Origin of the sequence: Shinella sp. NM-101 (assembly GCF_021401195.1) — a bacterium.
Classification (GTDB): domain Bacteria; phylum Pseudomonadota; class Alphaproteobacteria; order Rhizobiales; family Rhizobiaceae; genus Shinella.
The window spans coordinates 285,467-340,912 of sequence record NZ_JACBFT010000004.1 but is presented as its reverse complement, the minus strand read 5'-3'; the positions used below and the strand labels follow the sequence as shown (position 1 = coordinate 340,912).

The following is a 55,446-nucleotide window of genomic DNA, read 5'->3' as shown; positions in this document are numbered from 1 at the left end:
GTCGGCAGCCTGTCGCCCGGCTTCAGCCCCTCCTCGCGGATGAGATCGGCGATCCTGTCCCTGAGCTGAACGGCAAGGGTGCGCGAATCGCGAAGGGGTTCCTCCACAGGATTGCCTCGTCTGGTCATTGGTCCTGCCGCCCTTCCTGTCTGACAAATCCGGGTCGGTCAAGCACAACGCGGCCCGGCCGCAACCCTGCGCAATATGTTACTCTTCTGCCGGATGCCGGCCTCGCTCGACCGGCTTGACAGGGCATGACGTCAGATCAGTTGTCTTACAACATTGGTGCCGGCGTCCCGCAGGAGCCGACGCCGTTCCGACCGTCATTTCAGGACGAGCCAGCCCGACACGGCGATGATCGCCGCGCCGGCGAGCGTGTGCATCTCCACCGGGCTTGCGAAGAGGACGGCGCCGTAGAGGCAGCCCCAGATGATCTGGCTGTACTGGAACGGCGCGATCACCGAGGCCTCGCCGACGCGGAAGGCGCGCACCAGCAGCGCATGGCCGGCGAGCATCATCGCGCCGCCGGCGGCCGCATAGGCAAGGTTCGTCGTGCCGATCGTCGACAGCCCGCCGGAGGCGAGCGCCACGGCAAGCGCGACGGGCGACATCACCACGAGCAGGCTCGAAACGAGCGCTGCGTCCGTCTCGACCATCTTCGTGCGGCGCAGCAGGATCAGCGAGACGGCGAAGAGCACCGCCGAGCCGAAGGCCGCCGCATGGCCGAGATTGAGCGGCGCGACGCCCGGCTTCAGCGCCACGACGACGCCGACGAAGCCGACCAGCACACCGGCCCAGGCGACGGGTGAAAGCCGCTCCCGCAGCAGGAAGAAACCGAGCATCGCGACGAGGACCGGCGTCAGGAAGGCGATGAGATAGGCCTCGGCCAGCGGCAGCCGCGCGAAGGCGTAGTGGATCAGCAGCGTGTCGAGCGCCAGAAGGAGCGCCCTCCAGAAGGCGAGCGCCGGCTGGCGCGGCACCAGGCGGTGCATGCGGCCGGTGGCAAGCGCATGCAGCAGCAACAGGCCGAGCGCCGATGTCGTGAAGAGGAACGTCACCTGCGGCGGCGGCATCGTCGCGGCCATGATCTTCACGATGGCATCGGTCGCCGAGAAGACGGCGAAGGCCGCGAGCACGAGCATCGCGCCGCGGCCGTTGGAGGGCACGAACGGCGCGCCCTCGCCTCCTGTCGCGGGAGCCTCAGCGGACATTGAAGCGGCCGAAGCGTTCCTCGATGCGGGACTGGGCATATTCCAGGCAGATCGACAGGATCCAGTAGATCATCGAGGCGGTGATCAGCATCTCGATATGACGGAACTCGGTCTGGCCCTGGGTGCGGGCGAGATACATGATCTCCCAGACGCCGACGACGGAGACGAGCGAGGAATCCTTCAGCATGGCGATGAACTGGTTGCCGGTCGGCGGGATGATGACCCGCATCGCCTGCGGCAGGATGACGAGCGCCATCGTCTGGCTCGGGCTGAGGCCGAGCGCCGTCGCGCCCTCCGTCTGGCCGCGGTTGATGCTCTGGATGCCGGCGCGGAAGATCTCCGTCATGTAGGCGCCGTAGCACAGCGACAGCGCGAGGATGCCGGCCGGCACGGCGCTGATGACGTAGCCGACCTGCGGCAGGCCAAGATAGATGATGTAGATCTGCATCAACAGCGGCAGGCCGCGGAAGAGCGAGGTGTAGAAGGTCGCAAGGCCGTAGATCACGCCGTTGCTCGACAGCTTGGCGATGGCGCCCGCCAGCGCGATGACCGTGGCGATGACGATGGAGATGGCGGAGATGTAAAGCGTCGTCGTCACGCCCTGCGTGATGAGGAAGCCGATCTTCTTGGCGATGAAGGTGAAGGAGAGGTCGAAGGAATAGAAGAACATCATCAGGAGCACGAACAGCTCCAGCCAGACGGCGACGACCTGCTGGCGCCGCGAGAGCTGGCGCAGCGCCTTCCAGTTGGCCGCCAGGATCAGCGCGATGAGCAGCGCCGAGACCAGCCGGCCCGCGGTGGGGTTGGCCGCCAGCCAGTCCAGCGAGGACGGCAGGAGATGGCCGATCCAGGCCGAGCTGATGCCCATGGAATAGAGCGCCGCCACGACGACGGCGAGGACGAGCAGGCTCCCGACCCGGCGCGCCGCCTCGGGATAGGTGAGTATCAGCCGACCGATCATGTTCCACCCTTTTCCGTTTCGTTTGCCGGTTTGCGCATGCCGTTCAGGCGGCGCGCTCGCGCCACCAGTCCTGCGCCTGGAGCTTCCAGTAGGTGAGTTGCGCGACCGCAAGGCCGGCAAGCCCGCCGGCCCAGACGAGGCCGAAGGGCTCGTAGAGCCGGTAGCGATCGCTCTCGCCGAGAATGCCCTCGGCGATGACCTTGCCGCCGATCGCCGTCGTGTTGAGGCCATGCCCGCCGAAGGCGGTGCAGTACCAGACGCCGGGGCTCATGCGCCCGATCTGGGGCATGAGATGGCGGGCGTAGGACATCAGGCCCGACCAGGCGAGCTCCGTCTTCAGGCCGGCAAGCTGCGGGTAGGTGCCGACCATCTCGGCGCGCAGCTCGCGCACGAGGCCCGCCGTGGAGGCGGCGTGGGTGGTGATGCGCCCGCCCCACAGCAGGCGGCGGCCGCCGTCGACCACGCGGTAATAGTCGCCCGCGCGGCGGTTGTCGCCGATGGCGTCGGACGTGGCGATGGCCGAGGCGATCAGCTCCGGCGCCTCCTCGCTGACCATGACATAGGTGGCGATCGGCAGGAAGGAGCGCTTGAGCCTGCCGTTGAGCGCGCCCGTATAGCCGCCCGTGGTGAAGAGGACGTCGCGCGCCCTGACCTCGCCGCCCGCCGCCTTCAGCCGCTTTTCGGGGCCGTCGAGGTCGGATGCGGTCACCGGCGACTGCTCGCAGATGCGCCCGCCGAGCCGCTCGATCTCGCGGGCAAGGCCGCGCAGGTAGTTGAGCGGATGCATGTGGAAGGCACCTGGATTGCGCAGCGCCTGGAAATAGCGCTCCGACTTCAGCACCGCGCGCACCGCGTCGCGGTCCATGTATTCGAGCTCGTAGTCGTATTGCCGGCGCGATTCCTCGGCATAGGCCTTCAGGCTCGCGCCGTCGTCGTAGCGCAGCACGCTCATGATGCCCGGCACAGGCCTGGCATCGTCGATGCCGAGCGTGCGGATGTTGTCGCGGATGAACTCGACGCCCTCGATGGAAAGAAGGTGGAGCTGGCGGGCCTTTTCCTTACCGGCGACGCGGGCGATCTCCTCGCTGCCCGTCGCATAGCCCGGGCTGACGAAGCCGCCGTTGCGGCCGGAGGCGCCGAAGCCGACGCTCTCGGCCTCCAGCACCGTGACGCGCTTGCCGGCGCGGGCGAGCTGCAGGGCCGCCGAAAGGCCGGCAAGGCCGCCGCCGACGACCGCGACGTCGCATTCGACCGTGCCCGAAAGGGCCGGGCGCGCCGTCTGGTCCGCCATGGTTCTCTTATAATAGGTGTCCGGATAGGCCATGCTCACACTCCCCCCAAGGCATGGGGCGCGGGCGAAGGCCGCCCGCGCCGGTCGTTCGCGCGCGCTCAGTCGGCGCTGTAGTCCTTGCCGTACCACTTGGTGGTCAGCGTTGCGAGCGTGCCGTCCTTCTTCATCTCCTCGATGATGCCGCCGACCTTGGCGGTCCAGTCCGGATCGACCTTCTCGGCGATCACGACGAGCGGCTCGCGGAAGGCATATTCGCCCTCGATGACCTTGACCGGATAGCCGTTCTTGATGGCGTTCATCGCCGTCTGCTCGGGCGCGATCACCGCATCGAGGCGCACGCCGTTGCCGAGGCGCAGGTCGTCGAAGGGCAGCATGGAATCGGCGAAGGTGCGCACCTCGCCCGGCTCCAGCTTGTACTCGATCGGCGGCAGGCCCGGCGCGTCGATCTCCAGGCGGCGGTTGATGAAGTCCTCGGAGGTCGTCGCCGTCTCGACGCCGATCACCTTGCCGTTGAGGTCGGTGACGGTCTTGGCGTCGCTGTCCTTGTGGACCACGTAGACATAGGGGCTGTAATAGTAGATGCCGACGAAATCGATGACCTGGGCGCGCGCCTTGGTGGGCGTCACCGAGCCGACGCCGAGATCGTAGCGGCCCTGCCAGCGGCCGCCGGTCAGCGTCTGCCAGTCCGGCGTCTCGAAGCTCACCTCGACGCCGAGGCGCTTGGCGATCTCGCGGGACACGTCGATGTCGAAGCCAACCATCTCGTTGTTGTCGTCGAGGTAGCTCTGGGGCGGCCAGCCGCTGTTGGTGGCGACGACCATCGCCTTCTTTTCCATCACCCGGTCCAGCGTCTGACCGGCATGGGCCGAGACGGCGGCTGCGACGAAAGCGGCGCCTACGGCCAGTCGCATGAAGAGCTTTTTCATGTGGTCCTCCTTTTGATCCGTCAGCCGGGATCCCCATTTATGTAAGTTGTCTGACAACCGAGTGTGACAAGGCCGCCTTGCCGGAGTCAAGCACGCCGGATCGCCGCGCCATGAAATAAACGGATGAAGACATGCGGCCACATGATGAACGTCAAGAGCGGCCCGTAAGGTCAGCTCCGCTCGATGTCCCGCCGCAGCACGATGGAGGTGGTGAGGTCCTCGACATTGTCGATGACGGAGATTTCGTTGCGCAACTCGTTGAGCGCGTTGATCGAGCCGACCTCGACCTCCACGACGAGATCGAGCTGGCCGCTGACCGAGGAGACCTTGCGCACCGCCGCAAAGCCGGCAAGCCGGTCGAGCACGCCGATCGAGGGGGTCCGCGTGAGCGTGACGAGCAGGAAGGCCTCGATCTGCCCGTCGTCGAGCTGGCCGATATCGGCGCGGTAGCCGCGGATGATGCCGGCCTTTTCCAGCCGCGCCACCCGCTCCGTGGTGGCGCTGCGCGAAAGGCCGATCCGCCCGGCCAGCGCCTTCATGGGGATGCGCGCCTCGCGCGAGAGGATGGCGAGGATCGTCCGGTCGGTGGCGTCCGTATCCTGCATGATCCCCTCCCCTCAGGCGCCGGCAAGATGACGGTTAGTCCAAACAAAGTGCCGGCACAACCGGCATGTTGCCGGATGCGCCATGCACCCGTCCATGCCAGTCTCTCGCCGGAACGAGGATTGCCATGAACGACATGCTGAAGACGACCCCGGACTTTTCCACCGACGCCGCCGCCGCGCTGCTTGCCGAACACTACGGGCTGAAAGGCACGCTCTCGCCGCTTTCCAGCGAGCGCGACCAGAACTTCAAGGTGGAATCGCCGGAGGGCACCTTCATCCTGAAGATCGTCAATGCCGCCGAGCCGGAGGTGGAGAGCGACTTCCAGACGGCGCTTCTCGCCCATGTCGGGGCCCATGCCGGCGGCCTGCCGGTGCCGCACATCCGCCCGACGCTCGCCGGCGAAAGCCTTGCCCGCGCCACCAGCCCGGCCGGCGCCGGCCACTGCGTCCGCCTCGTCAGCTGGGTGCACGGGCAGCCCCTTGCCGAGACGCAGCGCAGCGATGCCGCGCTCGTCTCCCTCGGCCGGATGCTCGGCCGGTTCGATGCCGCCCTAAAGGGCTTCATGCATCCGGGCGCGCTGCGCGACCTCGACTGGGACATCCGCAAGGCCGGCCGCTCGGCCGACCGGCTGCACCATGTCACGGCTTCCGAGGACCGCGCGTTGCTCGAACGGTTCCTCGCCCGCTTCTGCGCGATTGAGCCGCGCCTTGCGACCCTGCGCGCCGCCGTCATCCACAACGACGCGAACGACTGGAACGTGCTGGTCGACAACGCATATCCCGACCGCATTTCCGGCCTCATCGATTTCGGCGACGCGCTCCATGCGCCTGTGGTGGCCGAGGTCGCCATCGCCGCCGCCTATGCCGGCCTCGACCATGCCGATCCGATCGGCGCGGCCGCCGCCATCGTGGCCGGCTATCATGCGGAATATCCGCTCATGGAGGAGGAGGTCGACCTTCTCTACGACCTCATCGCCATCCGCCTCGTCGCCTCGGTGACGATCTCCGCCTCGCGCCGTGCCCATACCGGCGACAATCCCTATCTGGCGATCAGCGAGCGCCCCGCCTGGACGCTGCTGCGCAAGCTCGACCGGATGAATCCGCGCTTCGCCGCCGCCATCCTGCGCAAGGCCTGCGGCTTCGAGGCCGCGCCCGGCGCACGCGCCGTCATGGACTGGATCGCCGCCAACCGCAAATCCCTGGCGCCCCTGCTCGAACGCCCCGCCGCGACCTATCCGGCCGCGCTCGTGCCCTATGGCGACCCGGCCCATCCGATGACGGTGATGTCCGCCGCCGGGCAGCCGGACGCGGCGCAGGCGGTCTGGGATGACCATTGCCGCGAAAACGGCGTCGAGCTCGGCATCGGCCCCTGGGGCGAGGAGCGCAGCGTCTATGCCGGGGAGATGTTCGTCTCGCGCTTCATCGAGAAGGCGCGCCGCACCCGCCACCTCGGCCTCGATCTCTTCATGGCCGCCGGCACGAAGGTCTTCACGCCGCTTGCCGCCACCGTCGCCAGCGTCGAGATCGAGAAGGACCCGCTCGGCTACGGCTGCCTGATCGCGCTGCGCCACGAGCCGGAGGGATGCCCGCCCTTCATGTCGCTCTGGGGCCATCTCGCCCACGAGGCGATGGGCCGCCTGAAAGCCGGCGACCGGCTGGAGGCCGGCGCGCTCGTCGGCGAGATGGGCGCGCCTTCGGAAAACGGCGGCTGGGCGCCGCACCTCCACCTCCAGCTTTCCACCGACACGGCCCTGTCGGCGACCGAAATCCTCGGCGTTGGCGAACCGCGCTATCTCGACGTCTGGGCCGAACTCTTCCCCGACGCGCGCGGCTTCGGCGGCATCGCGCAGGAATTCCAAGCGCGGGAAGGCCGCCCGCACGACGAGATCGTCCGGCTGCGGCGCGAATTGCTGCTGCCGAACCTTTCCATCTCCTACGACAGGTCGATCAAGTTCGTGCGCGGCGAAGGCGTCTGGCTGATCGACGACAGCGGCCGGGCCTATCTCGACTGCTTCAACAATGTCTGCCACATCGGCCATGCCCATCCCGCCGTGGTGGAGGCGATGGCGCGGCAGGCCGCGACGCTCAACACCAACACCCGCTACCTACATGACAACATCGTCGCCTATGCCGAGCGCCTGACGGGAACGCTGCCGAAGGCGCTGACGGTCGCCGGCTTCGTCAACAGCGGGTCGGAGGCCAACGGCCTCGCGCTGCGCCTGATGCGCGCCCATACCCGCCGCGAGAACGCCATCACGCTCGACTGGTCCTATCACGGCACGACGCAGGAGCTGATCGACATCAGCCCGTACAAGTTCCGCCGCAAGGGCGGCCAGGGGCAGAAGCCGCATGTCCATGTCGCCACTGTCCCGGACAGCTACCGTGCCCCGGCGGACTGGCCCGCCGGGGAACACGGCAGGCGCTTTGCCGAAAGCGTCGCCGAACTGATCGCCGCCATGCAGGCCAAGGGCGAGGCCCCCGGCTTCTTCATCGCCGAATCCATCCCAAGCGTCGCCGGCCAGGTCTTCCTGCCGGAGGGTTACCTGAAAGAGGTGTACCGGATGGTGCGCGCGGCGGGCGGAGTTTGCATCGCGGACGAGGTGCAGGTCGGCTTCGGCCGCGTCGGCAGCCATTGGTGGGCCTTCGAGACGCAGGGCGTCGTGCCCGACATCGTGACCATGGGCAAGCCGATCGGCGACGGCCATCCGCTCGCCGCCGTGGTGACGACCCGCGAGGTCACCGACAGCTTCGACAACGGCATGGAATATTTCAACACCTTCGGCGGCAACCCTGTGTCCTGCGCCGTCGGCCTTGCCGTGCTCGACGTCATCGAGGACGAGGACCTGCGCGGCAATGCACTGGCGATCGGCACCTATCTCATGGACGCCTTCCGCGACATGCAGGAGCGCCACGCGGTGATCGGCGACGTGCGGGGCCTTGGCCTCTTCCTCGGCATCGAACTGGTGAGGGACCGGGCCAGCAAGGCGCCCGCCACCGACTTCGCCCGCGCCGTCGCCAACGGCGCCCGCCGGTGCGGCGTGCTGATGGGCACGGAAGGCCCGCATGACAACGTGCTCAAGCTGCGCCCGCCGATGATCTTCTCCCGGCGCGACGCGGACCACCTGATCGCCGTCCTCCAGGAAACCTTCGCCGATGTGGAAAGGACGCTCGGCCAGGCGGCGGGCTGAGGGCGGCGCAACGGGTTTGCCGGGCCGGCGGGCCGCAAGTGGGTGGACTTGACCGCAGGGAACGTGTTCTACGGTGGTATCGCCAGCGCACGGCCCGCGTTCACTCGAACCGAAGCGGCCGTGCCTTCCGCATCTCGAAACGGAACGCACGCATGAACGACGCACGTCACCCGGACGGAACGGCAGCGACGGCCCCCGCCCTGTCGGAACAGGAAAAGAACGTCATCATCGCCGGCGTTCTTCTCTCCATGCTCCTCGCCGCGCTCGACCAGACGATCGTGGCGCCCGCCATGCCGACGATCGGCCATGCGCTCGGCCATGCCGACTACCTGCCCTGGATCGTGACGGGCTACCTGCTGACGGCGACCGCCATGGCGCCGCTCTACGGCAAGATCTCCGACGTCTACGGCCGCCGGCCGACCATCTTCGCCGCCATCGTCATCTTCCTTGCGGGATCGCTGATCAGCGCGCTCGCGCCCAGCATGCTGGTGCTGATCGTCGGCCGCGCGGTGCAGGGGCTCGGAGGCGGCGGCCTCTTCGCCCTTTCGCAGATCGTGATCGGCGACCTCGTGCCCCCGCGCGAACGTGCGCGCTATGCCGCCTGGATCTCCGGCACCTGGGCCGTCGCCAGCATCGCCGGCCCGCTGCTCGGCGGCGCCTTCGCCGAACACGCGCACTGGTCGCTGATCTTCTGGATCAACATCCCGCTCGGGCTGGCGGCGCTGGCGATCATCAACAATCCGCTGAAGAAGCTCCCCGTCGCCGCCCGCAAGCACCGCATCGACGCGGCGGGCGCCGGGCTGCTCGTCGCCGCCACCGCGCTGCTGCTGCTCGCGCTCAACTGGGGCGGCAGCCGCTATTCCTGGCTCTCGCCGATGATCACGGGGCTGCTCGCCGGCTCGCTCGTCCTGTGGGCCGCCTTTGCCCTGCGGCTCCGGCTCGCGGCCGAGCCGCTGATCTCACTGGAAGTCCTCGCCAATCCGATCGTGCGCTACGGGACGCTCGCCATGTTCCTCGTGCAGGGCGCCAATGTGGGCCTGTCGGTCTATATCCCCGTCTACCTGCAATCCTTCCACGGGCTTTCGGCCGGCGGCTCCGGCATCGCAATGCTCGGGCTGCTGCTCGGCACCGTGCTCGGCGCCACCACCAGCGGGCGCACGATCCCGCGCTTCGTCCATTACAGGCGGATCGCCATCGTCGGGGTGACGCTCAGCTTCGCCTGCCTTGCCGCGCTGGCCTTCCTTGCCGGGCGGACGTCGCTTGCCGTGCTGGAGCTCCTGACGATCGGCGTGGGCTTCGGCACCGGCATGACCTTCCCGGTCGCCACCGTCTCCGTCCAGAACGCGGTCGACCAGGCCCATCTCGGCGTGGCGACGGGGGTCCTCACCTTCCTGCGCTCGCTCGGCGGGGCGCTGGGCGTGGCGATGCTCGGCGCCATCGCGCTCGGCAACGGCCTGCCGCTCGGCGGCGAGGCGCTGCAGACGGCGAGCAGCATCCCCGCATCGGCGACGGCCTTCACCTATATCTTCGCCGCCTGCGCCGTCGCCACGGCGCTCTCGCTCCTCGTCTTCCGCCTCATGCCGGAAAAGCCGCTGCGCGGCCGCGCCGAGACGGAGGTGGCCCCGCTCGTCGAGTGAGGCGCAAAAGCATTTCCGAACGCAAAACCGCTGCGCGCCTTTGCTGGAAATGCTCCATATCCTTGTTTTTTACCGCATTATCCGACGCCGAAGCGAGATCGCTTCGGCTGGAAATGCTTTAGCGGATCTTCCGCGCGAGGTCCTGGAGCCGCTTGAAGGCGTCGTAGCGGGCGGCGTGGAGGTCGGCTGTCTCGCCGCCGGCCGGCAGGTAGGTGCGGTCGGTCGCCGAAAGCGCGGCCATGGCCGGGCGCACGTCGGCAAACGCCTTGCCGGCGACGCTGCCGAGAATGGCCGCGCCCAGCAGGACGGGTTCTTCCGAGCGGGTCGCCAGCAGGGGCTTTCCCGTCGCGTCGGCGAGGAGCTGGCGCACGAGGTCGAGCTGCCCGGCACCGCCGCTGATGACGATCTTTTCGACCGGCGCCCCGGCCGCGGCCTGCGCGTCGATGATCTGCTTCAGCCCGTAGCCGATGCCGCAGAGGCCGGCGACGTAGAGCGCGACGAGATTGTCGATGTCGCGCTCCATGCCGAGGCCGACGATGGCGGCGCGGGCATGGGGATCGGCGAAGGGCGCGCGGTTGCCGAGGAATTCCGGCACGACATGCAGGCCGTCCGCCAGCCCCGCGACGCCGGAAAGCGTTTCGGCCTTTTCGGCCGCAAGTTCCGCCAGCAGGACCGGCAGGGAGAGGCCGCGCGATCTGGCGCGCTCGGCCGCTTCGCCGGCCGCCGGGTGGAAGGAGAGAAGCTGCTCGATGGCCGCGCCCGCGGCCGACTGGCCGCCCTCGTTGAGCCACATGCCCGGCACCATGGCCGAGAAATACGGCCCCCAGACGCCCGGCACGAAGACCGGCTCGTGGGTCGAGGTCATGGTGCAGGAGGACGTGCCGAAGACATAGCCGAGGCTGTTTTCCGGCGGGCCGTCGACGCCCACCGTGCCGATGCCGCCCGCATGGGCGTCGATCATGCCCGCGCCGACCGGCGTGCCGGCGGCAAGGCCGAGGTCCGCCGCCGCGCGTGCGGTCAGCCCCGCGCCGACAGGCGTGCCGGGCTCGACGACGCTCTGGCCGATGCGGGCGAAACCTTCGTCGGCAAGCACGCCGAGGCCGATGGCGTGGAAATAGCCCGGATCCCAGCGCTTCTCATGCGCCAGATACGTCCACTTGCAGGTGACCGTGCAGGTGGAGCGGGCAAGATCGCCCGTCGCGCGCCAGGTGAGGAAATCCGCAAGGTCGAAGAACTGCCAGGCCGCGTCGAACACCTGCGGGCGGTTTTCCTTCAGCCACAGCAGCTTCGGGGTCTCCATCTCCGGCGAGATGCGCCCGCCGACATAGCGCAGCACCGGGTGCCCCGTCGCATTGATGCGCTCGACCTGGTCGACCGCGCGATGGTCCATCCAGACGATGATGTCGCGCTCGGGGTCTTCCGAGGGGCCGACGGGCAGCGGCGCGCCGTCCTTGCCGAGGACGACCAGCGAGCAGGTTGCGTCGAAGCCGATGCCGGCGACCTTCTCCGGTGCGACGCCCGCCTTCGCGACGGCCTCGCGGACCGAAGCGCAGACGGCGGCCCAGATCTCCGTGCTCGACTGCTCCACCATCGCGCCCGCCTCGCGGAAGAGCGAGATGTCGCGCTTGCCGGAGGCCAGCATGCGGCCGGAAAGGTCGAAGACGCCGGCCCTGGCGCTGCCCGTGCCGACATCGACGCCGACGAGGTAGCGTTCGCCGCCCGCGGGGCGTGCGGAGGATGAGGTGTTCATGGTTCTACCGCCTGCAATCGGGAATGGTCATGACGGGCGGCCTTGCGCCGCCCGCCGCTCTTGCCTCAGAGATCGACGCTGTTCGGCAGGATCACGAGGTCGCGGATCGTGACGTTGCGCGGGCGCGTCAGCATGAAGAGCACGGCGTCGGCCACTTCCTTCGGCTGCATCAGGCTGCCGTTGGCGAGCGCCTCATCCATCTTCTCCTTCGGCCAGTCGTCGAGGAGCGCCGTGACGACCGGGCCGGGCAGGACCGCGCCGACGCGCACGCCGTGCTGCGCCACCTGCCGGCGGGTCGAGTGCACGAAGGCCTGCACGGCGAATTTCGAGGCCGTGTAGATCGGCTCCCAGACGACCGGCACGACGCCGGCGATCGAGGAGGTGAAGAGAATGTCGCCCGTCTTCTTTTCGATCATGTAGGGCAGCACCGCATGGACCGAGCGGAAGGCCGCGTTGATGTTGAGGTTCAGCATGCGGTCCCAGGCATCCGGGTCGCCCTCCGCCACCGGCCCGCCGATATAGGCGCCGGCATTGGCGTGGAAGACGTCGAGCCCGCCGGCGATGTCGAGGATGCGCGGCAGCATGCCGGAGACCTCGGAGGGCTTCAGCAGGTCGACGACGAGCGGCAGGGCATTCGGGCCGAGCTCGCCGCAGAGCTGTTCCAGCCTTTCCTGCGCGCGGTCGACGAGCACCACCTTCGCGCCTTCGGCGATCAGGGTGCGGGCGCATTCGAGGCCGATGCCGGAGGCGGCGCCCGTGATGGCGGCGATCTTGCCCTTCATGAGGTCAGCCATTTCAAAAACTCCATTCCGAATATGTTACGCGCGGCCGTGGGTGACGCGGGAGCGACGGGCGAGCGAGTCGACGATGACGGCGATGGCAAGGACGCCGCCGGTAATCATGTAGCGCAGCGAGGACGAGAGGTTGAGCAGCGTCAGGCCGTTCGAGATCGCCTGGATGACGATGATGCCGAGCAGGGCCGAATAGGCGCTGCCGCGTCCGCCGAAGAGGCTTGTGCCGCCGATGACCGCCGCCGCGATCGCGTTGAGGTTGACGTCGCCGGTGCCCGCCTGCTGGCTGGAGGAGGCAAGGCGCGAGGCCGAGAGGATGCCGCCGAGCGCCGCCAGCGTCGAGCAGAGCATGAAGGCGCTCATGTAGATGCGGCGCACATTGATGCCCGAGCGGCGCGCGGCTTCCTTGTTGCCGCCGACGGCGAACATGGAGCGGCCCCACTTGGTGCGCGTCAGCGCATAGTTGAGGATGACGGCGAGCGCGACGAAGAGGGCGAACATCCACGGAATGCCGCGGCCGAGATTGAGGTAGAAGACGGCCGCTTCCAGCACGACCGTCAGCACGACGGCCTTGAGGATCAGGGCGCGCATCGGCTGGGCGGAGAGGTTCACCGCGAGCCGCTGGCTGCGGGTCCGCAGGCCCCGGCCGATCATGGCGAGGCCGGGCGCGAGCGCCAGCGTGTAGGACAGCCAGTCGGGCATGATGAGGATCTGGCCGAAGCGCACCAGCGAGGAGGCATAGGGCAGGTTGATCGAGCCGGTCGGGCCGAGGATGTAGAGCTGCATGCCGAGCAGCGCGAGCAGGCCGGCGAGCGTGGCGACGAAGCTCGGCATGCCCAGGCGATTGTAGAGCGTGGCATAGAGGAGGCCGACGCCCGCGCCGACGACGAGCGCGGCAAGGATGGCGCCGACGATGGGCCAGCCCTGGTTGACCCAGAGCACGCCGACCATGGCCGAGGCGAGGCCGCTCATCGAGCCGACCGAAAGGTCGATCTCGCCGAGCACCAGCACGCAGACGATGCCGAGCGAGATGACACCGACCGTGGCGCAGTCGAACAGCAGGTTCACCAGGTTGTTCGGCGCAAGGAAGATCGGGTTGAGCGCGGAGAACACCGCGGAAATGACGACGAGGCCGACGGCGACCGGCAGCATGCCAAGGTCGCCGGAGCGCACGCGGTCGATGAAGCCGCGCATCATGGCGGAAAAGCTGTCGTCGTGGCGCACCCGCTCGTCGCTGCGGTCGAGCGTCGGCTGGGCGGCGTTGGAAGGGTTCTGGCTCATGCGGCGCCCCCGTGGTTTTCCTGGACGTGACCGGACTTGCGGTCGGCACGGCGCGAGACGGAATTGTCCGTGGCGCCCGTGATGGCGGAGACGAGCTCCTGGCTGGACGAGTCGGGCGTGAAGATGCCGTTGTTGCGGCCGAGGCGCAGCACGACGATGCGGTCGGCGACGGCGCGCACGTCCTCCATGTTGTGGCTGATGATGATGACGCCGAGGCCGCGGTCGCGCACGCGCTCGATGAGGTTCAGCACCTCGGCCGTCTGCGCGACGCCGAGCGCGGCGGTCGGCTCGTCCAGCATGATGAGCTTGGGATTGAGCAGCAGCGAACGGGCGATGGCGACGGTCTGCCGCTGGCCGCCGGAAAGCGAGGCGATGGGCTCGCGGACGGACGGGATGCGCGCGGCAAGCTCGCGCAGCAGCGTCCAGGCGCGCACCTCCATCGCCACTTCGTCGAGCGCGAAGGGCGACATTTCGTGGCCGAGGAAGAGATTGGCGACGACATCGAGGTTCTCGCAGAGCGCGAGGTCCTGGAAGACGGTGGCGATGCCGAGGTCCAGCGCCTTGGCGGGACTGTCGAGCGTCACCTGGCGGCCGCAGAACTCGACCGTGCCCGACGAGGGCTGATGCACGCCGGCCAGCACCTTGACCAGCGTCGACTTGCCGGCGCCGTTGTCGCCGACGAGCGCGACGACTTCGCCGGCCTGCACGTCGAGCTCGATGTCGGTCAATGCGGATACGGCGCCGAAATTCTTGGATACGCCGCGAAGGCGCAGCACCGGCTCTCCCTTGGCGGGAGCACTTTCTTGCGTGGCTGTCATGGCCCCTGGACCTCCTGGCTGATCGGGATGCCCGGCCGCGCGGGGGCGCGGCCGGGCACGATGCGCGATCTTACTGCATGATGCCGAGTTTGCGGCAGCCCTCGGCATATTCGCCGGTGCAGACTTCCTCGTGCTTGTTGATGCCCTTGTCGAAGATCTCCGCCTTGATGTTCTCGGCCGTCACCACCGCCGGGACGAAAAGCTGCGAAGGCGTTTCGTAGAGCGTGTGGGTGGCTTCCGGCGTCTCGCCCTTGAGAAGCTTCACCGCGACGTTGGCGGCAGCGGCGGCGACGATCTCCGAAGGCTTGGAGATCGTGTTGTACTGGTCGCCCGAGATGATGAGCTGGAGCGCGGCGATGGTCGCGTCGTTGCCGGTGACCGGCGGCATTTCCTTGACGCCGGCCGCCTTCAGCGCGGCAATGGCGCCGCCGCCCGTGCCGTCGTTGGCCGCCACGATGCCCTTGATCTCGTCGCCGAAGCGGGTGATCTGGCCGGCCGCCCATTCCTGTGCCTTCGGCGGCGCCCAGTCCGGCGTGTCGAATTCGGCGAGCGTCTTGTACGGCGAGGCTTCGAGCGCCTCGTGGATGCCGTCGCGGATGAGGCCTGCGGCCGCGTCAGTCGGCGAGCCGTTGATCTCCAGCACGCCGGCGCCATCGGGAACGCCCTTGGCCTTCAGGTGGTCGACGAGCGACTGGGCGATGGCCTTGCCGATGCCCTGGTTGTCGAAGGAGACGTAGTAGTCGGCCGGCTTGTCCGGGATCGGGCGGTCATAGGCGATGACCTTGACGTCCTGCGACTGGGCGATCTCGACGAGGGCGGCGGCCGCGGCGGAATCGACCGGGTCGAGCACGATGACCTTGGCGCCCTGGGCGATGACCGAGTTGAACTGCTGCTGCTGGAGCGCGACGTCGGCATTGGCGTTCTGGTAGATCACCGTGCAGCTCGCGCAGAGCTTTTCCATCTCGGCCTTGAAGCCCGGATAGTCATGCTGCTCGTAGCGGGTCGAGGCCTGGTCGGGCATCAGGAAGGCGACGGTCGCGTTTTCCTGGGCAAGGGCGGCGGTGCCGAGCGACAGGACGAGGCCGGTCGATGCGAGCAGATGGGTGAGCGTCTTCATTGGGTTCCTCCACGGTTGATTTTCGCAAGTCATGTTCGCCGGCGACCTCAGGCGCCCAGGGCGATACGGGCCGACGCCTCCCGCGCGCAAAACGCACGGGTCATCGTGCGCGGCGGCGCCAGCCGCAGCGTACGGTTCGTCGGTTCTCCGTCTGACTCCTCCCTTGGGTCAGCCTTGCTGTTCAGGCAACTTCATCGATGGAGCAGCCTTGCTCAATCGATGAAGCAAGAATTGCCACCAAACCGCATTGGTGTCAAGGTGGCTTTCGAAACGGAGATGAAATGTGAACCGGACAAGCCCCACGAAAAGGACGACCATCTACGATCTGGCGGAGCTGGCGGGCACCTCGGCGAGCGCCGTCAGCGCCGTCCTCAACGGCAACTGGAAGAAGCGGCGCATCAGCGCGAAGCTCGCCGAGAAGATCACCAGGATCGCCGAGGAGCAGGGCTACGCGCTCAACATGCAGGCGAGCGTGCTGCGCCGCGAGCGCTCGAAGATCATCGGCATGATTGTGCCGAAATACGACAACCGCTATTTCGGCTCGATCGTCGAGCAGTTCGAGGCGCTGGCGCGCGAGCGCGGCCTCTTTCCCATCGTTACCTGCACGCGGCGCGACCCGGCGCTGGAGGTGGAGGCGGCGCGCGCCATGCTCTCCTACCAGGTCGACTGCCTGATCGCGACGGGCGCGACCGACCCGGACCGCATCGTCGACCTGTGCGCGGCATCCGGCGTGCGCACCGTCAATCTCGACCTTCCCGGCGCCCGCGCGCCCTCGGTCATTTCGGACAATTACGGCGGCGCGCTGGAACTGACGCGCCGCGTGCTCGCCAATTGCGAGCGGGAATACGGCGAGAAGGCTCCTCTCCTCTTCATCGGCGGGCGCGGCTCCGACCACAACACGATGGAACGCGTGCGCGGGTTCCGCGACGCCCATACGCAGGCGGGGGTCGCGGTCGACGAGGCGCTCGTCATGACCTGCGGCTACGCGCCCGAAAAGGCGGAAAGCGCCATGCGGCAACTGGCCGAGAGCCGCAGCACCCTGCCGCGCGGCATGTTCGTCAACTCGACGATCTCGCTGGAAGGCGTCATGCGCTGGATCCGCCATTCCGGCCGCTATGCCGACGGCGTGCCGCATCTCGGCTGCTTCGACTGGGACCCCTTCGTCGCCATGCTGGGTGACCATATCGAGATGGTGCGGCAGGACGTGCCGAAGATGCTGGAGGCGGTGTTCGCCATCATCGATTCCGGCTCCACCGAACTCACCGTCGTCAAGGTCCCGCCGATCGTCGAGAAGATCGGCTAGGCATTTCCAGCCGAAGCGGCATCGCTTCGGTGCCGGATAATGCGGTAAAAACAGGAAGATGGGCGCATTTCCGGTGAAGCGGGATCACCGGAAATGCTCTAGGGAAACGCGCGTGGCGGCTGGCCGCCTCCGGTCCGCGCGCCCTCGGCCGCCCCGACACCGGCAAAGCCCTTGCCGAAGCGCTCCCGCACCTTGCGGGAGAAGGCCGAGACGGTGGCATGGTCGGCCGAGCGCGACGTCACGAGCACGAATTCCACATCGTCGAGCGGCGGCAGCAGCGGCGGCGCGATCTCGCTGAGGCCGGCGGGCGCAAGGCTGCGCGGCTGAACGAGGACGCCCATGCCGGCGCGCGCGGCGGCCGTCAGCCCGCTGAGGCTCTGGCACGAGCAAACGATGCGCCACGCCGTTGCGCTGCGCTCCAGCGCCTCCATCAGCAGGACGCGCGTCAGGCTCGGCGGCGGGAAGACGATGAGCGGCAGCGCCGGCTTGGCCAGCATCGCCTCCGGATCGCTCGCCAGCCAGACGAGCGGCTCGCGCAGGATCGCATCGCCGTGCCGCTCGCCGATCCGGCGCTTGGCCATGACGAGGTCGAGCTCGCCGCGGTCCTGCATCTCGGCGAGCGTCTTGGAGAGCGCGACGGAAAGCTGGAGGTCGACAGAGGGATAGTCGGCGATGAAATCCTCCAGCAGGCCGGGCAACTGCCCGCTCACCAGGTCCTCCGAGACCCCGAGGCGGAACGGGCCGCGCGGCGCCTCCTTCGCGAACTGCCCCGCCGCCTGCCGCTCGAGCGCCAGGAGCTGGCGGGCATGGGGAAGCAGCGCCTCGCCGTCCGCGGTCAGCCGCACCGCATGGGTGTCGCGGTCGATGAGCCGCCGGCCGAGCCCGCGCTCCAGCCGCTGGAGATGCTGGCTGACCGTCGACTGGCCGAGGCCCAGCCGCTCGGCGGAGAGCGTGAAGCTTCGCGTCTGCGCCACCATGACGAAACTGCGGAGCTGGACGAGATCGAGCATATCGCGAACCTCGATAAGCGTTATCGTTTGCATCGCGAAACAGGATAGCTAAACTGGCGCACCTGTCGAGACCCAACCGTTGCCCGCAGGATCATGAAGCGCCTCCTTCCCGATACGTTCACCTGGCTCCTGATCGGCGCCGTCCTCCTCGCCTCGCTGCTGCCGATCTCCGGCGAGCCGGCGGAATGGTTCTCCGTCGCCACCAATGTGGCGATCGCCCTCCTCTTCTTCCTGCACGGCGCGCGCCTTTCGACCGATGTCGTGGTGGCGGGCTTCCTGCACTGGCGCCTCCAGCTCTTCATCCTCGCCATGACCTTCGCCGTCTTCCCGCTGCTCGGCCTCGGTCTCGGCCTCTTCTCGCCCTGGCTGATCGACGGGCCGCTCTATCTCGGCCTGCTGTTCCTGTGCGTCTTGCCCTCGACGGTGCAGTCCTCCATCGCCTTCACCTCGATTGCCGGCGGCAACGTGCCGGCCGCGATCTGCGCCGCCTCGACGTCCAACATCCTCGGCATCTTCCTGACGCCCGCCCTTGTCGCGCTGCTGTTTTCGGCCGGCGGGCATGTCGGCGTGTCCTTCGACATGATCTGGAAGATCATGCTGCAGCTCTTCCTGCCCTTCGTCGCCGGCCAGCTTCTCCAGCCCTTCATCGGCAACTGGATCCGCTCGAAGAAGACGCTGCTGACACCCTTCGACCGCGGCTCGATCCTGATGGTCGTCTACCTCGCCTTCTCCGAAGCCGTCACCGAAGGCATCTGGCACAGGCTCGCAGCCGGGGACCTTGCCCTCCTCATCCTCCTCGACGGCCTGCTGCTTGGCGCGGTGCTCGTGCTCACCAGCCTCGGCGCGAAGCTCTTCGGCTTCAATCGGGAGGACAGCATCACCGCCGTCTTCTGCGGCTCGAAGAAGAGCCTTGCCAGCGGCGTGCCGATGGCGAGCGTCATCTTCGCCGGCCAGTCGATCGGCGCCATCGTCCTGCCGCTCATGCTGTTCCACCAGATCCAGCTCATGGTCTGCGCCTGGCTCGCCCGCGTCTATGCCGATCGGCGCAAGGCCCTGGAGGCCGGGGCGACTCCCGTTTAACGCCGCGCGGTTGCCGCAGGCCGGGCGGGCGGCTATCGTGCCGCGCAAACCATCGGGAGACACGCCGACACATGATCAAGCGCATCAGCCTCGTTCGCCGCAGGGACGGCATGAGCCGGGAAGAGTTCTTCGCCCATTGGACGGGGCCGCATGCCGAGATCGTCAGGGACCTGCCGGGCGTGCTCGGCCTGCGCTTCGGCAAGGTGCAGGACTGGATGCCGGAGGCGGCGGCCTGGGACGGTGTCGGGGAAGTCTGGTTCGCAAGCGTCGAGGCCGCTGAGCGCGCCTTCGCGAGCGAACCCCATGCCGTCCGCCTTGCCGAAGACCGCAAGAAATTCCTCGGCGAAGCGCAATCCTGCTTCGTCGAGGAGCATACCGTGGTGGCCCCGCCCGAGGGGCGGTAGCCGCTGCCGCTAGAGCAATTCCAGCAAAAGTGCGCAGCGGTTTTGCGTCCGGAATTGCGTAGAAACAAAAGGGTAGAGCGTTTTCGCGATTCGAAGAAAAGCGGAAATGCTTTACGCCATGAAGAACTGCTTCGGCAGCAGGTAGGGATAGTTCGTCGTGGGGTCGATCTCGATCTTCATGATCGGTGCCATCCATTCGCCCCAGCGCCTGTCGACGGGGTCCTTGGCGAGCTTTGCCTTCGTCGCCTCAAGGTCGTCCGTCTCGAAATAGCCGAACAGCGTCAGCCCGTGGCGGAAGATGTTGTAGTTCCTGATGCCCGCGGCGCGCAGGGCCTCGATCATCTCCGGCCAGATCTCGTCGTGCCGCTTCCTGTATTCCTCCTCGTAGCCGGGGCGAACCTCCAGCACCCATGCATAACCCGCCATGTCAGGCCTCCCTCTGCCAGTTGCGGAAACAATCGCGCATCGCGATGGTTTCGGTCAGCACGTCCTCGTTGAGCGTGTTCATGTAATCCTGGTGCACATATTCGATGGCGAGCGCGCCGCCATAGCCGGCATCCCGCAGCGTTCCGAACATCGCGGGGAAATTCAGCGTGCCCTCGGCGAGCTTCGCCTGCAGCACGCCCATGCGCGCCTGGCGCAGGTGCACATGCACGGCATGCGGCGCCAGGGGGTCGATCTCCTCCTGCCGGTAGCCGAGGCAGGCGAAATGCGCGTAGTCGAGGGCAAGGCCGACGCCCGTCTCGTCCACCAGCCGGCGAACGAGCGCGGGGCTTTCGGCAAGGCTGTGGACATGCGGCTCCATGCAGAGCCTGGCATCGTAGCCCTTTGCCATCGCCTCCATCGCCTTGAGGCTCTCGATGCTGACCCTTGCTGCCGTCTCGCGGCTCTGGCCGGGATTGACGATACCCGGCAGGATGAAGACCGTGTCGATCCCGGCCTTGTCGGCGAAGGCGAGGACGCGTTCCAGATCCTTCAGGTTCGCCTCCAGCGTGCCGGGCAGCGCGAGATTGCGGTCTTCGAGGCCTTCGCCGAACAGGTGGTAGTAGTTCGCGACCGGCAGGCCGAGGCCCTTGAGGCGCGCCACGACGCTGTCGGGCTCGTGAAGGATCGCCCGCTTGTCGAGCGCGGAGCGATAGAAGAGGCCGACATCGATCGCCGGAAGGCCGATGGCCCGTGCGATGCCGGCGACCTCTTCGAGCGTGCAGGCCGGAAAGGACCAGGAGGTGACGGAGAGCCGCATGTCAGCCTCCCACCGTTTCGGCCCGGCCGGAGGCGGCGGAGCGATACATGGCGTCGAGCGCCTCCGTCACCCGCGCGCCGACCTCGGCATCGGCCGGGTTCTCCACGGCGCGGCCGGCGCAAAGCTCGGCGAAGCGCTGGACCGGCAGGGCGCCGTCATAATCCGCCTCGCCCGGCGCGAAGACCGCGCTGTCCTCGTCGCCGTCGAAACGGGAAATTTCGAGCCGGCCCCGGCCGCTCTCGCTGGCAAAGAAGATCATGCCCTCGGTGCCATAGATGCGGATATCGAAATGCAGGCCCCGCTGCTTGGGAACCGTCGAGGCGCCCGAGAGCGAAACGGTCGCGCCCTCCGTCGTGCGGCCGACCGCCGCGTCGTAGTAGTCGACGCCCGCAGGCGACTTGCCGTCGAGGCAGTAGAGACTGGCAAAGCGGATGTCGGCGACATGCACCAGCCAGCCGAGCGCATGGGACAGTTGCCCCCAGCCATAGCCGCCCGCCCGCGCCGGATCGGCCCAGGTGGAGGCGGGCGGGCGGATGGCGTGGTCCTTCGTCTCGGCCATCGGGGCGCCGGCGAAGAGGTCGTCCAGCGCCGAGCCCATCTGGCAGACGGCATGGCGCACGCTGCCGATGCGGCCCTGCCGCACGGCCTGCGCGGCCTTCTGCGTGAAGCGGGTGAAGCTCATGGCCGTCGGCACCATCACCTCGCGCCCGGCCCTTGCGGCGGCTTGCGCGATCGCCCGCCCGTCGGCCGCCGTCGTCGCCATCGGCTTTTCGACGAGGACATGGGCGCCGGCCGCAAGGCCCGCCAGCGTCGGCGCGGTGTGCGCGACATGCGGCGTGGAGACGATCAGGCCGTCGAGCAGCTCGGTGGCCAGCATGGCGCCGAGATCGGTATAGCGGCCGGCAATGGCGAACTCCGTGCCGACGCTCTCCACCCTTGCGGCATCGAGATCGCAGATGGCGACGAGGTCCGCGTCGGGATGCGCCTTGAGGGCGGGGATGTGATTGATGGTGGCCCACCAGCCGATGCCGACGATTCCGATCCGCCCTGCCATCATTCTTCCTCCGCTTTGATGCCTTGCTTGATGGTCGATCGATAGACGTTGCGCATATGCGCCTCCGCCGCCCGCGCCGCCGCTTCCGGGTCGTGCGCCTTCAGCGCGTCGAGCAGCGCCCTGTGGTCGCGCAGCGACTGCTCGAGCACGCCGGGGGTTTCCGAGGCGCGCTTGCGGAATTCGAGGCCGAGCACGTTGAGGCTCTCGCCGATGCGCTTGAGGACGGCATTGCCGGCGGCGATCCAGATCAGCTCGTGGAAGGCGAAGTCGGCGTTGCGGAAGGCGATGGGGTCGCTCACCGTGTCCTGCTGCTTTGCAAGGCTCTCCTCCAGCTTCGCCAGCGCCTCCGCGGTGATGTTGACGGCCGCGCGGCGCGCGACGTCGGCCTCGATCAGCATGCGCACGTCGTAGAGTTCGGCGATGTTGGTCTGGTCGAGCGAGAGATAGAACTGGATGGGCCCGAGCAGCGAATCCGGGCTGAGATCGCTGATATAGGCGCCCCCGCCCTGCCGGGTGCGCACCACGCCGAGCACGGTCAGGCCGCGCATCGCCTCGCGCACCGAGGGGCGCGACACGTTGAGCGTCACCGCGAGGTCCCGCTCGGGCGGCAGCGCGTCCCCCGGCTTCAGGACGCCGGCCTTCACCATGTCGAGCACCCGCCGCACGACGAGTTCCGCCACCGATTCCCTGACGATCGGGGCTTCGAAATCCTTGGCCGAGAGTGGCGATTTCATGTGCTTGCCTCCGATTTTGCCTGTCTGCCGAGGCTTATCCTGATTCGGGGAACGATCACCGAGGCGATCAGCAGGATGCCGATCACGCCGGTCTGGATGTGGCCGGTGATGTTGGCGAGCGCCATGCCGTTCCTCAGGTTCAGCACGATGAGGATGGCAAGGCCCGTGCCGACCAGCGTGCCCGCGCCGCCGAAGATCGACACGCCGCCGAGCAGGACGATGGTGATGATGTCGAGCTCGAAGCCGAAGGCGACGTCGCCGCGCACGGCGCCGACCCGGGCGGCATAGAGCAGGCCGGCGAAGGCCGAGATCACGCCGGAGCCGATGAAGAGGATCATCTTGTGGCGCGCCGTGTCGATGCCGGCGAATTCGGCGACCTCGCGGTTCGAGCCGATGACATAGGTCTTGCGGCCGAAGCCGGAATGCTCGAGCACGATGTAGAGCAGCACGAACAGCACCGCGAAGGAGACGAGCGCGAAGGGCAGCGGGCCGATCAGCCCCTGCTGGCCGAGCGCGTTGAACCAGGCGGGAAACGCGTTGATGCCGCGATCCTCGACGAGGACGCGGGCAAGGCCGCGGAAGCCGATGAGCGTCGCCAGCGTGACGACCAGCGAGGGCAGGCCGAGCGCGGTGACGAACCAGCCGTTGACCGCCCCGCCGACGACGCCGATCGCCAGGCAGATCACAATGGCGAGGCCCGCATCGACGCCCTGCTGCACCATCCAGCCGAAGGCGCAGGCCGAAAGCCCCATCATCGAGCCGACCGAAAGGTCGATCTCGGCATTGATGATGATGAAGGTCATCATCAGCGCGACGATGACTTTCTCGATCGACAGCTGGAACAGGTTGACCTGATTGCCGACCGTCAGGAACTGCGGCGAGGTGCTGGCGCTGACCGCGACGATCACCATGAGCACGAGGAGGAGGAAGCCCTCCCAGCTTCGCAGGCGCTTCATCATGCCGAGGCCTCCTTCTTCTCCAGCGCGATCCTGTGGGCGCGCGCCGCCCTGAGGCTCGCCAGGCGACGGTTGAAGATCGTGTCGGTCGCGACCGAGACCAGGATCAGCGCGCCGAGCACCGCCTCGCGCCAGAACTCGGAAACCATCTGCCAGCGCACCAGGCTCGTCTCGATGAGGTCGACGAGGATGGTGCCGAGGAAGGCGCCGATGACCGTGCCCGAGCCGCCGAAGATGTTGACGCCGCCGACGACGGCGGAGGCGACGGACTTCAGCTCGAAGCCGAGGCCGGCGACCACGGTGATGTTGCCGAAGCGGGCAAGGAACATGAAGCCGGCAAGCCCGGCCATGACGCCTGACAGCACGAAGGCCGTGAAGACGACGCGTTGCGCGTTTATGCCGGCCATGTGCGCGGCTTCCGGGTTCGAGCCGACGGCGAAGAGCTGGCGGGCCGGCCGGAAGCGGCTGAGGGCAAGATGGACGAGCACGACGAGGGCGAGCGCCGCGCAGAAGCCGGCGCGGAACTGGAAATCGCCGATCGAGAAGAGCTGCATGTTGGGGAAATCGGTCAGCCATTGCGGAAGCTGCTCGGTGGCGATCGACTTGGCGCCGGAATATTCGACGAGCAGGGACCGGTAGATCGCCATCGTCGCGAGCGTGACGATGATCGACGGCACGCGGGCATAGGCGACGAGCAGGCCGTTGACGACGCCGAAGGCGCCGCCGACAAGCGCGGCATAGAGAACGAGCAGGACCGGGTGGAGATCCGGCAGGCCGGCGATCAGGCTGCCGGTGGCGAAGGCGGAAAAGCCGATCACCGCGCCGACCGAAAGGTCGATGTTGCGGGTGAGGATCACCAGGGTCTGCCCGGTCGCCACCAGCGCCATCACCGCGACCGAAGAGGAGATGCGGTTGAAGAGCCGGCCATTCAGGTAGTTCTCGATCTGGCTGGAAAAGAAGATGACGAGCAGCGCGATGACGCCGACGAGGACGAGAAGGCGCAGCGCCTGCGGGCTGACGCGGTGGAGAAGGCCCTGCATCACGCCGCCTCCCTCTGGCCGGTGGCAAGAGCCATGATTTTCTCCTGATTGGCCTCGGCATGGTCGAGGATGGCCATCTGCCGGCCCTCCCGCATGACGAGGATGCGGTCGCCCATGGCCAGCACTTCCGGCAGGTCGGACGAGATGACGAGCGCCGCGCCCCCTTCGGCGACGAAGGAGCGGATCAGCTCGTGGACCTCCGCCTTCGCCCCGACGTCGATGCCGCGGGTCGGCTCGTCGACGATCAGCAGGTCCGGCTTCATGTTGAGCCACTTGGCGAGCATGACCTTCTGCTGGTTGCCGCCCGACAGCACGCCGACGGCGATCTCCGTGTCGGGGGCGCGGATGTTCAGCCGCTTGCGAAACGCGTTCGCCGTCTCCCGCTCCCGGCCCCTGTCGATGAGGCCGAGCGGCGAGAGGTACTGCGAGAGGGTGGCGAGCGTCATGTTCCAGCGGATCGGCAGCGCCATGGCGAGGCCGAGCTTGCGGCGGTCCTCGGAGACATAGGCGATGCCCGCCTCGATGGCATCGCGCGGCGAGCCGACGACGAGCGGCCGGCCCTTGTAGCGGATGGTCCCCTCGGTGGCCTTGAGCACGCCGAACAGGGCAAGGGCGACATCGGTGCGGCGGGCGCCGATCAGCCCGGCCATGCAGAGGATCTCGCCGCGGTGGAGGTCGAAGCGGATGCCGTCGAACACGCCCGAAACGCCGAGGTCCTGCGCCGAAAGGAGGACTTCCTCGCGCGCCGTCGAGGGCATCTTGGCGAAATAGTTGCCGACCTCGCGCCCGACCATCTCGGAAACGAGGGTCTTCGGATCGGTCTGCCCGATCGGCTTGGTGGAGATGTGCCGCCCGTCCCGGATGACGCTGACGCGGTCGGCAAGCTCGAAGACCTCCTCGAGGCGGTGGGAGATGTAGACCACCGACACGCCCTCGCCCGCAAGGCTGCGGGCGATGCGGCGCAGCTCGCTGGCCTCGTGGGCGGAAAGCGAGGCGGTCGGCTCGTCCATGATGAGGACGCGCACGTCCTGGCTGAGGGCGCGCGCGATCTCGACGGCCTGCTGCTCGGCGAGCGTCAGCCCGGAGGCGATGCGGTCCACGTCGAGCGACATGCCGATACGCGCGATCAGCGCCTCGGCCTTGCGGCGCATGGCGGCGCGGTTGAGGAACAGGCCCTGGCCGGTCGAGGAGATGAAGATGTTCTCGGTGACGTCGAGATCCGGGAACACCATGGGTTCCTGGTAGATCGCCGCGACGCCGAGCTGGCGGCCGGCCCTGGAGCCGGACAGGGTCACCGGCCTGCCGTCGATCTCCACCCCGCCTTTGTCGGGCTGGTAGATGCCGGTCATGATCTTGATCATGGTCGACTTGCCCGCGCCGTTCTCGCCGACGATGGCGTGCACCTCGCCGGGATAAAGGTCCAGCGACATGTCGATGAGGGCCGCGGTCATTCCGAAGGTCTTGGAGACCGCGCGAAGGGCAAGGGCGGGGCTTTGCGTCATGCTGGGATCCGATCGGGCTGGAGACGGCGGCCGGGAAACTCCGGCCGCCGTGCGGGCATCACTTGGCCGCCGCTTCCACATTGTCCTTGTTGTAGACGGTGAACGGCCCCATCAGGATGCGCTTGGCGCCCGGACGGCCGGCATCGGCCTCGATCGTGTAGTCGCCCATGCGGCCGGCGGTGAAGGTCTCGCCGATCTCGCCCTTGAGCTGGCCGGTGGCAAGGCCGTAGGCGGTGTAGTAGGTGAGGTAGCCGAGGTCGCGGAAGTCCCACAGCGCGAATTCCGGCGCGCAGCCGTTCTTGGTGTAGGACACCATTTCCGACGGCAGGCCGAGGCCCGACACCTTGATCTTGTCGCAAAGGCCCTCGTCCTGCATGGCCTTGGCGGCGGCCTGGATGCCGACCGTGGTGGGCGACATGATCAGCTTGAGGTCGGGATGCTTGTCGACCAGCGCCAGCGCGCGGTTGTAGCTGACCTCCGACTGGTCGTCGCCGTAGACGACGTCGACGAGCTTGATGTCGGCGTATTTCGGATCCTTGGCGAGCGTCTCCCTCATGGAGGCGATCCAGGCGTTCTGGTTCGCCGCGTCCGGGCTTGCCGACAGCACAGCCATCTCGCCCTTGCCGCCGAGGATCGAATGCGCCATGTCGGCGAGCACGCCGCCGATGGAGCCGAAGTCGACCTGCGCGACGGACACGTCCTCGCCCTCGCCGGACGGGATCGGGCTGTCCCAGGTGACGATCTTCGTGCCCTTGGCCTGCGCGGCCTTGGCGGCCGGCACGATCTGGTCGCCGGCATTGTTGGAAAGCATGACCGCGCCTTCGCCCTGCGTGCCGGCGGTCGTCACCATCTCGATCTGGCCGGCGACGGAGTTTTCCGGCGTCGGGCCCTGGAACAGCAGCTTGCCCTTGTTATCCAGCTCCTTGTGGGCTTCCTCGGCGCCCTCGTTGGCCTGGTCGAACACAAGGATGCCGAGGAACTTCGGCAGCAGCACCATATTGGTGGTCTTGCCGGCCTCGAGCTTGATCGCCTCGGCATAGGCGAGGCTCGTGCCGCACAGCATGAGCGCGGCGGCCGCACCCAAAAGGCTTTTCATTTTCATGGCTTCCTCCCAGTTTTAAACCGCGATCCCATATCGGGGTTTGAAATTCTGCTCCGGCCTACCGGCTAACCGGCCTGCGGGGTCCCTCGCCGCGCAGCGCCCGCGCGACGTCCTCCGCCACCAGGCCTTGCAGGCGATCGATCGCCGCGTCGGAATACCAGGCCGCATGCGGCGTCAGCAGCACGTTCGGCGCGGTGCGAAGCGGGCTGTCGGCAGGCAGCGGTTCCACGTTGAAGACATCGAGCGCGGCGCCGCCGATGGTGCCTGCGCTCAGCGCTTCGGCCAGATCGTCCTCCACGATCAGTTGCCCGCGCGCCGAATTGACGATGATGGCATGCGGCTGCATGGCCGCGAGATTGGCGGCATTGAAGAAGCCCGTCGTTTCCCGCGTGGCGGGCGCATGGAGGCAGAGCACGTCCGCCTCGCCAAGCAAGGTGGCGGTGTCGACCCGCCGGACGCCGAGGGCGGCGGCATCGGCCTGCGAAAGCATCGGGTCCGAGGCGATGAAGCGGAAGCCGAGGCCGGCGAGCCGCTGCTGGACCGCGCGGCCGATCTGGCCGAGGCCGAAGAAACCGAACACCGTGTCCGCGAAGGGCTTCATCGGCCGCGCCGTCTGCGCCGCCGCCCATGTGCCGGACCGCACCGAGGCATCGAGGGCGGGCAGCTTGCGCAGCAGCGCGAGCGCGACGCTGACGGTGTGCTCGGCCACCTCGTCGGCGCAGTAATCGGGCACGTAGCCGACGCGCAGGCCATGGTCGCCGGCCGCGCCGAGGTCGATATTGTCGTAGCCGACGCCGTAGCGGATGACCGTTCCGCCCGGCTTGAGTGCGGCGGCGGCAGCGGGGCCGAACGGGGCGAACTGCACGAGCGCCACATCGGCGCCGGCGACGGCCGCGGCGACATCCTCGGCCGTGCGGCACTGGAAGGCCGCGAAGTCCGCGCCCGCCTGCCTTGCCGCGGCCTCTTCCCTGTCGAGCTTCGGAAAGGTGTAGTCCGTGACGACGACGCGGGCGTTCATGGCGCGCTCTCCAGATAGTCGTGAATGATCTCGCCGGCCACGAGCGTGAAATCGGCCCGCCAGTAGAAGCCGCGCAGCGGCTCGACGACCGGCAGGCGGTAGACGGGAAGCTGGGCGTTGGCGCGCAGCTCCACCGTGCAGGGCCCTTCCCAGGCCTCGTGCACCGTGACCTCGGCAAGCCGGCGCGAGGTGAGCTGGCGGATCGCCGGCCGGCCGTCGATATGGTTGACGGCCTTCAGGTTGAGGTTGGTGGCGAAATCGAAATGGGGCTTGAGGGCAACGGCCTCGACCGGCTTTTGCTTGTAGGGCAGCGTCGCGGTCAGGACATCGATGCCGTTGCGCTCGACGCGGCCGACGATGAGGTCGCCGCGCATCTCTATGGAGGGCATGCCCAGCTTCTTCGGCTGGCCGTGCACCTCACGGCCATGGGCGACGCCGATATCCGAGGACAGGACCAGATAGGGCGAATAGGCGCCGGAAGCCTTGCCCGGCAGTTCGGCGCCGAACATCACGTTCGCCTCGGAATAGGGGCCGAGCCAGTCGGTGTCGTTCATCTTGTAGATGTGCACGCAGGCGACGTCGCCGGTGGGCCGCAGCGGCGGCGGCAACAGGAAGGCCAGGGCCTCGGGATCGGTGCGCCAGTAGAGCGTCATCACCTCCACGTTGCGGAAGCGGAACGGGAAGGGCGGGATCATCGGCGCATCCCAAGGCGTGGAGAAATCGCCCTTGCGGATGTCGTCCTCGCTCGGGCGCGTCACGCCGTATCGTGTCTCGTTCGTCATGCCGCAAGCCCCCTCACCACGTCTTCCCTCACCTCGATGCCCAGCCCCGGCGCCGACAGCGGACGCATCCAGCCGTCCGCGTGCCAGATCTTCTCGGCCACCAGCTCGTCCTGCACGACGACCGGGAACGGCTTGAGCTCGAAGATCTCCACATTGGGCGAGGCGAAGGACAGGTGCAGGCTGGCCGCGGTGGTGATCGCCGTCGACCAGGCATGCGCGTTGACCTTCTTGCCGTAGCGGCTCGCCAGCGCATCGACCTTCGCAAAGCCGGTGATGCCTTCGACCCGCGCGGGATCGACGCCATAGACGTCGATAGCGCCGATGAATTCCATCTGGCGGCGATAGCCGGCCTCGGTGAACTCGCGCTCGCCGGAGGCGATGCGGATCGCGGTGCCCTGCCGCAGGCGGCGGTAGCCGTCATCGTCGGTCGGATAGAGCGGCTCCTCGTACCAGTCCACGCCGAGCTCCTGCAGCCGGTTGCCGACCGAGATCGCGGTCTCGACGTCCCAGCGCACGCCGTTGCCGATATCGATGAGGATGCCGGCATCCGGCCCGAGGGCGGCGCGCAGCGCGCGGACGAAGCCGACGTCGCGGTCGGGATCGCCGCCGATGTCGCTCTCGCCCTTCTTGGCGAAGCCGAGCTTGGTGGAGCGGAAGCCGGCGGCGAAGAAGCCCTCGACCTCCGCCACGCAGGCCGCCTCGCCCTTCTTGTTGACATGGGCGGAGGCGTTGGCGGGAAGCCGCTCGTGCCGGCAGCCGCCGAGAAGCTCATGGACGGGCTTGCCCGCGATCTTGCCGGCGATGTCCCAGAGGGCCATGTCGATGCCGGCGATCGCCAGCGAGGCGATGCCGCCCTCGCCATACCACCAGCAGTGCCGGCGCATCTTCTGCCAGCAGGCCGCCGTATCGACCGGCTCGCCTTTCAGGAGCGGGTAAAGACCCTCGCTGACGATGAGGGCGACGGCCCGGCAGGCCTCCGGCCACATGGCGATGCTCTCGCCCCAGCCAACGATGCCGTCCGTGGTCTCGACGCGCACGAGAACCGTGCGGCGCACCGTGCCGAAATCGTTCGGATCCGGATAGGCGATCGCGATCGGCTCGATCAGCGCTATTGCAGTCATTCTCCACCCCGTCGCGCCGAGAGAAGGTTTGACAACACCCCTCGCCCGCTTTAATTTTGTAATTGGTCAGTCCAATTAACATCGCTATAAATCGAAGGTCAACCCGGAATGTTCAATCTGTCTCCCGTCGCGGTTCCCGATCTCTCCGGCCGGTCGATCCTCGTCAGCGGCGCCGGCAAGGGGATCGGCGCCGAACTGGTGCGGCTGCTCGATGCGGCGGGCGCCCGCGTCTTTGCCGGCGTCCATGCCGCCGATACGGTGGAGGACCTGCCCGCGCGCGTGACGACGCTCGCCCTCGACGTCACCAGCCAGCCGGCGGTGGATGCGGCCCTTGCGGCGGTCGAGAAGGCGGCGGGCCGGCTGGACGTCCTCGTCAACAACGCGGCGACGATCTCGACCATCGCGCCGCTGGCCGCCCTGCCGGCCGCCGCGCTCGCCCATGCCTTCGAGGTCAATGTCGTCGGCGCGCACCGGCTGACGCTGGCGGCCCTGCCCTTGCTGCGGGCGTCGCGGGGAAAGATCGTCAATGCGGGAACCGGGGCGGCGACGACGCCGATGGAGGGCTGGACGGCCTATTGCTCGTCCAAGGCCGGCCTGCAGATGCTGACCCGCATGATGGCGCTCGAACTCTCCGGCGACGGCGTGAAGGCCTTCTTCCTCGGCATCCCGCCGACGGACACGGCCATGCAGGACAAGATCCGGGCCTCCAACCTCAACCCGGTCAGCAAGATACCGAAGGAGAAGCTCGTCCCGGCCGTCGTCCCCGCCTCCTGCATGGCCTGGCTTTGCGGCCCCGGTTCGGACGGGCTGGAGGAGGTCCTGCTGGATGTGCGCCAGGACCTCTTCACCCGCCAGATGGACCTGGCGGGCAAGGCCTAGCCGGAGCATTTTCCTGACGCAGACCGCTCCGGCCGGGAGTGCCCTGGAGCCGCGTGATGCCGAGATCCGGCAGGGCGAGGGCGAAATCGCGGTTCGGCGGGCGGTCGAGATAGGCGCGCATCATGCGCAGCAGGATGGCAAAGCGCCCCGCCAGCCCCTCCCCTTCGAGCGGCGGAACGCCCGCGCAGAGGCAGCGGTAGAAGGCGAGCCGGTCGGGCGCGATGTCGGCATGGGAAAGTACCCCCGCCTTGCGCAGCCTGTACCAGTCCACGGCGAATTCCGTGAGGGGGAAATCCGCCTCCACGGGAAGTCCGAGGCGCGCCAGCAGGTCGGCCATCGTCGCCGTCCGCACGAAATCCGCCATGTCCGCCGGCCATTCGCGCGGCATGTAGCGCCGGCGCACCAGTTCGACCAGATGGCGGCTGAGGAATCCGCCGTGATCGCGCGCCGAACAGGCCGGCGGCTCGGGCTCGCCCTGCCGCGCCGCCTCCGCCCGATAGGCGGGAAAGGCCGCGTCATGGCCTGCGACCTGCCGCAGGCAAAGGGTGCGGATATCGATGCGGCCGGCGTGGAGGTCGACGATCTTCAGGCCGGGTCCGTAGCCGACCGACGAGGGCACCGCGACATTGACGAAACACCCGCCCGCTCCTTCGTGGCGCGCGGTGTCGTTGACATGGAGATGCCCGGAGAAATGGAGGGGGACGTAGGTGTCGGCAAAGGCCGCCGCGACCTCCACCGTCGGCGCGCGGCTCGCAAGGCCCGCCGCGCCGAAGAGCGCGACTTCCTCGCCCGAAGCCCCGCCGAGCGTATCGAGCGCCGGATAGTGCGAGAAGGCGACGAGGTACTTGCCCCCGGCCCTTGCGCGCGCCGCGACATCCGTCATCCACAGCAGGAGATGGGCGCGATGCCGAGCACCCAGAGCCCGTCCACCGGCTCGACCAGATAGGAGGCGTCGATCATCCGGCAGCGCGTGCCGCCGTCCGGGCTGGCGACCTCGTAGCTGCGGGCGGGCCAGCCGGGATCGGTGCCGAAAGGGGTTTCCCAGTGGAAGTCGCCCGCCTCCGGCCGGAAGCCGAGGCCGCAGAGCATTGCGAGCGCCTCCGCCGTTCCGAGCGTCGCGGCCTCCGGGCAATCGGCGCTGCGCACCATGACCGGCGTGCCGTCAGGGGCAAGGAAGGTCTTGTCCTGCGGCCGGCCGGCAAGGGCGAAGAGGTCGTGATTGCCGGGGGTCATCAGCACGCGCAGGCCGTGACGCTCGCGGTACTCCGCGACGATGGAAAGCGCCGCACGGATGTTCAGCCGCTGGCCGTCTTCGGTGAGGGCGCCGATCAGCAGCACGATCTTCGCGCCCGCCTGCGCCGCCCGGTCGAGCGCGGCGCGGCGCGGAAGGCCGGAATGCTTTCGTTGAAGACGCGCGTCGAGGCGGCGGTTTGCGCTAAGCTGCGGATCGCGCCGGGCAGGCCGGTGCCCTCCGGCCGCCAGGTGCAGTCGTGGACATGCGGGTCGGCGATGACGGCGATGCGGATCATGGAGATGCCCGGTCGATGGCCGCCAGCCTGGCAAGGTCCTCCCGGGCGCCCGGCCCGGCCGCGACGACCGGCGCGCCCTTCGTCAGCGTCTCGCCATCCGTCGGGAAGGGATGGTGCCAGCCGCCCGCCTCCTTCACGAGGCAATAGCCGGCAAGGCAGTCCCAGGCATGCATGTAGGGCTCGTAATAGCCGACGAGCCGGCCGGCGGCGACATAGGCGAGCATCAGCGCGCCGGACCCGTTGCGGATGAAATTGCCGCCCGCCTGCAGCAGCCGCGCGACGATGTCGGCGACGACCTCGGGCGCGACATGGCTGTTGGCGCCGATGCCCGTCAGCGCGTTCCTTTACGGCTTCGTGCGCCAGAGCGGCGGCGACGCGCGTATCGTCTCGGCGCCGGGAAAGGGCACGACGGTGGAACTGTCGTTTCCGCTCCCGGCATGACGGCGAAAGAGGCGGCCGCGACGATCACAACTCCGACATTTCCCTGTCGTACGGGCCGAGGCCGACAAGGGGGATCGTGCCGGATCCCGGATCCAGACTGAAAGGAAAGACCATGGATGTGATTTTTACGCCGGAACTGACCATTTGCGGCATCGAGGAACTGCCGGCGCAGCGGGAGCGGAAGGTTACCCATGTGCTCTCCCTGCTCGACCCGGAGCTTCCCGAGATCGAGACCTTCTCGACCTATGAACGGCATTACCGCACGACGCTGCGCTTCCATGACATCATCGTCGCCGCGCCCGACCGCGTGATGCCCCGCCCCGACCATGTCGAGGCGATCCTGCAGTTCGGCGCCGACTTCCAGGCGCGGCAGGAGGCGCAGGCGGCCAGCCATCTTCTGGTGCATTGCCACATGGGCGTGTCGCGCTCGACGGCCGCCATGCTGACGCTGATGGCGCAGGCGAACCCGGACGAGGCGGCCGAAAGCCTTTTCGCGCGGCTCGTCGCCATCCGCCCGCAGGCCTGGCCGAACTCGCAGATGGTCGGCTTTGCCGACGAGCAGCTCGGCCGCAAGGGCGACCTCACCGCCGCGCTCGCCCGGCACTACGGCCGCCAGATCAAGAGCCGTCCCCAGTTCACCGAATGGATGACAATGCTCGGCCGCCAGGCCGAGCTCAAGATGGCGATCCTCGACTGACACGGGACCCCAGCCGGCGGCCGCGCGGCCGCCGGACGCGCCGCGGCCTCACTGGGGCTGAAACTCGACCAACAGCGACTTGAGCTCGATCTCGCGCACGCGCCGCGCCGCCTCGTCGGGGCTCACCCAGGCAAGCACGCGCTCGCCCTTCTCCTTGAAGCGCCCGGCGATTTCGGTCGTCTCGATCTGGAAGACGTCGACGACGCAGGGCACCACCTCGCCGTCGTCGAGCATCTTCAGGTAGGTATAGTGGCCGACCGGCTTCTTGCGCACCTTGCCGCGCACGCCCGCCTCCTGGAAGGCCTCGATCACGGCGGCCTCGAACGGCTTCCTGCCCTTCATCGGCCAGCCCTTCGGAATGATCCAGCGGCCGCTGTCGCGCGACGTCACCACGAGGATTTCGATGCCGGGACCGTCCGCGGCGGGGCGAAAGCACAGCGCGGCATATTGCTGCCGGAACGCGCCCGAGAACAGCTTTTCAGGCGAGGCGGCGAGCTTCTGCAGAAGGGTCTTCGGCTTGCCGCCCTTGCGTGCCCTGGTCTTCCTGGTTTCTTTCACGCCACCTACCGCTGCCTTCGATCGCAAAGTGCCTATCTATGGCAGATGCTGGCCGCGTCCAAGCAGGATTACGACATGCGAAAGCCGCAGGGCGCGGCTGGCGTCCTGCGGCCTTCGGAAGACGGGACCGGTCAGAACGCCGGCTGGACGGTCTCGACATTGGCCTTGGTGACGACGGTCAGCGGGATCGGCAGGCGGGCCTTGACGTCCTTGCCGTCGAGGATCTCCGCCATGGTCTCGATGGCGAGCTTGCCGTCCTCGACCGGCGACTGGACGATGGTCGCGTACATCTCGCCCGAGCGGATGGAATCGAAGGCATCGCGCTGGCCGTTGATGCCGACGATCGGCGGCGTCGGCTTGCCGGAATTGGCTTCCTTCCAGGCGTCGATGAAGCCGCGGGCCATGGTGTCGTCGTTTGCGTAGACGCCGGTGATCCTGTCGCCGAAGCGGGTGATCAGGTCGCGGCTGGCGACGAGCGCCTTCTGCTGGTCGAAGTCGGCATTGACCGTTTCCAGCACCTCGACCTTGCTGCCGATCTCCTTGAAGCGATCGACGAAGCCGCCGACGCGGCCGATGGTCGTGCCGTTGCCGGCCTGGCCGGCGATGACGACGACGGCGCCCTCGCCCTTCATCGCCTCGTTCAGAGAATCGGCGGCAAGCTTGCCTTCCTCGTAGACGTCGGGGCCGGTGAAGGACTTGATGAAGTCGTTCGCCTGCTCGGCCATGGGCGAGTTGATGAGGATCGCCGGGATGTTCGCCTGCTTGGCACGGGCGAGCGCGGGGATATAGGCCTGCGGATCGAGCGGCCAGAGAATGATGCCGTCGGCCTTGCGGGCGATGCAGGTGCTGACCTGCTCGGTGCCGGTCTGCACGTCGAAGTTCTGGCTGAGGCTCAGGATCTCGATGCCGAGCTCCTTGGCGCGGTCGTTGAGCGCGACATTGGCCGGTGTCGCATAGGCGTGGGAATCGGCGGCCGTGACGTAACAGACCGTCTTCGCGCTGGCGAAGGCCGTCGAGGCGAGCAGTATGGCCGCCACGGCGGCGGGCAGGCGTGCAGTCTTACCAATCATGTTTTCCTCCTTCATCGATTGGAAAATTCTCAGGCATGGGCGGGGGCCGCGGCCGGCTTGCGCCGGCCGGTGCGAACGGTTCGGTCGAGGACGACGAGCAGGATGAGGATCAGCCCGGAGGCGACCTGCTGCATGTAGGCGGGGACCGACTGGAACTCCATCGCCGTCGTCAGCGCGGCGATGGTGAGGACGCCGCCGAGCGTGCCGAGCGCCGAGCCGCGCCCGCCCTCCAGCCGCGTGCCGCCGACGACGACGGCGGCGATGACCGCGACGGTGAGCTCGGAGCCGTAGACCGGCGAGCCCGTATTGGTGGCAAGGCTCTGCAGGACGCCCGCGACGCCGGCAAGGGTGCTCGCGAAGACGAAGGACAGGAACATGATGCGCCCCGCCGAGATGCCGCTCGCCTCCGCCGAAAGCGCGTTGGAGCCGACGGCGAAGAGGTTGCGGCCGGCAACGGTGCGCGTCAGCCAGACATGGAGGGCGAGGATCGAGACCAGGAACAGGCCGCTGCGGACGGTGAAGACCTCAAGGTAGATCTCGCTGAGCGTGATCGAGAACATGATGTCGTTGCCGGGGATCGGCTGGCTCGCCGTCATCCAGTGCGCGACCGAGCGGAAGACCAGCATGGTGGCGAGTGTCGCCACCAGCGAATTGATGCGCAGCGCCACGACGAGGAAGCCGTTGACCACGCCGGCGGCGGTGCCCGCCAGGACACCGGCGAGCGCCGCCCATCCCATGCCGAGCGCCGGCTGGAGCATGATCCCGACGATGCCGGAAACGGCGAAGACCGAGCCGACGGAAAGGTCGATCTGGCCGGCGATGAGGAGCACCGTCAGGCCGATGGCGATGAGGCCGATGGTCGAGCCGCGGTCGAGGCCGAGGCTGAGCGTCGTGAGGCTGGCAAAGCCCGGAACGATGAGCGTGGCGGCGGCGAGCGTCAGACAGAGGATGACGGCGACGCGGTAGCGCAGGAGCGTGGAAACGAAGGCGGGCATCAGGCGACACCCCGCTTGCGAAGCGCGATGTCGAGCGCGACGGCACCGGCGATCAGGAGGCCGAGGACGAAGCCCTGGATCGGCGTGCGCACGCCCTGAAGGACCATGACATTGGTCAGGAGCTGCACGAAGACGAGGCCGGCCATGGCCCGCGGAATGGAGCCGAAGCCGCCCATGATCGACACCCCGCCGACGACGACCGCCGTGATGGCGCTGAACTCGTAGCCCTGGCCGACGAGCGGGCGGGCGCTCTGCAGCGTCAGGCCGAGCAGCCCGCCGCTGAAACCCGCGGCAAAGGCGGTGATGACGAAGGCGCCGGCCCTGACGGCCCGCACCGGCACGGCGCTCGCTTGCGCGGCGCTGTAATTGCCGCCCGTCGCGATGGTCCAGCGGCCCCAGAAGGTGCGTGAAAGCACGAAATTGCCGAGGATTGCGATGGCGATGAAGATGACGGCGATCATCGGCACGCCGAGGATGCGGCTCTTGACGAAATCCGCCGAGCTCGGATCCGTGCCGTAGACGATGACGCCGCCGACGGCGGCCTGCACGATGCCGAGCACGATGGTGCCCATGCCGAGCGTGGCGATGATGGGATTGATGCCGACATAGCCGACGAGCACGCCGTTGACGAGGCCGGTGAGCCCCGCCAGCAGCACCGCGACGGCAAAGGCCGGAACCGGGCCGATATAGGGCTGGAGGGCGAGCGACAGGATCGCGCCGCAGGCGATGGTCGCCGGCACAGAGAGGTCCGCCATGCCGCCGACGACCAGCACGAAGGTCATGCCGACGACGACGATGCCGACGATGGACATGGACATCAGCACGTTCACGAAATTGCCGGCCGTGAAGAAGACCGGATTGGCGAGCGAGCCGTAGAGGATGACGGCGAGGATGGCGAGCGTGAGGCCCGCGCGCGAGACGAGGCCGACCATGCGGCTGCCCTGGCTGAAGCGCGCGGCGTCCTTCGTTGTCTGTCCCATGGCGGCGATGTCCGTCATGCGGCCTCCCCTTCTGCACTTTCCTCGCCCGTGGCGAGCGCCATGATGCGCTCCTCCGTCAGGCCCTCGCGGGCGAGCGGCACGGAGGCGCGCCCGTCGCGCATGACGACCACGCGGTCGCACACGCCCATGATTTCCGGCAGCTCGGAGGAGATCATCACCACGGCCATGCCGTTGGCGACGAGCTGGCCGATGATCCCGTGGATCTCCGCCTTGGCGCCGACGTCGACGCCGCGCGTCGGCTCGTCGAGGATCAGCACCTTCGGATCGGTGGCGAGCCAGCGGCTGATCACCGCCTTCTGCTGGTTGCCGCCGGAGAGCAGGCCGATGCGCCGCTCGCCGTCCGGTGGCACGATGGAGAACTTGCGCACATAGGTGCCGGCAAGGTCGCGCTCGGCGCCGCGCCGCACGCGGCCGAAACGGTTGGCGAGCCGGCGCAGCACCGGCAGGCTGATATTCTCGCGCACCGTCATGGCGGGCATGATGCCGTCACCCTTGCGGTCCTCCGGCACATAGGCGATGCCGGCACGGGCGGCGGCCGCGGGCGAGCCGATCGTCACCGGCGCGCCGTCGATCTCGACCGTGCCCGATGTCAGCGGTGCAAGGCCGAAGATGGCGCGGGCGACCTCCGTGCGGCCGGCGCCGACGAGGCCGGTGAGGCCGAGAATCTCGCCGGCGCGCACGTCGAAGCTGATAGCGTGGAAGCGCTCGCCGTCCCCGGCATTGCGCACCCGCAGCACCTGCCTGCCGATGGTCGACGGGGTCTTCGGGAAGACGTTGCTCACCTCGCGGCCGACCATGAGGCGGATCATTTCAGCTGCGGTGATGCCGCTGGCGGGCCGGGTCTCGATCATCGCGCCGTCGCGCAGCACCGTCACCTCGTCGGCGATATCAAGCACCTCCTTGAGGCGGTGGCTGATATAGATGATGGCGATGCCGGCATCGCGCATCTTGCGCAGGATGCGGAAGAGCGCGGCGGTCTCGTGCTCGCTGAGGCTGGAGGTCGGCTCGTCGAGCACGATGATGCGCGGCTCGGCGGCATAGGCTTTCGCGATCTCCACGAGCTGCTGCTGGCTGATCGACAGATCGCCCAGGCGCTGCTGCGGATCGATGGCGGCGCCGAGTTCCGCGAGGATGGCGGCGGCGCGGCGCACCATGCCGCCGCGGTCGAAGAAACCGAGCCGCCTCGGCATGCGGCCGAGGAAGATATTTTCGGCGACCGTGAGGTCGGGAACGAGGTTCAGTTCCTGGTGCACCATGCGGATGCCGAGCTTCTGGGCATCCGCCGGGCGCTTCATGCGCACCTCCGTGCCGGCGACCTCGATGGTGCCGGTGGTCGGGGCGTAAGCGCCGCTGAGGATCTTCATCAGGGTCGACTTGCCGGCGCCGTTCTCGCCGACGATGGCATGCACCGTGCCGAAGCGGACGGCGAGGTCCACGCCGGACAGGGCCTTCACACCCGGGAAGACCTTGCCGATCCCCCTCATGTGCAATGCGCTTGCGGCCGAAGCCATTCCTTCTCTCCCTCGTCCGGCCGGCATCTGCTGACGCCTTCTCATCTGGCTGGCGATGTTCTATTACACTAATATAACAGTACTGGCAAGCTGCCGCGCGCAATCGAATTCACGATCGACGGGAACGCGCCGGGACGGCCGGGGCCGGGCGCCTGGAGCGTTGCCGCTTTTTTTCGATCCGCGAAAACGCTCCAACTCTCGTCTTGCCGCATTTCCGAACGCAAAACCGCTACGCACTTTTGCTGGAAATGCTTTAGAGCCGATAGAACCTCACGGCATTGCCGCCGAAGACCTTCGCCATGCCCTCGGCATCGAGCAGCGGATCGAGGATGCCGCGGGCGGCGTTCATCACCTCGGCATAGGAGGCGGCGAGGAGACAGACCGGCCAGTCGCTGCCGAACATCAATCGGTCCGCGCCGAAGACGTCGAGGACATGGCGGACATAGGGCGCAAGGTCGCCCGGCGCCCAGTCCTGGTGCCGCGCCTCGGTGACGAGGCCGGAAACCTTGCAGAAGACGCCCGGATGCGCGGCGATTAGCGCCATGTCCCCGGCCCAGCCCTCCAGCCGGCCGCTCGCCACCGGCGGCTTCGACAGGTGGTCGACGACGGCCCTGAGGTCCGGGACGGCGTCGAGCATGCGCAGCACGAAGGGCAGATGGCGCGGGAAGGTCAGGATGTCGAAGGCCGCGCCTGCCGCGGCCAGATGCCGGAGATTGGCGAGCACCGCCGGACGCAGCACATAGCCGTCATCCGCATGGTCCTGCAGCATCGGCCGCAGCCCGACGAATTTCGGCCGGCGCATCAGCGCTTCCAGCTTGGCGGGAAAGGCGGCATCCTCGAAATCCAGCCAGCCGACGACGCCGGCGACGAAATCGGCCTGCGCCGCCAGCAGGAGCAGGAAATCGGTCTCGGCCTCCGTCTGCGCCGCCTGCACGAGCACGCTCCTGTCGACGCCGGCGCGGCGCAGCACGGGCCGAAGGTCCTCGGCGAGATAGTCGCGCGCCAGCACCGGCACGTCCGGCGACATCCAGTCATAGTCCCCGCGGCCCACCTGCCACAGGTGATGATGCGCATCGACGATCATCCCGTTTCCTCCCCGCCCGCCTGCCGGGCGTCCATCTTGGCTTTTATACGTAACACTAGTATTATAAGGCCGAAGTCCGCAATCCGGATTTTCGCAGGACCTGCGCAAACGGGGCCGGCCGGACCTTCCTTCCGGCGCGCACCCTTCGTTGACACCAGGGTAATCTGCTGTTCTGCTTGAACAGCCTTTCATGAAACACGGTGGCCATGGACATCGACGCATCCAATCTCAACCGGTCCCTTCCGCTGCGCGACCAGATCTACCACAAGGTCCGCGGCCTGATCGTCAGCGGCCAGATGAAGCCTGGAGAAGCGATCAACGAGATGGCCATCGCCCAGTCGCTCGGCGTGTCCCGCACGCCGGTGCGCGAGGCCGTCAAGCGTATCAGCGACGAGGGCCTCGTCAACGTCTTCGCGCAGACCGGCACCTTCGTCGCGCGCATCAGCATCCGCGACATCGAGGAGGCCTATGTCATCCGCAACGCGCTGGAAATGGAGAGCGCGCGGCGCGCCGCCGACAAGCTGACGCCGGCGCAGGCCGAGGCGCTGGAAGACAACATCGCCGCCCACCGCACGGCAATCGCCCGCGGCCGCTACAGCGACGCCATCCAGCTCGACGACATCTTCCACCGCACGATTGCCGAGGTGAACGGCTTCCACATGCTCTGGCGCGCGGTCGACATCTCCAAGGCGCAGATGGACCGCGGGCGCTACCTCGCCATCCCCAAGCCGGGCTATGGCGAGCAGACGATCCAGCAGCACCAGGCGATCCTGAAGGCCCTGCAGCGCCACGACGGCGAGGCGGCGGCGACCGCCATGCGCGAGCATCTCAACACCTCGCTCCGCAACACGCTGGAAGTCGCCGCCGCGAACAATGCCTTCGGCTGACCGGCCGGACACCTTTCCCACGGAGCATCACATGCAGCGAATGGGCCTGTGCATCGGGTTGAAGCCCGAGGCGATCGACGAATACAAGGCGCTGCACGCGGCCGTCTGGCCGGACGTGCTCGCCGTCATCAGCGCCGCCAATATCCGCAATTATTCGATCTTCCTGCGCGAGCCGGAGAACCTGCTCTTCGCCTACTGGGAATATCACGGCAGCGATTTTGCGGCCGACGCCGCCGAAATGGCCCGCTCGCCCGCCATGCGGAAATGGTGGGAGATCTGTGATCCGCTGCAGCAGCCGCTCGCCACCCGCACGGATGGCGAATGGTGGGCGCAGATGGTGGAAGTCTTCCACCACGACTGACCGGCCGCCGCCGCTTTCCTCTTCCCTTTCCGCCACACGGCCGCGATGCTGGCGTCGACGCGCGCCTGCGCTTGACCGCGCGGTCACTGTTATATTAGTATTCAAATATCACGAACTCCATCGCGGGGCGCCTGCGCCGATCCGCCCGAGCATGCCATGGCCCGTTTCATCCAGCTTTCCGCCGCCGACAACATCGTCCTGGTGACCGACCCGTTCAATCCCGGCGACCGCGCGGGGCCCGTCGCGGCGACCGCGCGCATCCCGCGCGGCCACAAGATGGCGATCACGGCGATCGGCAGGGACCAGCCGGTCGTCAAGTACGGCCAGGTCATCGGCTTTGCGAAGGACGCCATCTCGCCCGGCGACTGGGTGCACGAGCACAATGTCTACGTCCACAGCTTCGAGCGGAACTACATGTTCGGCGAGGGACTGAAGGAGACGCCGGTGCTGCCGGAGGCCGAGCGCGCCACCTTCCTCGGCTACCGCCGCGCCAGCGGCAGGGCCGGCACGCGCAACTACGTGGCCGTGCTGACCTCGGTGAACTGTTCGGCGAGCGCCGCGCGCTTCATCGCGGAGGAGGTAAACAGGTCCGGCATCCTCGCCGACTATCCGAATGTCGACGGCGTCATCTCGCTGGTCCACGGCACGGGCTGCGGCCTCGATGTCAACGGCGAGGCGCATGACATGCTCAAGAAGACGCAATGGGGCTTTGCGACCAACCCGAATGTCGGCGGCGTGCTGATGGTCGGCCTCGGCTGCGAGGTGTTCCAGATCCCGCGCTGGATGAAGGCCTATGGCGTGGAGGAGACCACCACCTTCCGCACCCTGACGATCCAGGAGACCGGCGGCACGCGCAAGACGGTGGAGGCGGGCGTGAAGGCGATCGTCGACATGCTGCCGGCGGTGAACGCCCATACGCGCACCCCCGTCCCCGCCTCCGAGCTCGTCCTGGCCCTCCAGTGCGGCGGCTCGGACGGCTATTCGGGCATCACCGCCAATCCGGCGCTGGGCGCGGCCGTCGACCTTCTCGTCGCCCAGGGCGGCACCGCCATCCTGTCGGAGACGCCGGAAATCTACGGCGCCGAGCATCTCCTCACCCGCCGCGCCGAAAGCCGCGCGGTCGGCGAGAAGCTCGTCGAGCGCATCCGCTGGTGGGAGGACTACACCGCCCGCCACAACATGGAGATGAACAACAACCCCTCGCCCGGCAACAAGCTCGGCGGCCTCACGACGATCCTCGAAAAATCGCTCGGCGCGGCGGCCAAGGGCGGCTCGACGAACCTGCGCGCCGTCTTCGAATATGCCGACCCGGTGGATGCGTCAGGCCTCGTCTTCATGGACACGCCCGGCTACGACCCGGTGTCGGCGACCGGGCAGGTCGCGGGCGGCGCCAACATCCTGTGTTTCACCACCGGCCGGGGCTCGGCCTTCGGCTGCAAGCCGACGCCCTCCATCAAGCTCGCTTCCAATTCCCACATCTACGAGCAGATGCGCGAGGACATGGACATCGACTGCGGCGACGTGCTGGACGGCGTGTCGCTGGAGGACAAGGGCCGGCAGATCTTCGACCTCATCCTGAGGACCGCGTCGGGCGAGCGCACGAAATCCGAACAGCTCGGCTACGGCGACCTCGAATTCGTGCCCTGGAACATCGGCGCGACGATGTGATGCGGGCGGGGCCGCCGCCGTTCAGGCGGCGAGGTCCTCGCGCTCCAGCGTTTCCGAGAGGTCGGCGGGAATAACTTCTTCGAACCAGCCGACAGTCTGCCGGACCTGCCCGGCGTCGCGCGGGCCGATCAACACGGTGGTGACGGCGGGATGGCGCAGCGGATACTGGATCGCGGCAGCCGCAAGCGGCACGCGGAAGCGCACACAGGCCATTGCTGAAGATCGCGTCGGGCGAGCGCACGAAATCCGAACAGCTCGGCTACGGCGACCTCGAATTCGTGCCCTGGAACATCGGCGCGACGATGTGATGCAGGCGGGGCCGCCGCCGTTCAAGCGGCGAGGCTCTCGTGCTCCAGCGTTTCCAGAACTCGGCGGGAATGTCCTCTTCGAACCAGCCGGCAGTCTGACGGACCTACCCGGCGTCGCCCGGCCGATCAGCACGGTGGTGACGGCATGGCGCAGCAGATACTGGATCGCGCCGCAGCAAGCACCACGCCGAAGCGCGCACGGGTCACGGCAGAAGTCCCCGTCGGACGAGGGCACGAAATCCGAACAGTCTGGCTATCGCGATCTCGAATTCGTGCCCTGGAACATCGGCGCGACGATGTAATGCGGGCGGGGGCCGCCGCCGTTCAGGCGGCGAGGCCTTCGTGCTCCAGCGTTTCCCAGAGCTCGGCCGGAATGTCCTCTTCGAACCAGCCGGCATTCTGCCGGACCTGCCCGGCGTCGCGCGGGCCGATCAGCACGGTGGTGACGGCGGGATGGCGCAGCGGATACTGGATCGCCGCCGCCGCGAGCGGCACGCCGAAGCGCGCGCAGGCCGCCGCGAGCGCGTCGACCCGCCTTGCCACGTCCTCGGGCACGTCCTGATAATTGAACTTGCGGTGGCCGCCGGGACCGGCGGCAAGGATGCCGGAATTGAACACGCCGCCGATCATGATGCCCATGCCGGCCTGCCGGGCCTTTTCCAGGAGGGCGAGCGCGTTCTGCTCCAGAAGCGTGTGGCGGCCGGCCAGCAGCGTGCAGTCCAGCGCGGCTTCGTTCATCGCGTCGAGCACGATGTCGGCCTCGTTGACGCCGAGGCCGAAGCCGGCGATGAGCCCGGCGCCGCGCAATTCCTCCAGCGCGCGGAAGCCGCCGCCCTTCGTCAGCGCCGTCCAGTGCGCCGCCTGCGCCGCGCCGTGCGTGACGCGGCCGATGTCGTGCACGAAGAGGAGATCGAGCCGTTCCAGGCCGGTGCGCTGGCCGCTGTCGTCGAAGCTGCGCATGATCGCGTCGTAGGAATAGTCGAAGACCTCGCGGAACGGCAGGCCGTTGTGCCAGCCGGAATCGAGCGCGTTCTTCGGCGGCGCGGGCGGCAGGTCGCGGCCCGGACGCTCGCGCGCCATCAGCCGGCCGACCTTCGTGCTGACCGTGAAGGGCGCGTCCTCCCCCGCCTTCTCGCGCAGGAAATGGCCGAGCAGGTGCTCGGCGCGGCCAAGGCCGTACATCGGCGCGCTGTCGAAATGGCGGATGCCCGCCTGCCAGGCCGCCTCCAGCGCCGAAAGCGAGGCCTCCGCCGAAACGGGCGCATAGAGCCCGCCCATGGCGGCCGTGCCCATGCCGAGCGCCGTCACCGTCAGCCCCGTGCGCCCCACCGTCCTCGTATCGCCGACCCGCATGAAACCCTCCTCGCCGGGCCGCGCGAAAATCGCCGGCCGCTCTTGCCGTCATTGTTACACTAATATAATAGCTGAGATCAAGGCGGCGCTTCGGCGCCGGAGGAGAAGAAGCGGAAGGCGGAGGAAGCCATGAACCAGATCGATCTATCAGGCCAGCACGCGGTGGTGACGGGCGGCGCGCAGGGGCTCGGCTTCGCCATGGCGAGGCGCATCGTCGCCTCCGGCGCCACCGTCACCCTCTGGGACATCGACGAGGACCTGCTTGCCTCCGCCCGCGCCGCCCTTGGCGACGCGGCGACCACCGTCGCCGTCGACATATCAGACTGGGACCGGGTCGACGCGGCCCGCCGCAGGACCGAGGAGATCGCCGCGCCCGCCTCCCTGCTCGTCAATTCCGCCGGCATCGCCGGCGCGGCCGCACCGCTCGACACCTATGACGTGGCGATGTGGAAGAAGATCATCGACATCAACGTCAACGGCACCTTCTACGTCAACCGCGCCCTCGTGCCCGGCATGAAGGAGCGCAACTACGGCCGCATCGTCAACATCGCCTCGGTCGCCGGCAAGGAGGGCAATCCCAACGCCGCCGCCTATTCGGCCTCCAAGGCCGCCGTCATGGGGCTGACGAAGTCGCTCGGCAAGGAACTCGCCGGCTACGACATCGCCGTCAACTGCATCACGCCGGCCACCGCCCAGACGCGCATCCTCGAACAGCTCACGCCGGAATTCATCGAATACATGCGCTCGCGCATCCCGCGCGGCCGGTTCCTCGAGGTCGACGAGGCCGCCGCCATGGTCGCCTGGCTGCTCTCCAAGGAGAACAGCTTCACCACCGCCGCGACCTTCGACCTGTCGGGCGGGCGCACCACCTACTGACGCCGGCCCTCAGGCGCCGCGCCCAGCGATGGCGGCAAGGCGCGGCTGGCGCAAGGCGCCGTCCGTCGCGCCGGCAAGATCGAGGAAGGCGCCGATGCGGCGCTCGATCTTCTGCGCATGGTTCTGCGCGATGTCGGCCAGCCGATGATCGAGGAAGGGATTGGCGAAGCGTTCGAGCGTGACGGCCATGTAGCGCTCCGCCGCATCCGCCTGCCCGAGCCGCGCGAAGACCGGCAGCACCTCCTCGCGGTAGATCGCGGCAAGCGCCTCCCCCACCTCGGGAAGGGCGATGAAGGCGCGCACGACCGGATCGCCCTGCCCGCCCCGGCGTTGCCAGATGTCAACCAACACGGTGTGGCCGAGATTGAGGATATGCAGCTTCAGCCGCTCGATTGCCGCGAGGTCGTCGACCATCTCGATGGCCGGATGGACAGCGGGCGGAACGACGCCCGGCGCCTTCTGGATGGCCCAGAGCGCATAGGGCTCGGCGACCGCGCCGGCCGGCTCCAGCGGTGCCGAGACGATGCGGTCGACGAGGCTGCAGGCCCAGGTGACGCCGTCCTCGATATAGGAGACGAGCGCCGGGGCGCTGCCGCGCCGCGCCGCGACCGAGAGCACGGCCTCCTTCAGCACCCTGCCGTTGTCGACCACCAGTTCCATCGGCATCACGACGAGCGGCGCGCCGCCGGCGGCATGGCGGGCGGCGAGAAGGTGGAAGAGCTTGGCGGGAAAGCTCATCGCCGGATCATAGTCTTGCGCGGCGTCGTCGGGCCGGGGCTGGTAGCCGGCATCGCCCGTGTTGGAGAGGACGAATTCGGCTTCCTCGACGAAGACCCGCACGACCTGCGCCCAGTCGCTCGCCGCCGAAAGGCCGCGCTTGACGGAGGTGACGGTCCGCGTCTCGTCGACAGGGCGCCCCTCCCAAAGCCCGCGGATGCGGACCGGGTAACCCCCGGGCGCGGCGAGCGCGGCAAGCCTTCGCCCGCGCGCGGCATCGCCCGAGGTCTGGACGACGGTGATACCCCGCGCCGGGCGTGCCTCGGACAGGAAGAGGTCCGCATGGGCCTGCAGGAACCGGCTGGTGCCGAACTGGATGACGGGCGTCTTCACCATGGCCTCCGCCGGCCGGAGCGGTTGAAGGGAGGATCGTCGCGGCGCCGCATGGAAGGTCAGCCCTTGCCGAATGTGTGGGCGGCGATCGACTGCGGCTTCATCTCGATGGAGAAGCCCGGCCGCGTCGGCGGCATGTAGGCGGCGTTCTCGATGCGGCAGGGGTCGATGAAGTGCTCGTGCAGATGGTCGACATATTCGATCACCCGGCCCTCCTTCGTGCCCGAGACGGCGATGTAGTCGATCATCGAGAGGTGCTGGACATATTCGCAGAGCCCGACGCCGCCGGCATGCGGCCAGACGGGCAGGCCGTATTTCGCCGCCATCAGCAGCACTGCCAGCACCTCGTTGAGGCCGCCCATGCGGCAACTGTCGATCTGCACGATGTCGATCGCGCCGCCGGCGATCATCTGCTTGAAGACGATGCGGTTCTGGCACATCTCGCCGGTCGCCACCTTGACGGGGCGCACCGCCTCGCGGATCGCCCTGTGGCCGGCAATGTCGTCCGGGCTCGTCGGCTCCTCGATGAAGAAGGGCCGGTAGGGCGTGAGCGCCCTCACCCATTCGATCGCCTGCCCGACCTCCCAGACCTGGTTGGCGTCGATCATCAGGTAGCGCTCGTCGCCGATCTCCTCGCGGGCGATGCGCAGGCGGCGCCTGTCGTCCTCCAGGTCGCGGCCGACCTTCATCTTGATATGGTTGAAGCCCTGCGCGACGGCCTCGCGGCAGAGGCGGCGCAGCTTGTCGTCGTCGTAGCCGAGCCAGCCGGCCGAGGTCGTGTAGCAGGCATAGCCTTCCTTTTCGAGCGTTACGATGCGCGCGGCCTTGCCGGCCTCCGCCTTCTTCAGGATCGCCAGCGCCTCCTCAGGCTTCAGCGCATCCGTCAGGTAGCGGAAGTCGACGATGGAAAGAATCTCCTCCGGGCTCATCTCGGCGACGAGGCGCCAGACGGGCTTGTCCGCCTCCTTGGCCAGAAGGTCCCAGACGGCATTGACCACGGCGCCGGTCGCAAGATGCATGGCGCCCTTGTCCGGGCCGATCCAGCGGAGCTGGCTGTCGCCCGTCACATGCCGCCAGAAGCGGCCGGGATCGTCGCGCACCCAGTCGAGGTCGAGGCCGACCACCAGATGCGCCAGGGCATCGATGGCCGCGCAGCAGATCTCGTTGCCGCGGCCGATGGTGAAGGTGAGGCCGTGGCCTTCCAGCCCGGCGCTGTCCGTGCCGAGCACGACATAGGCGGCCGAATAATCCGGGTCCGGGTTCATCGCATCCGAGCCGTCGAGGCTTTGCGAGGTGGGAAAGCGCAGGTCGATCGAACGCAGGCTGGTGATCTTTGTCATGGAGGCGTCCCCGCAACGGCCCTTAGTGTGTCAGATGGTCCAGCCGCCGTCGATGGCATAGGCCTGGCCGGTCGTGTAGGTGGCGCCGGCGAGATAGACGGCAAGGTCCGCGATCTCCTCCGGCGTGCCGATGCGGCCGATGGGCTGGCGGGCGATGAAAGCGGCGCGCGCCGTCTCGTAGTCGCCCTGCGCCCGCAGGCGATCCTGCAGCGAGGGGCTTTCCACCGTGCCGGGGCAGATGCAGTTGCAGCGGATGCCCTGCGCCACATAGTCCGCAGCGACCGACTTCGTGAGGCCGACGACGGCGGCCTTGGTGATGGTGTAGGCGGCGCGGTTCGGCACGCCCTTCATGCTGGAGGCGACGGAGGCCATGTTGACGATGGCCCCGCTCCCGCGCTCCAGCATCGCCGGCAGGACCGCGCGGATGGTGCGGACCATGGCGCGCAGGTTGAGGTCGAAGGCGAAGTCGAGGTCGCCGTCCGTCATGTCGAGAATCGTGCCGGCATGGACGAAGCCGGCGCAGTTGAACAGCACGTCGAAGGGACCGGTCGCGGCCACGACGCGCGCCACCGCCTCGTCGCTGAGGACGTCGAGCCCATGGGTCTCGATGCCCTTCTCGCCGGCAAGGCCCTTCAGCGCCTCTTCATTGACGTCGGTCGCGACGACCGAGGCGCCGGCGCGGGCAAAGGCGATGGCGCTTGCCCGGCCGATGCCCTGGCCGGCGGCGGTGAGGAGGACGCGCTTGTTCTGAAGGGAAAGGGACATGGGATCTCCTTGGAATACGCGCCGATCCGATCGCCATGTCGTGCCGCTGGACCGGACGTGATCGCTACATTATTCATAGACAAACCATTTATTCATCACCGTCAAGCCGAAAGCGGCGTTTGCGCAATTGTCTCGCGGTGTTCTGACGTATATGAATTCATCAATTCACCAGAGGAAGATCGGGTGACCGACGAGGACAACGACCGCTACAGGGCTCCGGCGCTCGACAAGGGCCTCGACATCCTCGAACTGCTGGCCGGGGTGGACGGCGGCCTGACGCAGGCGGAGATCGCCCGGCGGCTGGAGCGCAGCCCCAACGAGTTCTACCGCATGCTCGACCGGCTGGTGAAGCGCGGCTACGTCACGCGCATCGACGGCGACCGCTTCTCGCTGACGCTGAAGCTCTTCGGCCTCGCCCAGCTCCACGCGCCGGTCCGCCGCCTCGTCTCCTTCGCCGTGCCGCTGATGCGCACGCTTACCGAGGCGTCGCGGCAAGCCGGCCAGCTCGTCGTCTTCGACCGCGGCAATCCCGTCGTCATCGCCCAGCAGGAGGCGCCGGGCTACTGGGGCATCTCCATCCGCGTCGGCTCGCGCATCGGCCTCTTCGACACCGGCTCGGGCCATGTGCTCCTCGCCTTCCGCGCCCCGGCCGAGCGCGAGCGCATGATCGCCGAGCATGTCGGCGACAGCGGCCCGGACGGCCGCGTGACGGCGGAATTCCTGGCCCGCCTCGATCTCATCCGCACGCGCGGCTACGAGATGATGCCGAGCGCCCAGACGGCCGGCGTCATCAACCTGTCCGCTCCGGTGCTCGGCGCGGATGGTACGGCCGTCGCGGCGCTCACCGTGCCCTATATCACGCTGATCAACACGCCGGGGGCGCCCGATATTTCCGCCACCATCCAGTTGCTCACGCAAACCGCCGGCAAGCTCTCCGACATGGCCGGCGCCGGCACGGGGACGCACGCCTGACCGCTTGCGACGCTTTGTCCGCGAACGGCGGATGACAGGAGAGGATACAGGCAATATACCGTCAATAGTCCCGCGGCCTGGAACCCTTTGACATGAAGAACTGGCATCCCGACCTCAGCCGCAGCAGCAGCCCGCTCTACATGGCCATCGCCGACCTCGTGGAGATGGACCTGCGCAGCGGGCACCTTTCGGCCGGCGACAAGCTGCCGACGCATCGCGAGCTCGCCCGGCGCCTCGCCGTCGACGTCACCACCGTCGCGCGCGGCTACCTGGAGGCGCAGAAGCGCGGGCTCGTGCAGTCGCATGTCGGCCGGGGAACCTTCGTGGCTGGCAGGCCGGATGCCGCACGCGGCGGCCTGCCGGCGGAAGCGGCGCCCGATGCGCGGCGCGCCGGCGCCGCCGACCCCTCGATGAACATGCCGCCGGAACCGGACGACCCGGAGCTCCTCGCCCGCATGCGCGACGGCCTGTCGGCGGTGGCGGCCGATCTGGTGCCGCTCCTGCGCTACCAGGGCTTCGGCGGCGCGGCGATGGACCGGGAAGCGGCCGCCGCATGGCTCGGCCGCCGGGGCCTGACGCCGCCGCACGAGCGCATCTTCACCGTGCCGGGCGCCCATCCGGCGTTGCTCGCCATCCTCGGCACCCTCGCACGGCCGGGCGACACGGTGCTTTCGGAAGACATCACCTATCCCGGCATGCGCTCGATCGCCGCGCAGCTCCGCCTGCGGCTTTGCGGCCTGCCGATGGACGCGGACGGCATCCTGCCGGAGGCGTTCGCCGCCGCCTGCGCGCGCGCGGCCCCAAAGGCGCTCTACCTCAACCCGACGCTGCACAATCCCCTGACGCTGACCATGCCCGCCGCGCGGCGCGCCGAGATTGCGGCCGTGGCGCGCCAGCATCGCGTGCCGATCATCGAGGACGACGCCTACGGCTTCCTTCCGGCCGAAGGGCCGGCCCCGCTCGCCGCGCACGCGCCCGACCTCACCTGGCATGTCGCCGGCCTGTCGAAATGCCTCGGCGCCGGCCTTCGCCTCGCCTATGTGGTGGCGCCCGACGACAGCCGCGCCATCTGGTCCTTCGCCGGGGCGATGCGGGCGGGCAACGTCATGGCCTCGCCGCTGACGACGGCGCTCGCCACGCGCTGGATCGAGGACGGCACGGCCGATGCGATCCTGCGCTTCCTGCGCGGCGAGGCCGCCGCGCGCCAGGGGCTCGTCGCCGGCCTGCTGCCCGCCGGAAGCTACCGCGCCGACGCGACGAGCTTCAACATATGGCTGCCGCTGCCGCATGGCTGGACGCGCTCGATCTTCGGCACCTACATGCGCGCCTCCGACCTCGGCGTCGTGGCGAGCGACGCCTTCACCGTCGAGGGCACGCCGGCCGAAGCCGTCCGCGTCTGCCTCGGCGGGCCCCTCGCCCGGCCCGATCTCCAGACCGGCCTCGAATTCATGGCGCACGCGCTGGAAGGCCCGCCGGAGCTCTCCGGCTCCTTCTTCTAGCCCCCCAATCCGCTTTCCCACACAGGCCGCGTGGCCCGCCGCGCGCCTGCGTCAGTATGTCTGATCGACATATTGACTGCATGAATACATCTATATGACAGCATCATATGAATGGATTGAACGGAACAAAGCCATGGACAAGGACTATCCCCCGCTGCCGCCCATGCAGACCGGCGTGCGCGGCCGCTGCCCGCGTTGCGGCCAGGGGCATCTCTTCAAGGGGTTCCTGACGCTCGCACCGAAATGCGAGGCCTGCGGGCTCGACTATTCCTTCGCCGACCCGGCCGACGGCCCGGCCTTCTTCGTCATCTGCTTCGCCTGCGTGCCGAGCGTCCTGCTCGCCGTGTGGCTGGAGGTCGCCTTCAGCGCCTCCCTGCTGACGCAGGTCCTGGTGACCGGCCCGTTCATGCTCCTCACCTGCATACCGCCGCTCCGCCCGCTCAAGGGATGGCTGGTGGCGAGCCAGTATTTCTACAAGGCCGAGGAGGGCAAGCCGGTCCGCCGGCAGGAAGCCGGCTGACGGCGCACGCGGCGCTTGAGCCGCGTGCGGGAAACCCTCAGGCGGCGGCCCGGTGGCGCAGCGCCTCGGCCGCGCCGTTGACGGTGAAGCGCATCACCATGTCGCGCAAGGTGCCGGCCTCGTCGTTGAGCAGGCTGGCGGCGGCCGTGGTCTCCTCGACCATCGCCGCGTTCTGCTGCGTCACCTGATCCATGTTGTTGACGGCGACGTTGATCTCCTGCAGTCCGGCCGACTGTTCGCGCGCCGATGCGGAGATGTCCTGGATCAACCGGTTGACCGAAAGCACCTGCTCGGCGATGCGCGTCAGCGCGCTGCCGGTCTCGCCGACGAGCGTGACGCCTTCCTGCACCTGCGCGCTCGAAGCGGAGATCAGCGCCTTGATTTCCTTGGCCGCCTGGGCCGAGCGCTGCGCGAGCTCGCGCACCTCCTGCGCCACGACCGCAAAGCCCTTGCCGGCTTCCCCGGCGCGGGCCGCCTCGACGCCGGCATTGAGGGCGAGCAGGTTGGTCTGGAAGGCGATCTCATCGATGACGCCGATGATGCGGGCGACCTTTTCCGAGGAATCCTCGATGCCCTCCATGGCCGTGATCGCCTTGCGCACGACGGCGTTGGAGCGGTCGGCGTCGGCACAGGCCTCGTTGACCCTTGCCGCCGCGTCGCCCGCATTGCGGGTGCTGGTCTGCATCTGCTCGGCGATCTCGTTCATCGCCGCGGCGGTCTCCTCCAGGCTGGCGGCCTGCTGCTCGGTGCGGCGCGAGAGGTTGTCGGAGCTGCGGCTGATCTCGCCGATGCCGGCATTGAGCGAATGGACGGTGGCGTTGAGCTGCAGGATGGTGCGTTCCAGGCTGTCCATCGTGTCGTTGAAATTGTCGCGCAGCTCGACATAGGACGGCGGGAAGGCCTCGACGATGCGGCACGTGAGGTCGCCGCGCGCGAGATCGGCGAGCCCGCGGCCGAGCGCCTCGACGACCTTGCGCTGCTCCTCGGCGGCGCGGGCGCGCTCCGTCTCGCTCTGGCGCCTCTCGCTCTCGGTGAGCTGGCGCTGCTCGGCATTGGCGGCCTCCAGGCGGTGGCCGTCGGCCAGCCGGTGCCGGAAGGCTTCGAGGGCGACCGCGACCTTGCCGATTTCGTCGCTGCGCTCCTGCCCGGCGACCGGCTGCTCGAGCCGGCCCTCGGACATGCGCCCGACATCGCCGAGCAGCGAGGCCATCGGCCGCTGCACGAAGGTGCGCACCGCCAGAAGCAGCGAGCCAACGACGGCCGCCAGGATGAAGAGACCGCCGATCACGAGGATTTTCGTCTGTTCGTTGACGACGGACGAGATCGCCGTCGCCGGCACGTCGACCGCGACGGCCCAGCGGGCGTTGAGGCCGGGAAGCTCGAACGGACGGACGACGCGGTAGACGGTGCCGCCGTCGCTGCCGGCGACGCCTTCAAGCGTCACGGTCTCGCCCTTGCCGATGGCCGCCTTCACCTTCTCGGCGCCTTCGGCGGCATAGTCCTTCATGACCTGCGAGGCATCGGGCGCGGCCAGCCACTTGCCGCCGCCGGAGAGCAGGTAGACGCGGCCTTCGCCGAAGGGGCGCTCCGATTCCAGCGATTGCGCCAGCGTGCCGAGCCCGATGTCGAGGCCGGTGACGGCGACAAGGCGGCCGTCGACGATCACCGGCTGGGCGACGGTCATCATCAGGAGGTTGTTGGCGGCGGCTTCCTCGTAGGGCTCGGTGGCCGCCCCCTTCATGCTGGTCGCGGCGAGGCGGTAGTATTCCGCCTGCCGGTCGACGGCGGCGGGCCGTAGCATTTCGAGGCCGCCGGCGCCGCGGACCCAGTAGGGCGTGAAGACGCCGTCCGTGTTCGTGCCCTGAACCGCGTCGTCGGACGGGCCGCGCTTGCCGTCGAGCCCCTCTTCCGTGTCGACCATCCAGGCGCCGAAGACGAGATCGAACTTCTCGACCTGCGCCGGCAGCATGGCGGCGATCCGCGCGCGGTCGAGCCCGCCGCTGGCAATGCCCCGTTCGACCGCGCCGGCAAGGCTTCGGGCGGCGGCGGTGAGGGCTTCGATCTTGCCGCTCATCGCCTGCGCCCTCGCATCCGCCTCGGCCTCGGCCTGCTTGAGCGTGATCGCCACGGTGCGCTCGCGCACCTGCAGGATGACGACGACGAAGGTCGCCGCCAGGAAGCAGGCGATGGCGAGCGCGCTGACGGACAGCAGCTTGACGGCGAGCGACATGGAGGATTTCGGGGAGGTTTTCACGCGCGCGGAGGCAGCGGAGATGGTGGCCATGGGTGCGGTCCTGTCTCGCCGGGCAGCGGCGACGGTTGCAGGGGTGAGAAAAGCGTGTGCACCCTAGGCTGTGGGATCAGAATTAAAATTTGATAAAATTTCCTCCGCAGGAACCAGCAGTCCGCTAGGGCCGCCCGCCGCCGAAAAGCGCGACCAGGCCGTCCGAGATGACGCCCTGCCAGACGAGATAGTCATGGCCGCCGGCATAGTCGCGGTAGATGACGGGAATGCCCTTGGCCGCAAGCACGTCCCGCAGGTGCCGGCTGCTGTCGAGGATGCCGGCCGTCCCCTGCGAACCGGTCTCGAAAAGCCCCGCCGACAGGAAGAAGCGCAGCGGCAGCGCCGGCCCCGCGGCAACCAGCCCGGCCACATGCTCCTGCCGGTCCTCCGGCGTGCCGGGCGGGCTCCACCAGAACGAGCCGGACATGGCAAGGACATTGCCGAAGACCTCGGGGTGGCGCATGGCGACCGTCGCAGAGGCGAGCCCGCCATAGCTCGATCCGGCAAGCACCGTGCGACCGGCCGGCGCGTCGAGCCCGGTTTCCTTCGCCACCATCGGATGGAGCTCTTGCGCCATGAAATCGGCGAAGGCCGGATTGGCGGGCAGCTCGCGGGCGCGCGCGGCGCGGTCGGGATTGGCGACGAAGACCGCGACGACCGGCGGCACCGCGCCGGCGGCGATCATGTTGTCGAGGATGCGCGGCACTGGCACCCTTTCGAGATACTGGTCGGCATCGAAGACGTAGAGCAGGACCGTGTCCCTGCGCGCCGGATCGAAGCCGGCCGGCCGGTAGATCGCGATGTCGCGGCGATTGCCGAGGCGGGCGCTTTCGATGGAGAGCCGGGCGAGCGTCCCGGCGGGGCTGCCCCTCTCCGCCAGCCACGGCTGCGGCGGGGCATCGGCCAGCTCCAGCACGGAATCCTGGTTGTAGGCGTCGATCGCCTCCGCCGGCCAGGGGTGGCGGTTGAGCGGGTCGGCCCTCGCCGTCGAGAGTATGGCGACGCGCCGGTCGCGCGCGGTGCCCGGCACGTCGGGCACGTCGAAGGCGAGCTGGTAGGAAAGCCGCGTTGCCGCCGGCACCTCGAAGCTCTTGAACCAGATGTCCGAGCCTTCGAGGCGCTGCAGCTCCTCATGATCGCCGCTCGGCGCGCCGAACAGGCGGATATTGCGCTTCGCGCCCCGGCCGAGGAAGGTGACGATCCGGTATCCCTCCCGCCCGTCCTCGACGAGCGGCGTGCCGCGCGCCGCGGCCATGGCCCAGAAGGCGTCCGTGGACGTTCCGGCAGCGACGGCGGCGGCCTCGGCGGCGATGATGGGGCTGAGGTAATCGGGTGCCGGCGGCACCTGCTCGGCCGCCGCGAGCTTGCGCTCGACGGTGAGCGCATAGGCCCCCGCCGCCTGCATCGTCACGACCAGCCGCTCGTCCGGCCCCCCGGCGACGAACTGGAAATCCGCAACGCCCCCCGCCTTCTCCGCCAGCCGGCGCAGGTGCCCGCCGGCACCGTCGACGAGGTCGAGGTCGAAGCGACCCGAGGCGACGCGGAGCTGCCCCCTGACATAATCGCCGGCGGCAGTCCGGGGATCGAAGACCTGCCGCTCCTCCCCCTTGCCCGCGACGACAGCGCCGACCGGCAGGGCCACGGCCTGCGGCTCTTCGGCCGCGGACAGCCCGCTGGTGGAAAGCATCATGGCGAGCGCGCCGATCGAGGCGATCCTTCGCATCACCATTGCTTCTTCAGCGTCGCGACGATGCTGCGGCCCTCGCCGTAGAAGCAGGCATAGGCGCTGGCGCAGGAGGCGACGTAGCGCTCG

The 55,446-nt window shown here is 68.3% G+C and carries 54 protein-coding genes and 2 pseudogenes (2 of these 56 only partly in view); 15 read left to right on the top strand and 41 right to left on the bottom strand.

The genetic code is table 11. From position 1 onward, the window contains the following. The 6 genes from L0976_RS10955 to L0976_RS10930 form a co-directional block, all read right to left on the bottom strand. A protein-coding gene (locus L0976_RS10955; protein ID WP_234187315.1) for a GntR family transcriptional regulator crosses the window boundary here: on the bottom strand, positions 1-107 show its beginning. The gene continues 625 nt to the left of window position 1, outside the view; 107 of the gene's 732 nt are visible here — the first part of the coding sequence; it begins with the start codon at positions 105-107; its stop codon lies off the left edge, out of view. Positions 108-323: 216 nt separating this feature from the next. Beyond that, positions 324-1,211: a DMT family transporter gene (locus L0976_RS10950; RefSeq protein WP_234187314.1), complete on the bottom strand. Its 888-nt coding sequence runs from the start codon at positions 1,209-1,211 to the stop codon at positions 324-326. Further along, complete coding sequence (locus tag L0976_RS10945) at positions 1,201-2,172, bottom strand: amino acid ABC transporter permease (RefSeq protein ID WP_234187313.1); 972 nt, start codon at positions 2,170-2,172, stop codon at positions 1,201-1,203. The genes L0976_RS10950 and L0976_RS10945 overlap by 11 nt, the downstream gene beginning before the upstream one ends. A 43-nt stretch (positions 2,173-2,215) precedes the next feature. Beyond that, positions 2,216-3,496, bottom strand: a complete 1,281-nt coding sequence (locus L0976_RS10940; protein WP_234187312.1) for an FAD-binding oxidoreductase — start codon at positions 3,494-3,496, stop codon at positions 2,216-2,218. Between the two features lie 65 nt (positions 3,497-3,561). Next, positions 3,562-4,389 carry a transporter substrate-binding domain-containing protein gene (locus tag L0976_RS10935; RefSeq protein WP_203320338.1) on the bottom strand — a complete coding sequence of 276 codons (828 nt, stop codon included), beginning with the start codon at positions 4,387-4,389 and terminating at the stop codon, positions 3,562-3,564. A 170-nt stretch (positions 4,390-4,559) separates the two neighbouring features. Next, positions 4,560-4,994, bottom strand: a complete 435-nt coding sequence (locus L0976_RS10930) for an Lrp/AsnC family transcriptional regulator (RefSeq protein ID WP_234187311.1) — start codon at positions 4,992-4,994, stop codon at positions 4,560-4,562. Between the two features lie 125 nt (positions 4,995-5,119). Between L0976_RS10930 and L0976_RS10925 the strand changes: the two genes are divergently transcribed. Together L0976_RS10925 and L0976_RS10920 are read left to right on the top strand one after the other, a co-directional pair. Continuing rightward, positions 5,120-8,182, top strand: coding sequence for an aminotransferase class III-fold pyridoxal phosphate-dependent enzyme (locus tag L0976_RS10925; RefSeq protein ID WP_234187310.1), 3,063 nt, complete (start codon positions 5,120-5,122; stop codon positions 8,180-8,182). A 152-nt stretch (positions 8,183-8,334) separates the two neighbouring features. Beyond that, positions 8,335-9,819 (top strand): MDR family MFS transporter, encoded by a 1,485-nt coding sequence (locus L0976_RS10920; RefSeq protein WP_234187309.1) that lies wholly within the window; start codon positions 8,335-8,337, stop codon positions 9,817-9,819. 118 nt (positions 9,820-9,937) lie between these two features. Here the strand turns inward: L0976_RS10920 and L0976_RS10915 are convergent, their stop codons facing one another. The 5 genes from L0976_RS10915 to L0976_RS10895 all read right to left on the bottom strand — a co-directional run bounded on the left by L0976_RS10915 (position 9,938) and on the right by L0976_RS10895 (position 15,576). Then, on the bottom strand, positions 9,938-11,569 hold the full coding sequence (locus L0976_RS10915) for an FGGY-family carbohydrate kinase (protein ID WP_234187308.1): 1,632 nt from the start codon (positions 11,567-11,569) through the stop codon (positions 9,938-9,940). A 65-nt stretch (positions 11,570-11,634) separates the two neighbouring features. Beyond that, entirely contained in the window at positions 11,635-12,363 is a 729-nt protein-coding gene (locus L0976_RS10910) for an SDR family oxidoreductase (protein WP_234187307.1), read from the bottom strand. Positions 12,364-12,387: 24 nt separating this feature from the next. Beyond that, positions 12,388-13,641, bottom strand: coding sequence for a sugar ABC transporter permease (locus L0976_RS10905; protein WP_203320332.1), 1,254 nt, complete (start codon positions 13,639-13,641; stop codon positions 12,388-12,390). Then, complete coding sequence (locus tag L0976_RS10900; RefSeq protein ID WP_203320331.1) at positions 13,638-14,459, bottom strand: ATP-binding cassette domain-containing protein; 822 nt, start codon at positions 14,457-14,459, stop codon at positions 13,638-13,640. Before L0976_RS10900 ends, L0976_RS10905 begins: the two co-directional genes overlap by 4 nt. 70 nt (positions 14,460-14,529) lie before the next feature. Continuing rightward, positions 14,530-15,576, bottom strand: coding sequence for a sugar ABC transporter substrate-binding protein (locus L0976_RS10895; protein WP_234187306.1), 1,047 nt, complete (start codon positions 15,574-15,576; stop codon positions 14,530-14,532). A 283-nt stretch (positions 15,577-15,859) separates the two neighbouring features. Between L0976_RS10895 and L0976_RS10890 the strand changes: the two genes are divergently transcribed. Further along, positions 15,860-16,879, top strand: a complete 1,020-nt coding sequence (locus L0976_RS10890) for a LacI family DNA-binding transcriptional regulator (protein ID WP_203320329.1) — start codon at positions 15,860-15,862, stop codon at positions 16,877-16,879. A gap of 98 nt (positions 16,880-16,977) precedes the next feature. Here L0976_RS10890 and L0976_RS10885 read toward each other — a convergent pair whose 3' ends face one another. Further along, positions 16,978-17,889, bottom strand: coding sequence for a LysR family transcriptional regulator (locus L0976_RS10885; RefSeq protein ID WP_234187305.1), 912 nt, complete (start codon positions 17,887-17,889; stop codon positions 16,978-16,980). A 93-nt stretch (positions 17,890-17,982) separates the two neighbouring features. Between L0976_RS10885 and L0976_RS10880 the strand changes: the two genes are divergently transcribed. Beyond that, positions 17,983-18,969 (top strand): bile acid:sodium symporter family protein, encoded by a 987-nt coding sequence (locus L0976_RS10880; protein ID WP_234187304.1) that lies wholly within the window; start codon positions 17,983-17,985, stop codon positions 18,967-18,969. 71 nt (positions 18,970-19,040) lie between these two features. Further along, positions 19,041-19,373 (top strand): EthD domain-containing protein, encoded by a 333-nt coding sequence (locus L0976_RS10875; RefSeq protein WP_234187303.1) that lies wholly within the window; start codon positions 19,041-19,043, stop codon positions 19,371-19,373. A gap of 111 nt (positions 19,374-19,484) precedes the next feature. Here L0976_RS10875 and L0976_RS10870 read toward each other — a convergent pair whose 3' ends face one another. From L0976_RS10870 to L0976_RS10820, 11 genes are read right to left on the bottom strand one after another with little or no spacing between them, the layout of a single operon-like run. Further along, on the bottom strand, positions 19,485-19,799 hold the full coding sequence (locus L0976_RS10870; protein WP_203320325.1) for an L-rhamnose mutarotase: 315 nt from the start codon (positions 19,797-19,799) through the stop codon (positions 19,485-19,487). 1 nt (position 19,800) lies between these two features. Continuing rightward, positions 19,801-20,616, bottom strand: a complete 816-nt coding sequence (locus L0976_RS10865) for a sugar phosphate isomerase/epimerase (protein ID WP_234187302.1) — start codon at positions 20,614-20,616, stop codon at positions 19,801-19,803. A 1-nt stretch (position 20,617) separates the two neighbouring features. After that, positions 20,618-21,673, bottom strand: a complete 1,056-nt coding sequence (locus tag L0976_RS10860; protein WP_234187301.1) for a Gfo/Idh/MocA family protein — start codon at positions 21,671-21,673, stop codon at positions 20,618-20,620. Continuing rightward, positions 21,670-22,404, bottom strand: coding sequence for a FadR/GntR family transcriptional regulator (locus L0976_RS10855; protein ID WP_234187300.1), 735 nt, complete (start codon positions 22,402-22,404; stop codon positions 21,670-21,672). Before L0976_RS10855 ends, L0976_RS10860 begins: the two co-directional genes overlap by 4 nt. Then, positions 22,401-23,363 (bottom strand): ABC transporter permease, encoded by a 963-nt coding sequence (locus L0976_RS10850; protein WP_234187299.1) that lies wholly within the window; start codon positions 23,361-23,363, stop codon positions 22,401-22,403. Before L0976_RS10850 ends, L0976_RS10855 begins: the two co-directional genes overlap by 4 nt. Next, positions 23,360-24,400 carry an ABC transporter permease gene (locus L0976_RS10845; protein ID WP_203320320.1) on the bottom strand — a complete coding sequence of 347 codons (1,041 nt, stop codon included), beginning with the start codon at positions 24,398-24,400 and terminating at the stop codon, positions 23,360-23,362. The genes L0976_RS10850 and L0976_RS10845 overlap by 4 nt, the downstream gene beginning before the upstream one ends. Beyond that, entirely contained in the window at positions 24,400-25,902 is a 1,503-nt protein-coding gene (locus L0976_RS10840) for a sugar ABC transporter ATP-binding protein (protein WP_234187298.1), read from the bottom strand. Before L0976_RS10840 ends, L0976_RS10845 begins: the two co-directional genes overlap by 1 nt. Before the next feature lie 58 nt (positions 25,903-25,960). After that, positions 25,961-27,004: a rhamnose ABC transporter substrate-binding protein gene (locus tag L0976_RS10835; protein WP_234187297.1), complete on the bottom strand. Its 1,044-nt coding sequence runs from the start codon at positions 27,002-27,004 to the stop codon at positions 25,961-25,963. A 58-nt stretch (positions 27,005-27,062) separates the two neighbouring features. Next, entirely contained in the window at positions 27,063-28,022 is a 960-nt protein-coding gene (locus L0976_RS10830) for a C-terminal binding protein (protein WP_234187296.1), read from the bottom strand. After that, the gene (locus tag L0976_RS10825; RefSeq protein WP_234187295.1) at positions 28,019-28,804 is read right to left on the bottom strand and encodes an acetoacetate decarboxylase; all 786 of its coding nucleotides are present in this window, start codon (positions 28,802-28,804) and stop codon (positions 28,019-28,021) included. The genes L0976_RS10830 and L0976_RS10825 overlap by 4 nt, the downstream gene beginning before the upstream one ends. Beyond that, entirely contained in the window at positions 28,801-29,925 is a 1,125-nt protein-coding gene (locus L0976_RS10820) for a mandelate racemase/muconate lactonizing enzyme family protein (protein WP_234187294.1), read from the bottom strand. Before L0976_RS10820 ends, L0976_RS10825 begins: the two co-directional genes overlap by 4 nt. 108 nt (positions 29,926-30,033) lie before the next feature. On the opposite strand from L0976_RS10820, the gene L0976_RS10815 reads away from it, so the two are divergent. After that, positions 30,034-30,804 (top strand): SDR family oxidoreductase, encoded by a 771-nt coding sequence (locus tag L0976_RS10815; protein WP_234187293.1) that lies wholly within the window; start codon positions 30,034-30,036, stop codon positions 30,802-30,804. Here L0976_RS10815 and L0976_RS10810 read toward each other — a convergent pair. The 4 genes and pseudogenes from L0976_RS10810 to L0976_RS10795 form a co-directional block, all read right to left on the bottom strand. Next, positions 30,770-31,687, bottom strand: a complete 918-nt coding sequence (locus L0976_RS10810) for a hypothetical protein (protein WP_234187292.1) — start codon at positions 31,685-31,687, stop codon at positions 30,770-30,772. The genes L0976_RS10815 and L0976_RS10810 overlap by 35 nt on opposite strands. After that, a complete protein-coding gene (locus tag L0976_RS10805) occupies positions 31,684-32,142 on the bottom strand; it encodes a metallophosphoesterase (protein WP_234187291.1) in 459 nt (152 codons plus the stop codon). Before L0976_RS10805 ends, L0976_RS10810 begins: the two co-directional genes overlap by 4 nt. Beyond that, positions 32,133-32,333 carry a hypothetical protein gene (locus L0976_RS10800; RefSeq protein ID WP_234187290.1) on the bottom strand — a complete coding sequence of 67 codons (201 nt, stop codon included), beginning with the start codon at positions 32,331-32,333 and terminating at the stop codon, positions 32,133-32,135. Before L0976_RS10800 ends, L0976_RS10805 begins: the two co-directional genes overlap by 10 nt. After that, positions 32,330-32,677 (bottom strand): annotated as a pseudogene (locus tag L0976_RS10795) (inositol monophosphatase); the annotation flags it as partial. The pseudogene L0976_RS10795 and the gene L0976_RS10800, both read right to left, overlap by 4 nt. 209 nt (positions 32,678-32,886) lie before the next feature. Between L0976_RS10795 and L0976_RS10790 the strand changes: the two are divergent. After that, on the top strand, positions 32,887-33,471 hold the full coding sequence (locus tag L0976_RS10790) for a tyrosine phosphatase family protein (protein WP_234187289.1): 585 nt from the start codon (positions 32,887-32,889) through the stop codon (positions 33,469-33,471). 48 nt (positions 33,472-33,519) lie between these two features. On the opposite strand, the gene L0976_RS10785 is transcribed toward L0976_RS10790, so the two are convergent. The 6 genes from L0976_RS10785 to L0976_RS10760 form a co-directional block, all read right to left on the bottom strand. Next, positions 33,520-34,029: an NUDIX hydrolase gene (locus tag L0976_RS10785; RefSeq protein ID WP_203320312.1), complete on the bottom strand. Its 510-nt coding sequence runs from the start codon at positions 34,027-34,029 to the stop codon at positions 33,520-33,522. Between the two features lie 131 nt (positions 34,030-34,160). Next, the gene (locus tag L0976_RS10780) at positions 34,161-35,099 is read right to left on the bottom strand and encodes a sugar ABC transporter substrate-binding protein (protein ID WP_234187288.1); all 939 of its coding nucleotides are present in this window, start codon (positions 35,097-35,099) and stop codon (positions 34,161-34,163) included. 29 nt (positions 35,100-35,128) lie between these two features. Next, positions 35,129-36,094: an ABC transporter permease gene (locus L0976_RS10775; protein WP_119255310.1), complete on the bottom strand. Its 966-nt coding sequence runs from the start codon at positions 36,092-36,094 to the stop codon at positions 35,129-35,131. After that, positions 36,094-37,092, bottom strand: a complete 999-nt coding sequence (locus tag L0976_RS10770; protein WP_234187287.1) for an ABC transporter permease — start codon at positions 37,090-37,092, stop codon at positions 36,094-36,096. The genes L0976_RS10775 and L0976_RS10770 overlap by 1 nt, the downstream gene beginning before the upstream one ends. Further along, complete coding sequence (locus L0976_RS10765) at positions 37,089-38,606, bottom strand: sugar ABC transporter ATP-binding protein (RefSeq protein WP_234187286.1); 1,518 nt, start codon at positions 38,604-38,606, stop codon at positions 37,089-37,091. The genes L0976_RS10770 and L0976_RS10765 overlap by 4 nt, the downstream gene beginning before the upstream one ends. 253 nt (positions 38,607-38,859) lie before the next feature. Beyond that, positions 38,860-39,690 (bottom strand): amidohydrolase, encoded by an 831-nt coding sequence (locus tag L0976_RS10760; protein ID WP_234187285.1) that lies wholly within the window; start codon positions 39,688-39,690, stop codon positions 38,860-38,862. Between the two features lie 206 nt (positions 39,691-39,896). Here L0976_RS10760 and L0976_RS10755 point away from each other — a divergent pair, with 206 nt between their 5' ends. The 3 genes from L0976_RS10755 (at position 39,897) to L0976_RS10745 (ending at position 42,606) form a co-directional block, all read left to right on the top strand. Then, complete coding sequence (locus L0976_RS10755; RefSeq protein WP_203320307.1) at positions 39,897-40,577, top strand: GntR family transcriptional regulator; 681 nt, start codon at positions 39,897-39,899, stop codon at positions 40,575-40,577. Between the two features lie 31 nt (positions 40,578-40,608). Next, positions 40,609-40,938 carry an L-rhamnose mutarotase gene (locus L0976_RS10750; protein WP_234187284.1) on the top strand — a complete coding sequence of 110 codons (330 nt, stop codon included), beginning with the start codon at positions 40,609-40,611 and terminating at the stop codon, positions 40,936-40,938. Positions 40,939-41,094: 156 nt separating this feature from the next. Next, entirely contained in the window at positions 41,095-42,606 is a 1,512-nt protein-coding gene (locus L0976_RS10745) for a UxaA family hydrolase (RefSeq protein ID WP_234187283.1), read from the top strand. Positions 42,607-42,627: 21 nt separating this feature from the next. Here L0976_RS10745 and L0976_RS10740 read toward each other — a convergent pair whose 3' ends face one another. Next, positions 42,628-42,819, bottom strand: coding sequence for a hypothetical protein (locus tag L0976_RS10740; protein ID WP_234187282.1), 192 nt, complete (start codon positions 42,817-42,819; stop codon positions 42,628-42,630). Between L0976_RS10740 and L0976_RS28760 the strand changes: the two are divergent. Beyond that, positions 42,819-42,914: pseudogene (locus tag L0976_RS28760) on the top strand (altronate hydrolase); the annotation flags it as partial. The gene L0976_RS10740 and the pseudogene L0976_RS28760 sit on opposite strands and share 1 nt — an antisense overlap. Before the next feature lie 324 nt (positions 42,915-43,238). Here the strand turns inward: L0976_RS28760 and L0976_RS10735 are convergent. Then, positions 43,239-44,267, bottom strand: coding sequence for an aldo/keto reductase (locus L0976_RS10735; RefSeq protein ID WP_234187281.1), 1,029 nt, complete (start codon positions 44,265-44,267; stop codon positions 43,239-43,241). 129 nt (positions 44,268-44,396) lie between these two features. On the opposite strand from L0976_RS10735, the gene L0976_RS10730 reads away from it, so the two are divergent. After that, positions 44,397-45,143 (top strand): SDR family NAD(P)-dependent oxidoreductase, encoded by a 747-nt coding sequence (locus L0976_RS10730; RefSeq protein ID WP_203320303.1) that lies wholly within the window; start codon positions 44,397-44,399, stop codon positions 45,141-45,143. A 9-nt stretch (positions 45,144-45,152) separates the two neighbouring features. On the opposite strand, the gene L0976_RS10725 is transcribed toward L0976_RS10730, so the two are convergent. From L0976_RS10725 to L0976_RS10715, 3 genes are read right to left on the bottom strand one after another with little or no spacing between them, the layout of a single operon-like run. Beyond that, positions 45,153-46,256, bottom strand: coding sequence for a mannitol dehydrogenase family protein (locus tag L0976_RS10725; RefSeq protein ID WP_234187280.1), 1,104 nt, complete (start codon positions 46,254-46,256; stop codon positions 45,153-45,155). Positions 46,257-46,312: 56 nt separating this feature from the next. Then, positions 46,313-47,593: an L-fuconate dehydratase gene (locus L0976_RS10720; protein ID WP_234187279.1), complete on the bottom strand. Its 1,281-nt coding sequence runs from the start codon at positions 47,591-47,593 to the stop codon at positions 46,313-46,315. Between the two features lie 30 nt (positions 47,594-47,623). Continuing rightward, positions 47,624-48,358, bottom strand: a complete 735-nt coding sequence (locus tag L0976_RS10715) for an SDR family oxidoreductase (protein WP_203320300.1) — start codon at positions 48,356-48,358, stop codon at positions 47,624-47,626. 183 nt (positions 48,359-48,541) lie between these two features. On the opposite strand from L0976_RS10715, the gene L0976_RS10710 reads away from it, so the two are divergent. From L0976_RS10710 to L0976_RS10700, 3 genes are all read left to right on the top strand, one after another. Next, on the top strand, positions 48,542-49,330 hold the full coding sequence (locus L0976_RS10710) for an IclR family transcriptional regulator (protein WP_234187278.1): 789 nt from the start codon (positions 48,542-48,544) through the stop codon (positions 49,328-49,330). Positions 49,331-49,422: 92 nt separating this feature from the next. Next, positions 49,423-50,829 carry a PLP-dependent aminotransferase family protein gene (locus L0976_RS10705; protein ID WP_234187277.1) on the top strand — a complete coding sequence of 469 codons (1,407 nt, stop codon included), beginning with the start codon at positions 49,423-49,425 and terminating at the stop codon, positions 50,827-50,829. Between the two features lie 133 nt (positions 50,830-50,962). Continuing rightward, positions 50,963-51,349: a DUF983 domain-containing protein gene (locus L0976_RS10700; protein WP_234187276.1), complete on the top strand. Its 387-nt coding sequence runs from the start codon at positions 50,963-50,965 to the stop codon at positions 51,347-51,349. A gap of 37 nt (positions 51,350-51,386) precedes the next feature. Here the strand turns inward: L0976_RS10700 and L0976_RS10695 are convergent, their stop codons facing one another. The 3 genes from L0976_RS10695 to L0976_RS10685 all read right to left on the bottom strand — a co-directional run. Continuing rightward, positions 51,387-53,633, bottom strand: coding sequence for a methyl-accepting chemotaxis protein (locus L0976_RS10695; RefSeq protein WP_234187275.1), 2,247 nt, complete (start codon positions 53,631-53,633; stop codon positions 51,387-51,389). 124 nt (positions 53,634-53,757) lie between these two features. Then, positions 53,758-55,362: an alpha/beta hydrolase-fold protein gene (locus tag L0976_RS10690; protein WP_234187274.1), complete on the bottom strand. Its 1,605-nt coding sequence runs from the start codon at positions 55,360-55,362 to the stop codon at positions 53,758-53,760. Then, positions 55,356-55,446 carry the 3' portion of a TonB-dependent siderophore receptor gene (locus tag L0976_RS10685; RefSeq protein WP_234187273.1) on the bottom strand. It continues 2,105 nt past the right edge of the window, so the window shows 91 of its 2,196 coding nt (coding positions 2,106-2,196); its start codon lies off the right edge, out of view; the stop codon is at positions 55,356-55,358. The genes L0976_RS10690 and L0976_RS10685 overlap by 7 nt, the downstream gene beginning before the upstream one ends.

Coding starts and splice junctions, on each gene's coding strand:
- L0976_RS10740 (WP_234187282.1), bottom strand. CDS start 42,819: ATGGCCTGTGTGCGCTTCCGCGTGCCGCTTGCGGCTGCCGCGATCCAG.
- L0976_RS10770 (WP_234187287.1), bottom strand. CDS start 37,092: ATGACGGACATCGCCGCCATGGGACAGACAACGAAGGACGCCGCGCGC.
- L0976_RS10745 (WP_234187283.1), top strand. CDS start 41,095: ATGGCCCGTTTCATCCAGCTTTCCGCCGCCGACAACATCGTCCTGGTG.
- L0976_RS10935 (WP_203320338.1), bottom strand. CDS start 4,389: ATGAAAAAGCTCTTCATGCGACTGGCCGTAGGCGCCGCTTTCGTCGCA.
- L0976_RS10840 (WP_234187298.1), bottom strand. CDS start 25,902: ATGACGCAAAGCCCCGCCCTTGCCCTTCGCGCGGTCTCCAAGACCTTC.
- L0976_RS10885 (WP_234187305.1), bottom strand. CDS start 17,889: ATGCTCGATCTCGTCCAGCTCCGCAGTTTCGTCATGGTGGCGCAGACG.
- L0976_RS10860 (WP_234187301.1), bottom strand. CDS start 21,673: ATGATGGCAGGGCGGATCGGAATCGTCGGCATCGGCTGGTGGGCCACC.
- L0976_RS10695 (WP_234187275.1), bottom strand. CDS start 53,633: ATGGCCACCATCTCCGCTGCCTCCGCGCGCGTGAAAACCTCCCCGAAA.
- L0976_RS10930 (WP_234187311.1), bottom strand. CDS start 4,994: ATGCAGGATACGGACGCCACCGACCGGACGATCCTCGCCATCCTCTCG.
- L0976_RS10875 (WP_234187303.1), top strand. CDS start 19,041: ATGATCAAGCGCATCAGCCTCGTTCGCCGCAGGGACGGCATGAGCCGG.
- L0976_RS10925 (WP_234187310.1), top strand. CDS start 5,120: ATGAACGACATGCTGAAGACGACCCCGGACTTTTCCACCGACGCCGCC.
- L0976_RS10780 (WP_234187288.1), bottom strand. CDS start 35,099: ATGATTGGTAAGACTGCACGCCTGCCCGCCGCCGTGGCGGCCATACTG.
- L0976_RS10845 (WP_203320320.1), bottom strand. CDS start 24,400: ATGCAGGGCCTTCTCCACCGCGTCAGCCCGCAGGCGCTGCGCCTTCTC.
- L0976_RS10880 (WP_234187304.1), top strand. CDS start 17,983: ATGAAGCGCCTCCTTCCCGATACGTTCACCTGGCTCCTGATCGGCGCC.
- L0976_RS10830 (WP_234187296.1), bottom strand. CDS start 28,022: ATGAACGCCCGCGTCGTCGTCACGGACTACACCTTTCCGAAGCTCGAC.
- L0976_RS10920 (WP_234187309.1), top strand. CDS start 8,335: ATGAACGACGCACGTCACCCGGACGGAACGGCAGCGACGGCCCCCGCC.
- L0976_RS10900 (WP_203320331.1), bottom strand. CDS start 14,459: ATGACAGCCACGCAAGAAAGTGCTCCCGCCAAGGGAGAGCCGGTGCTG.
- L0976_RS10910 (WP_234187307.1), bottom strand. CDS start 12,363: ATGGCTGACCTCATGAAGGGCAAGATCGCCGCCATCACGGGCGCCGCC.
- L0976_RS10715 (WP_203320300.1), bottom strand. CDS start 48,358: ATGTCCCTTTCCCTTCAGAACAAGCGCGTCCTCCTCACCGCCGCCGGC.
- L0976_RS10915 (WP_234187308.1), bottom strand. CDS start 11,569: ATGAACACCTCATCCTCCGCACGCCCCGCGGGCGGCGAACGCTACCTC.
- L0976_RS10790 (WP_234187289.1), top strand. CDS start 32,887: ATGGATGTGATTTTTACGCCGGAACTGACCATTTGCGGCATCGAGGAA.
- L0976_RS10720 (WP_234187279.1), bottom strand. CDS start 47,593: ATGACAAAGATCACCAGCCTGCGTTCGATCGACCTGCGCTTTCCCACC.
- L0976_RS10730 (WP_203320303.1), top strand. CDS start 44,397: ATGAACCAGATCGATCTATCAGGCCAGCACGCGGTGGTGACGGGCGGC.
- L0976_RS10735 (WP_234187281.1), bottom strand. CDS start 44,267: ATGCGGGTCGGCGATACGAGGACGGTGGGGCGCACGGGGCTGACGGTG.
- L0976_RS10850 (WP_234187299.1), bottom strand. CDS start 23,363: ATGATGAAGCGCCTGCGAAGCTGGGAGGGCTTCCTCCTCCTCGTGCTC.
- L0976_RS10895 (WP_234187306.1), bottom strand. CDS start 15,576: ATGAAGACGCTCACCCATCTGCTCGCATCGACCGGCCTCGTCCTGTCG.
- L0976_RS10940 (WP_234187312.1), bottom strand. CDS start 3,496: ATGGCCTATCCGGACACCTATTATAAGAGAACCATGGCGGACCAGACG.
- L0976_RS10765 (WP_234187286.1), bottom strand. CDS start 38,606: ATGGCTTCGGCCGCAAGCGCATTGCACATGAGGGGGATCGGCAAGGTC.
- L0976_RS10950 (WP_234187314.1), bottom strand. CDS start 1,211: ATGTCCGCTGAGGCTCCCGCGACAGGAGGCGAGGGCGCGCCGTTCGTG.
- L0976_RS10825 (WP_234187295.1), bottom strand. CDS start 28,804: ATGACGAACGAGACACGATACGGCGTGACGCGCCCGAGCGAGGACGAC.
- L0976_RS10700 (WP_234187276.1), top strand. CDS start 50,963: ATGGACAAGGACTATCCCCCGCTGCCGCCCATGCAGACCGGCGTGCGC.
- L0976_RS10760 (WP_234187285.1), bottom strand. CDS start 39,690: ATGATCGTCGATGCGCATCATCACCTGTGGCAGGTGGGCCGCGGGGAC.
- L0976_RS10705 (WP_234187277.1), top strand. CDS start 49,423: ATGAAGAACTGGCATCCCGACCTCAGCCGCAGCAGCAGCCCGCTCTAC.
- L0976_RS10750 (WP_234187284.1), top strand. CDS start 40,609: ATGCAGCGAATGGGCCTGTGCATCGGGTTGAAGCCCGAGGCGATCGAC.
- L0976_RS10835 (WP_234187297.1), bottom strand. CDS start 27,004: ATGAAAATGAAAAGCCTTTTGGGTGCGGCCGCCGCGCTCATGCTGTGC.
- L0976_RS10870 (WP_203320325.1), bottom strand. CDS start 19,799: ATGGCGGGTTATGCATGGGTGCTGGAGGTTCGCCCCGGCTACGAGGAG.
- L0976_RS10690 (WP_234187274.1), bottom strand. CDS start 55,362: ATGGTGATGCGAAGGATCGCCTCGATCGGCGCGCTCGCCATGATGCTT.
- L0976_RS10810 (WP_234187292.1), bottom strand. CDS start 31,687: ATGACGGATGTCGCGGCGCGCGCAAGGGCCGGGGGCAAGTACCTCGTC.
- L0976_RS10725 (WP_234187280.1), bottom strand. CDS start 46,256: ATGGTGAAGACGCCCGTCATCCAGTTCGGCACCAGCCGGTTCCTGCAG.
- L0976_RS10800 (WP_234187290.1), bottom strand. CDS start 32,333: ATGATCCGCATCGCCGTCATCGCCGACCCGCATGTCCACGACTGCACC.
- L0976_RS10775 (WP_119255310.1), bottom strand. CDS start 36,094: ATGCCCGCCTTCGTTTCCACGCTCCTGCGCTACCGCGTCGCCGTCATC.
- L0976_RS10755 (WP_203320307.1), top strand. CDS start 39,897: ATGGACATCGACGCATCCAATCTCAACCGGTCCCTTCCGCTGCGCGAC.
- L0976_RS10820 (WP_234187294.1), bottom strand. CDS start 29,925: ATGACTGCAATAGCGCTGATCGAGCCGATCGCGATCGCCTATCCGGAT.
- L0976_RS10945 (WP_234187313.1), bottom strand. CDS start 2,172: ATGATCGGTCGGCTGATACTCACCTATCCCGAGGCGGCGCGCCGGGTC.
- L0976_RS10815 (WP_234187293.1), top strand. CDS start 30,034: ATGTTCAATCTGTCTCCCGTCGCGGTTCCCGATCTCTCCGGCCGGTCG.
- L0976_RS10905 (WP_203320332.1), bottom strand. CDS start 13,641: ATGAGCCAGAACCCTTCCAACGCCGCCCAGCCGACGCTCGACCGCAGC.
- L0976_RS10865 (WP_234187302.1), bottom strand. CDS start 20,616: ATGCGGCTCTCCGTCACCTCCTGGTCCTTTCCGGCCTGCACGCTCGAA.
- L0976_RS10855 (WP_234187300.1), bottom strand. CDS start 22,404: ATGAAATCGCCACTCTCGGCCAAGGATTTCGAAGCCCCGATCGTCAGG.